Origin of the sequence: Streptomyces sp. NPDC085900 (assembly GCF_044540925.1) — a bacterium.
Taxonomy (GTDB): Bacteria; Actinomycetota; Actinomycetes; order Streptomycetales; family Streptomycetaceae; genus Streptomyces; species Streptomyces gilvifuscus.
Genome location: NZ_JBITSP010000006.1, coordinates 1 through 57,260 on the forward strand (window position 1 = coordinate 1; position 57,260 = coordinate 57,260).

The following is a 57,260-nucleotide window of genomic DNA, read 5'->3' on the forward strand; positions in this document are numbered from 1 at the left end:
TCCTGAGCCAGGATCAAACTCTCCGTGAATGTTTACTCGGCCAGTAAATTAATACAGCCGGTCGACACCACGAGAGCGGAACAGTCAGGCGGAATAAGCCCGACCGTTCACAGCGTCCTCGCTGTGTTTTCTTCAAAGGAACCTCGCCACCAGGAAATCCCGGTGTCGGGGTATCAACATATCTGGCGTTGACTTTTGGCACGCTGTTGAGTTCTCAAGGAACGGTCGCTTCCTTTGTACTCACCCTCTCGGGCTTTCCTCCGGGCTTCCCTTCGGTGTTCCAAACTCTATCAGTGTTTTTCCGTCTCCCTGACCACCCTCCTGCGGACATGCAGAAGGAGACCCCGGGATAGGATCTGACGAGTTATGGGTCCTGCCGATCAAGGACACGTGATCGCGTCGCTCGGTCTCAAGCAGGAGTACGACTGTACATGGGGCCCGGAAGCCGGTGCAAATCCATTGGACTGGTGGTCTAGACCTCTTGCCGGTATCTTCCATGCGGAACCGCCACTTCATCTGACATACGCTGCTGCACAGTGCGTCGTCAGGGACAGACAGTGACGACCCGTATATGAATCTCCACCCCTGGGAGGCTCCCATGACCACCGTGACGTCCCCGCTGGCAGGACGCACCATCGGACTGGCCGCTGTGCCGGATCCGGTCTTCTCCGGGGCCATGGTCGGCCCGGGGACGGCCATCGACCCCGTCCGTGAGCCCTCCGAGGCGGTCGCTCCCGTGGACGGAGTCATCGTCTCTCTGCACCCCCACGCGTTCGTCGTCGTCGACGAGCACGGGCACGGAGTACTCACCCACCTCGGTATCGACACCGTGCAGCTCAATGGCGAGGGCTTCGAGCTGCTCGTGAACAAGGGCGACACCGTCACCCGCGGTCAGGGCGTCGTGCGCTGGAACCCGGCCGCGGTCGAGGCCGCCGGGAAGTCCGCGGTGTGCCCGGTCGTGGCCCTGGAGGCCACGGCGGAGGCGCTCTCCGATCTCCGTGACAGCGGCGATGTGAAGGCCGGCGACAGTCTCTTCGTCTGGAAGTGACGTCAGCACCGTCCTATGACGGCAAGTACGACAACCACCGCGGCGGCGGGACCCGCCGCACTATCGGAGACGGGTGAGATGGAGACAACGCTGCGAGGCGTCGGCGTGAGCCACGGAGTGGCGATCGGCGAGGTTCGGCACATGGGAACGGCGGTGCTCGAGCCGCCTGCCAAGCAGATACCGGCCGAGGACGCGGAGCGCGAACAGGGGCGCGCCCGCAAGGCGGTGGAAGCCGTGGCGGCCGATCTGATGGCGCGGGGCAATCTGGCGGGCGGCGAAGCCCAAGCGGTGCTCGAGGCCCAGGCGATGATGGCCCAGGATCCCGAGCTGATGGCGGATGTGGAACGGCGCATCGCCGTCGGGAGCACGGCCGAGCGTGCCGTGTACGACGCGTTCGCCGCGTATCGGGCGCTGCTGGCCGGTGCCGGGGAGTACCTCGCCGGCCGGGTGGCCGACCTGGATGACGTGCGGAATCGTATCGTCGCCCGGTTGTTGGGGGTGCCGATGCCCGGTGTCCCCGACAGCGACGAGCCGTACGTCCTCATCGCACGTGACCTCGCGCCGGCCGACACGGCTCTGCTGGACCCGACCCTGGTTCTCGGCTTCGTCACCGAGGAGGGCGGGCCGACGAGCCACAGCGCGATTCTGGCGCGGGCCCTCGGTGTCCCGGCCGTGGTGGCGCTGCCGGGTGCCTGCGAGCTGGCCGAGGGCACGGTGATCGCCGTGGACGGCAGCACCGGCGAGATCTTCGTGAACCCGAGTTCGGAGAAGAAGGCGCAGCTTCAGGCCGCGGCCGCCGAGCGCAAGGCGGCGCTGGCCGCGGCGACCGGGCCGGGCGCGACCTCCGACGGGCACAAGGTGCCGCTGCTGGCCAACGTCGGTGGTCCGGCGGACGTGCCGGCCGCCGTGGAGGCCGGGGCCGAGGGTGTGGGTCTGTTCCGCACCGAGTTCCTTTTCCTGGACGACAGCAAGAACGCGCCGTCGGAGGAGAAGCAGGTCGAGGCGTACCGTCAGGTGCTCGAGGCGTTCCCCGAGGGGCGCGTCGTCGTGCGTGTGCTGGACGCGGGCGCGGACAAGCCGCTGGAATTCCTCACCCCGGCGGACGAGCCGAACCCGGCGCTGGGTGTGCGTGGTCTGCGGACGCTGCTGGACCACCCGGAGGTGCTTCGCACCCAACTGACGGCGCTGGCGAAGGCCGCCGAGGGCCTTCCGGTGTATCTCGAGGTCATGGCGCCGATGGTGGCGGACCGTGCCGACGCCAAGGCGTTCGCCGACGCGTGCCGCGAGGCGGGGCTGCGGGCGAAGTTCGGGGCGATGGTCGAGATTCCGTCGGCCGCGCTGCGGGCGCGTTCGATCCTGCAGGAGGTCGAGTTCCTGTCGTTGGGCACCAACGACCTCGCGCAGTACACGTTCGCCGCCGACCGTCAGGTGGGCGCGGTGTCCCGCCTTCAGGATCCGTGGCAGCCCGCGCTGCTCGACCTGGTCGCGCTGTCCGCCGAGGCCGCGAAGGCCGAGGGCAAGAGCTGCGGTGTCTGTGGTGAGGCCGCGTCCGACCCGCTGCTCGCTTGTGTGCTGACCGGTCTCGGTGTCACCTCGCTTTCCATGGGTGCGGCGTCGATTCCCTATGTCCGGGCGACGTTGGCCAAGTACACGCTGGCCCAGTGCGAGCGGGCGGCTGCCGCGGCTCGTGCCACGGAGAGCGCCGAGGAGGCGCGCAGCGCGGCTCAGGCGGTGCTGTCCGGCGAGTAGGGCCCGGCTTTGCGGTTCCTGAGGGGCGCTCCACCTGCGGGTGGGGCGCCCCTTTCGGTTGTTCAGTGGTGATGACCGCCTGTCTCCCGCTCCTCTCCGAGGTCGGGCGGTACGCAGTAGTCGACGTCGGACTCAGGTGAGATCAGATCGCCGGATTCGATGTCGGTGCAGTAGGCGTCGAAGACCTCGCCGGCGGTGAGGGGTGCCAGGCCTTCGCCGCGTAGGCGCCAGCCGTACACGCGGTCGGTGGTTCCGGGGGCGCTGGTGCGCATGACGAGTCCGCCGGGGCTACGGGTGGCGATGCCCAGTGCCAGGACGGTGGTGAATTCGAGGGCTTCGGCTTCGTCGAGTTGCAGGGCGCCGTTGTCGTCCGCGTCCGCGTGGAGGACCGCGAGGAGTGTTTCCGGGGTGGCCGAGACGCTGCAGACGAGGTGTCGGTTGCCCGCTCCCGCGGTGTCGAGGATGCGGACGAGGAGGTCGGAGGCGCGGGTGAAGGCGGCGCGGCCGATGTCCTCGCCGCAGGAGGCGCAGGCGCCGAGCCGGGCCAGCAGTGTGGACGCGTACTCCCAGGTGGCCTGTCGGACCGCTTCGTCGACGAGGGCCGGTACGAGGTCGGCCAGGGGCTGGCCCTGGTAGGGGACGGTGGGGCCGGTGGTGGCCAGTTCCGCGGTGAAGCGGGTGCGGCTCGACGGGATGTCGGGGTCGAGGCCGGTTTCCGCGCAGTATTCCTCGTACTCCTGAGGGTCGAAGAGGGCGACCGTCGTGTGGCTGCCCTGGGAGGCGCGGGTCTTCAGGAGTGCTTCCACCTGTTGCAGGTAGATCTGGTGGCTGTCGAAGGTGAAGCTGCGGTAGCGCCGCATGGCCCGGAAGTCGTGTTCGTCGGTGAGCAGGCCGATGGTTCCGGCGATTTCGCGGCGCAGGACGCGTCGCATGGTCTGGTGGTCGGTGTGCGCCATGTTTCCCCCTGAGCACAGTCGATCAATACTCACTCAAAGTAACCGGCGGCACTGACAATGCGGTCCGGGCGAGGCGGCCGCGGACCAGGCGGTGCTGGATTGCGCAGGTCAGGGCGATGCCGAGGCCGAAGGCGCTCCATCCGGCGGGGCCGGTGGCGATGGCCGCGGTGACGGCGAGTGGTCCGATGCTGCGTTGGGCGGACTGCGCCAGGCCGTGGACGCCGAGGTAGGCGCCCTGCCCGGTCTCGGGGGCGAGGGCGACGGACAGTTCCCAGGAGACCGTGGCGTGGAGGATCTCGGCCAGTGTGAAGGCGGTGGCGGCCGCGGTGAGGAGCAGCGTGGCCGCCACGGTTCCGCCGGTGGCGGACAGGGCCATGGCGACGCCGGCGAGTGCGAAGGCGGCGGCGAGCGGGAGCAGTAGGGCACGGGCGGCCACGGTGCTGGTTCCGAACCGGGCGAGGGGGACTTGGAGGGCCACGACCATCACGTTGTTGAGCACCAGCAGCAACGGCGCGAGGCCGTGCGGTGCGTGGGTGGCGTGGGCGATCCACAGGGGCAGGCCGACCTTGAAGACGGAGTCGTCGAGGAAGAGGACGGTCTCGGTGGCGACGTAGGCGAGGTAGGTGCGGTCGCGCCAGGGGCTGGGTGTCCTGGTGCTGGGGGCCGGGTCCTTCGAGGTGGTGACGGTGCGGGAGGCGGAGGGGGGTTCTGCGCAGCGCAGGGTGAGGAGGGCCGAGGCGAGGAAGGACAGCGCGTCGCCGGCGAGGAGCCATTGGTAGGCGGCGGTGCTGCCGAGGGCCAGGGCGGCTGCGGCCGCGAGGCCGCCGAGTGCCCAGCCGGCGTTGGCCACGGTCCGTTGGACGGCCTGGTAGCGGACGCGGTCCGGTCCGGCGATGCGGGTGGCGTAGAGCCTGGTGAGGACGCTGGCCGCGCGGTCTCCGAGGCCGCCCACGGCGGCGAAGGCGACCAGAAGGGGATAGTCGTTCGTCGTCAGCAGCGCCAAGGAGCTCAGGGCGCGCAGGAGTTGGACGGCGATCAGGACGCGGGTGAGCGGGAATCTGTCGGCGATGCGGCCGCCCAGCGGCGCTCCGGCGATTCCGATGGCTCCGGCCGTGGCGGCGAGCGTGCCGACCTGGGCCAGGGAGAGCCCTGAGACGTAGGTGAAGTACAGGACGGAGACGGAGGCCCACAGGCCGCTGCCGACGCGGTCCACGAGGGCGATGGCGAGCATTCTTCGCCCGTCTCGTCCTCCGGGTATCCGGTTCGACCATGCGGCTGCGCGGCGCATCGGATGCACTGCTCCCCCTTGCCTTCGATTATGTACTGATACATAATTTCCAACGTGGCAACACAATATGGGATCACTGGTGCGACGGCCAAGGGGATTGCGGCGTCCGTGGAACGGGCCGTGGCCGAGGGCGCCTTGGGGCCGGAGACGGCGCTGCCTCCCGTGCGGCGGCTCGCGGACGACCTCGGGGTCAGTCCCGGCACGGTCGCGACGGCCTACAAGGAGCTGCGGCAGCGCGGGATCGTGGTCACGCGCGGGAGGGGTGGGACCGTGGTGGCGCCGGCCCCTTCCGTGGCATCGCGGCGGCCTCCGAGAGTTCCGGAGGGGCTGCGGGATCTGTCCGGCGGACACCCCGATCCCGCGCAGCTCCCCGCTCTCGTACCGCCCTCACGGTTGTCTCCCGGGGTGCGGGCCCACCGCTCGGCGCCCAGGCTGACGCGGCTGGAGGAGGCCGTGCGCGAATGGGTCGGGCCGGACGGTGTGCCTGTGGACCATGTGACGTTCGCTCATGGGGCGCTCGATCTGATCGGGCGGCTGCTCTCCGTGGAGCTGCGGCCCGGCGACGCCGTGGCGATGGAGGACCCCGGGTATCACCATCTCCTGGACCTGGTCACGGCCCTGGGGCTGCGGAGCGTCCCGGTGGCCGTCGACGACGAGGGGCTGCGTCCCGATGCCCTGCACGAAGCGCTGCGGGCCGGTGCGCGTGCCGTGGTGTGCAGCCCTCGGGCGCAGAATCCGTACGGCGGCCGCTTCTCCGCGGCACGCCGGGACGCGCTGGTGGACGTGCTGCGGGACCGGCCGGATGTGCTGGTCGTCGAGAACGACCATGCCTCCGCCGTGGCGAACGCCCCGCTGCACACGCTCGCCGGAGGGGGCCTGCGGCGCTGGGTGCATGTGCGGACGGTCAGCAAGTTCCTCGGGACGGATCTGCGGTGGGCCGCCGCCGCGTGCGACGCGACCACGCTGGCCCGACACGACGGCCGGCTGCTGCTCACGTCGGGCTGGGTCAGCCATCTCCTTCAGGAGATCGTCCACGGGTTGCTGACGGACGACGGCACGCGCGCGTTGGTGGCACGCGCGCGTGAGACGTACGCGCTGCGCCGCGGGGCTCTTGTCGACGAGCTCGGGGAGCGTGGGATCGGGGCGCACGGGTCGAGCGGGATGAACGTGTGGGTGCCCGTGCGGGACGAGTCCGCCGTCGTGAACGGGCTGCGGTCGTACGGCTGGTGGGTGGCCGCGGGGGCCCGGTTCCGGCTGTCGTCGGCGCCGGGCGTGCGGATCTCCGTCGCCGAGCTCGAACCGGCCGACGCGGCACGGCTGGCCTCGGACTTCGCCGCCGTGCTCGGCGAGTCCGAGGCCACCTACGGGGGGTAGGCGCCGTCTCAGGAGCGCTTGCGGGCGAGGTCCTCGTAGAAGTGCAGCAGTTCGAGGTCGTCGATGGAGCCCGGGTTGACCGCCTTCTCCAGCGGGGCGCCCTGGAGGAGGCGTTTGACGGGGACCTCGATGCGCTTGCCGGTGAGCGTGTGCGGGACTCCGGGGACCTCGATGATCTCGTCGGGCACGTGGCGCGGTGAGAGCTGTTCGCGGATGGTCCGCTTGATGCGGTCCAGGAGCGCCTCGTCCAGGGTGGCTCCGGGGGCGAGGTGCACGAAGAGGGGCATCCAGTAACCGCCGTCGGGCTGTTCGATACCGATGACGAGGGATTCCTTGATCTCCGGCAGGCGCTCGACGGCTTCGTAGATGTCCGCCGAGCCCATGCGCACGCCCTGGCGGTTGAGGGTGGAGTCGGAGCGGCCGTGGATGACCACGGAGCCTCGCGAGGTGATGGTGATCCAGTCGCCGTGCCGCCACACGCCGGGGTAGGTGTCGAAGTAGCTGTCGTGGTAGCGGCTGCCGTCGGGGTCGTTCCAGAAGCGGATCGGCATCGACGGCATGGGGTTGGTGACGACGAGTTCGCCCACCTCGTCGGTCAGGGGTTCGCCGTTCGGGTCCCAGGACTGCAGGTCGGTGCCCAGGCCGGCCGCCTGGAGTTCACCGATGTACACGGGCAGGGTCGGTACGGCTCCCGCGAAGCAGGAGCACACGTCCGTGCCGCCGCTGACGGAGGCGATCCACAGGTCGTCGCGGACCTCGTCGTGCAGCCAGCGGAACCCGTCCGGCGGGAGCGGTGATCCCGTGGTGGCGACGCACCGCACCTTGGACAGGTCGAAATCGCGCCCGGGGTGGACGCCGGCCTTGGCGCAGGCCATGACATAGGCCGCCGAAGTGCCGTAGAGGGTGGCTCCCGTGCGTTCGGCGACGCGCCACTGGGCGCCCGTGTCCGGGTATCCGGGGCTGCCGTCGTATAGGACGATCGTGGTGCCGGTGAGCAGGCCGGAGACGAGGAAGTTCCACATCATCCAGCCGGTGGACGTGTACCAGAAGAAACGATCCTCGGGGCCGAGGTCGCAGTGCAGCCCGAGCTGCTTGAGGTGCTCGACGAGGATGCCGCCCTGGGACTGCACGATGGCCTTGGGCAGGCCGGTCGTGCCCGAGGAGTACAGCACCCACAGCGGGTGGTCGAAGGGCACCTGCTCGAACACCGGTTCAGTGTCCGTGCCGGTCAGCGCCGACCATTCGAGGGCGCCTTCGGGCGCCTCCGTGCCCAGCAGGGGGATGTGAACGACGGCACGCAGCGTGGGCAGCTCGCGGCGGAGTTCGGCGACGATCTCGCGGCGGTCGTGCTCCTTGCCGCCGTAGCGGTAGCCGTCGACGGTGAACAGGACGACGGGTTCGACCTGCTGGAAGCGGTCCAGGACGCTGCGGGCCCCGAAGTCGGGCGCGCAGGAGGTCCACACGCCGCCCACGGCGGCCGTGGCGAGGAGAGCGACGACGGCCTGCGGGATGTTCGGGAGGTAGCCGCTGACGCGGTCTCCGGGGCGAACGCCGAGGTCGCGCAGCTCGGAGGCCAGGGAGCCGACCTGGCGGCGCAGTTCGGACCAGCTGACGGGGCGCGGCTCGTGGGTCTCGTCGACGTACAGCAGGGCCGGTTCGTCCGCGCGGGTGGCGGCCGCGCGCAGGGCGTGCTCGGCGTAGTTCAGGGTCGCCCCGGGGAACCACTGGGCGCCCGGCATCGAACGGTCGCCGAGTACGCGCGCGTAGGGCGTCGAGAACCGCACGTCGAACCACTCGGTGACGGCTTTCCAGAAGGTGTCCAGCTCGTCGACGGACCACCGGTGCAGTGCCGGGTAGCCGCCCTCGGCCGGAGCCCCGTGCTCGCGGGCCGCCCAGGCCTGGAACTTCGTGACCTGTGCCTGGGCGATGCGTCCCGGATCTGGCTGCCAGAGCGGCTGGGGGTTCACGGTCGACATGGGGCGGCTCCCGGACTGTGCGCTTCGTATGCGTCTGTCGCGCACGGGCTGGGGTGTGCGCGTGACGCGATGACACGGACGATGCCATGTGATCGACTTCTACACCAGGGTGCGCCCCACATAGTCCGTGTCGTGAAGATGTGGTCCTAGCACGGGTGAACGGAAGTTGAACGACACCCCTGTTCGGCGCGGTCAATGGCAGGGTGAGCAGCATGGACGGTCGTGACCTGGTGCGTTCGGTGAGGGTGGTCGGTTCGGTGGGGGCGGCCCAGAGGTTGCGTACCGTGAAGGCGGCGTGGCGCAGGAGGCGTGCCGACGCGGGCGCGCTGCCGCCGCGGGGTCCGGAGCGCGCGCGGGTGCCCGGGCCCGTGCGGGAGGTGGAGCCCGGCCCGGGCGGCGGTGTCATCCGCTTCAACCGCTCGGAGCTGCGGATCCTGGTCGCCGTGAACGGCGCGGTGTTCTGGGGCTGGGACGGGGCCGCTCCGGAGCCGTCCTACGCGCTCCTCGGGCGCTGCCCGGAGGCGGACCCACGGGCGGTTCTGGAACCGGACAAGGACGGCGGCTGGCGGGTAGTGGCCGAGCGCGTGACGGTGGTCGTCTCACGGCACGGCGCGGTCGAGGTGCGGACGCCCGGAGGCGTCACACTGCGCCGTGATCTGCCGCCCCGCTGGTGGGAGCCGGTCGGCGGCGGGGTGGCGCGATGGATGCAGCGCTCGGAGGTGCCCGCCGACGCGCGTTTCTTCGGACTCGGGGGGCGGGCGTCGGGCCCGCGGCTGCGTGCCGGGACCTACCGCCTGTGGAACACGGACCCCGGCCGCGCCTTCGGCCCCGCCGACGATCCGCTGTACATCACGATGCCGGTGCAGCTGGTGGTGTCCGACGCGGCCACTCATCTGGTGTTCCACGACACCACGTGGGACGGCACGGTGACGCTGCGGGAGGGCGAGGAAGGGGCCGGTTCCGGGCACGACAGGGCGGGCACGAGCGAGCTTCGGGTGGCGGGCGGTCCGCTGCGCTGCTGGGTGATGGTGGGCACCCCCGCGCGCGTGCTGCTCGCCTGGGCGTCGCTGACGGGCGCGCCGGCGCTGCCGCCCACCTGGGCGCTGGGCCACCACCACGCGCGCTGGGGCTTCGGCAGCGAGCAGGAGGTGCGCCGGATCGTCTCGGGTTACCAGGAGCGGGGACTGCCGCTGGACGCGGTCCACCTCGACATCGACCACCTCGACGAGCACCAGGTGTTCACCGTCGACCAGGAGCGCTTCCCCAAGCTGCCGTTGCTGGCCGAGGAACTGCGCCGCGACGGGATCCGGCTGGTGTCGATCGTCGACCCTGCGGTGAAGGCCGCGGAGGGCAACGCGGTGTACGACGGCGGGACGACCCTGGACGCGTTCGTGCGGGACGCTTCGGGAGAGCTCGTGCGGGGCGTGGCGTGGCCCGGGGAGGTGGTCTTCCCCGACTTCACGCACGCGCGCGTGCGTGAGTGGTGGGGCGGGCTCTACGAGGAGCGGCTCGCCCAGGGGTTCGCGGGTTTCTGGCACGACATGAACGAACCCACGTCGTTCGCCGCGTTCGGGGAGTCGACGCTGCCGCGCTCGGCCAGGCACTGCCTGGAGGGCCGCGGCGGGGACCACCGCGAGGCGCACAACGTCTACGCCCTGTGCATGGCGAGAGCGGGTTACGAGGGCCTTCTCGAACTGGCCCCCAAGGAGCGGCCGTTCGTCTTCTCCCGCTCCGGCTGGGCCGGGATGCAGCGCTACGGCGGGACCTGGTCCGGCGATGTGGCGACGGGCTGGCCCGGTCTGCGGGCGTCCCTGTCGCTGGTCATGGGGCTCGGACTGTGCGGAGTGCCCTATTCGGGGCCGGACGTGGGCGGCTTCGACGGCAGTCCGTCGCCCGAGCTGTATCTGCGCTGGCTCCAACTCGCCTCGTATCTGCCCCTGTTCCGCACGCACGCGAGCCTGCGCGCCGGTCGCCGGGAGCCCTGGGAGTTCGGGCCCGAGGTGCTGGAGCACGCGCGCGTGGCGCTCGTCGAGCGCCGGCGGCTGCTGCCGTACTTCGTGACCCTGGCGCATCTGGCCCGGCGCACGGGAGCGCCCTATGTGCGGCCCCTTTGGTGGAACGCGCCCGAGGACCGCGCGCTGCGTGACTGCGAGGACGCGTTCCTGCTGGGCGACAGCCTGCTGGTGGCGCCGGTGCTCGACCCGGGGGCCGACCGGCGCGCGGTGCAGCTGCCGCGGGGGCGTTGGTACGACACCGTCACGGAGCAGATGTACGAGGGGCCGTCACAGGTGCTGGTGGACGCACCCCTGTCGCGGATACCGGTGTTCGCGCGCGCGGGTGCCGTCATCCCCGTACGCGGGGACGACGGCGGACTGGAGTTGGAGGTGTGGGCGCCGGCTCGCGGCCGCAGCGGGGGCGGGCTGGTGGTCCCGGACGGCGGCGACGGCCGGCACGAGCCGGAACTCGAGCGCTACGTCACCCGTTGGAAGAGCCGGGGAAGGCGGCTGGTGGTCGAGGCAGCGGGTGAGGGCGGCTCGTCCGAACCGCCCTACCCGGTGCGTGTACGGGGTCTCGGGGAGCGCTGAGCTCAGATGTAGCGACCCTCGAACCAGGCGCGAACCGCCAGGGTGTGCAGCGGGAAGGCGAGCTCCTGCGGCCTGCGCAGGAGGTGCCAGCCCTCCGTCTCGTCCGTGGCGGCGGACGGGGGCAGACCGTCGGCCGGGCGTTCCGGAAGGGCTCCGAACAGCAGCAGATGGCCGTCCGGCGAGCTCATGGCGTCGACGAGGCGTACGTCGCGGCTCGCCGCGTCGATGCCGGTCTCTTCCTTCAGCTCACGGACGACGGCGTGCCGCCAGTCCTCGCGGTCGTCGATGAAGCCGCCGGGCAAGGCGATGCCTCCGCTGGCGGGAGCGACGGTTCGGGTGATGACGACCAGGGCCGTGCCCTTGGTGTCGTACACGGGCTGGAGTGCGACGGCCACCGGCAGCGGGTTGCGGTAGGCCACGGCGTGGCAGGCCGGGCAGGTGCGCGGCCAGCCGGAGACGCCCTCTCCATAAGGCGCTCCGCAGCTCGAACAATGCGAGCCGGGGGCGGAGTTGGGGATGGATTGAGTTTCGGACACGCGGCGGACTGTATCCGATCAGTGGAGGGGCGTCTTCCGGAGGCTGCTCAATGGCGGCCGGCGAGGGACTTCCAGGAGACCGGGAAGTCGAAGTAGGTGTCCGGGTAGGGCTCGGGCTTGTACGTGTAGTGCCACCACTCCTCTGCGAGGTTCACGAATCCCAGGCCCTCCAGGGTGCTCTTGAGCAGCAGGCGGTTGGCGCGTTGTTCGCCCTGGACACGCGGGTCGAGGGTGTGCGCGAGGGTGTCGAAGCAGTCGAAGCCGGTGCCCATGTCGACGGAGTTGTCCGGGAAGCGTTCGTCCTTCGGCGCGTAGCAGGGCACGAGGGGCTCTCCCGGGTGGTAGGGCCGGGTCGGCCTCGCCGGGAGCCGCACGATGGTGAGGTCCATCGTCGAGCCACGGCTGTGGCCGGATTTCTCCGCGATGTAGCCGTCCTCGAAGAGCCGGGTCTTGTCGACGTTCGGATAGAACTCACCCTTCATCGCCTGGTCGTCGAGGTCCTCGGCCCAGCGGACGAAGTGGTTCACGGCGCGCTGGGGCCGGTAGCAGTCGTAGACCTTGAGGGTGTATCCCCTGCGCAGCAGTTTCAGCTGGGCCTTGTGGAGGGCTTCGGCGGCCGGCCGGGTGAGGATGCAGATCGGTTGGTCGTAGCCGTCGATGCGCTCGCCGACGAAGTTGTGCGGGGTGAAGTAGCGCATCTCCTGGAGGATCGTCGGGTCGACGGTTCTCAGGGCCACGAAGTCCTTCGGTGCCCTGGGTCCGGTCTCCGCCCGGGCGGTGGCCGAGCCGGCGGTCACGGCCAGCACTGCGGCGAGGGCGGTGACGAGACCGCGTACTGCGCGGGTGAGTCGTGTCATGTCTCCTGCACTGCCCAATTCCGCCCGCCCGTGACACACTTCTGACGCACCGTCAGATACGTGCCAGGGAGGGCCATGTCTCGCACTCGTACGCCCGTGGTCGACGGATGGTTCGCCGGGACGGGGGACGATTTCCGGCTCCTCGGCACCCGTTGCGCGGCCTGCGGCACGGTGTTCTTCCCCCGTGAGGAGGCGAACTGCCGCAACCCCGGATGTTCCGGCGGTGATCTCGACGAGGTGCCGCTGTCGCGACGGGGGCGTGTCTGGTCGTTCACGGACAGCCGGTACCGACCTCCGTCACCCTATGTGAGCAATCCGGAACTTCCGTGGGAGCCGTACGCGTTGATCGCTGTGGAGCTGGAGGCCGAGCGGATCGTGGTGCTGGGGCAGGCGGTTCCCGGGGTCACCGTCGCCGATCTGGCGGTGGGCATGGAGGTGGAGGTCGTCCCCGGCGTGCTGCACGAGGACGCGGAGACGACCTGGACGACGTGGCATTGGCGGCCTACGGGGGTGCGGGCATGACGGGCGAGGTGGCGGTGCTCGGCGCGGGCATGCACCCGTGGGGCAAGTGGGGGCGCGGTTTCGTCGAGTACGGCGTGGCGGCCGCGCGCGCGGCGCTCGCCGACGCCGGGCTGGAGTGGCGCGACATCGGCTCCATCGTCGGCGCGGACACGGTGCGTGGCGGCTATCCGGGTTATGTGTCCGGTGCGACCTTCGCGAAGGCGCTGGGCTGGCAGGGCGCCCGCGTGACGAGCGTGTACGCGGCGTGCGCGTCCGGCGCCCAGGCCGTCGACACGGCGCGGGCACAGATCATGTCCGGCCTCGCGGACGTCGTCCTGGTGGTGGGGGCCGACGCGGCGCCCAAGGGCTTCTTCCGGCCCGCGGGAGGCGAGCGGCCGGACGATCCGGACTGGCTGCGGTTCAGGGTCCTGGGGGCCACGAACCCGACGTACTTCGGGCTTTACGCGCGCCGGCGCATGGCCGTGCACGGGGACACGCCGCAGGACTTCGCGCAGGTCAAGGTGAAGAGCGCGGCCGTGGGCGCGCTGAACCCGAACGCGCGCTACCGCACCCGGGTGAGCGCCGAGGAGGTCGCCGCCTCGCCGGTGGTCGCCGATCCGTTGCGGCTGCTCGACATCTGCGCGACCTCGGACGGCGGAGCGGCGCTGGTGCTGTCCAGCATGGACTTCGCACGCCGGCACGGGGCGGCGCGGCCGGTACGGATCCGGGCCGTGTCGACGGTGACACCGCGCTTCCCGAACACCGTGCTCGACCTCCCGGACATCGCGACGGACTCCTGGGCGGCGGTGGAGCCCTCCGACGGGACGTTCCGGACGTCGATCGCCCGGGCGGCGTACGAGGAGGCGGGCATCGGACCCGAGGACCTCTCCCTCGCGGAGGTCTACGACCTGTCCACGGCGCTGGAGTTGCAGTGGTACGAGGACCTGGGGCTGTGCGGCGAGGGTGAGGGCGCCAAGCTCCTCCGGGAGGGGGCGACGAGCCTCGACGGGCGAATACCGGTCAACGCCAGCGGCGGACTGGCCTCCTTCGGCGAGGCGGTGCCGGCTCAGGCGATCGCCCAGGTGTGCGAACTGACCTGGCAGTTGAGAGAGCAGGCCGGTGACCGGCAGATCGCGGGGGCACGCGTGGGGATCACGGCCAACCAGGGGCTGTTCGGGCACGGGTCATCGGTGATCGCCGTGCGGTGAGCGAAGGGCGCGCCCTCTCCGGGCCGATCGGGGAGCAAGCCCTTTCCCGTACGCAGCGTGATCACCCGGAAATCCTGCGTGAACGTCTCGTGAACTGGGCCTATGCCCGCGCGCCCGCGGAGCCATCATGCTCCCGTGCGCTCCTGGACGGACACTCTCCGCTTCGCCTTCCAACCGGTGGTCAACCTGGCCACCGGAGGGGTCGCGGGGCTGGAGATACTCGCCCGCCCCGAGACCGGAGACATCCTGGCCGAGGCCCGCCGCAACCCCGAACTCGACGGCCGGCTCGCCGTGTTGGCGGTCCGGGCGGCCGCGCGCCGGGAGACGCTGCTGCCGCTGCACGTCAACGTCTTCGCGGGCACCCTCGCCGACCTCGGCGGGCTGACCCCGCTGCACGACGCCGTACGCGCGGCGGGTCGCCTGCCGTGGGAGGTGACCGTCGACATCGGACCGCCGTACACGCACGTGCCGCAACGGGCCCTGCTGGAGGCGGTCGGCGTGCTGCGGGCGCAGGGGTTCCGGATCAGTGCGGACGGCGTCGGCGACGGGGACGTACCGTTGCGACTGCTCACCGATCTCGCCCCCGACCTGGTCAAACTCGATGCCTCGCTGCTGACCCGGCCGGCCGCGACGCGGGCGATGCGGACACTGTGCGAGCAGTTGGGAGCGCTGTTGTCCGTCGAGGGCGTGGAGACGGAACTGCAGTGCGCCGCCGCGGTGTCGGCCGGTGCTCAGCTGGCCCAGGGGGCGTTGTTCGCGCCACCGGCGCGACTGCCTGCGGCGGATGTGTACGTTCCGCCCCGCTCCCCCGGCGACATGGCGCCGGGGTCCCGTCCTGGGCCGTCCGTGCGGGAGTTCGTGCGGCCCGCCGCGCTGCTGCCCGCGACCGCGTCCGCGGGGCAGGTGCGAGCGCTGCTGACCGGCTCGCCCGAGGTCTCCGGAGTCCTCCTCGTGGACCCGCAGGGGGTTCCGGTCCGGTCGGTGCACCGTTCGCGCTTCCTGCTGTCGATGTCGGGGCGCTACGGCCACGCGCTGTACGCCGACCGGCCCGCAGTCCGGCTCGGCGACCCGCCCCGCACGGTGGGCGCCGACGCCACCGCCTGGGAGGTCCTGGACGTGCTGGCGGTCGGCGGGCGCGAGCGCACCTCGGACGACGTGGCGGTCGTCGACGGGTACGGGCGGTGCGTGGGCGTCGTACGCCTGGCCGACCTGGTGCGGGCGCTGGCCGAGAGCCGGGTCGAGGAGGCGGCCGGGCTGAACCCGCTGACGCGGCTGCCCGGCTCGGACGCGATCACTGGCGAGGTGGACCGGTGCATCGCGGACGGCCGCACGTTCGCGCTGAGTTGGCTGGACGTGGACCACTTCAAGCAGGTCAACGACGGGGCCGGGTTCGCGGCGGGTGACGAGCTGATCCGGTCCGTGGGGCGGACGCTGCAGGGCGCTGCCTCCGGAACCACCCGGGTCGGGCACATCGGCGGGGACGACTTCCTGGTGCTCGCCGATCCGGAGCGGCTGGGTCCGCTGGCCGCGGCCGTGCTGGACGCGCCCTGGTCGGCCGGCGGGCGGCCCGTCACGCTGTCGCTGGCGACCGTCCTGTGCCCGCCCGGCAGCGTGCGCGACCACCGGGAGGCCGCCGCCTGTCTGGCGCCGCTGAAGAAGGCCGCGAAGGCGCTGCAGGGGGCCAGCTGGGTGCTGGGCCGGGCAGGGCTGGAGGGGCTGGAGGTCCTCCGCGGCGCTCAGGCTGCGCCCGCTCCGGCGGGCTGAGCGGCACGCCAGCGTGTCACCGTTGCCGTCCGTGCGCTTGACGCTCTCTGAGTGCCGGTGAACACTTCCGATGTAGGTCGACATCGCCGTACAAACACGCTGTAACCAGGCAAACACCGCAAAAACCGCCTGAAGGGCAGGTCACTCCCCCGCGGGTGATTCGGCTGCGACGGCACGCTCGCCGCCATGCGCAAAGACATCTTCGTCGGTGAGGTCAACGGCACGGCGATCCTGATCCTCTCCGGCGCCCTACTGCAGGAACGACGAAGGGGACGTCATGACGGACAAGTTCGTCGCCGCTATCGACCAGGGCACCACATCCAGCCGCTGCATCGTCTTCAACCAGGACGGCGCGATCGTCGCCGTCGACCAGCGGGAGCACCGCCAGATCTTTCCCAAGCCGGGCTGGGTGGAGCACGACGCCACCGAGATCTGGTCCAAGGTGCAGGCGGTGGTCGCCGGAGCGATCGCGAAGGCGGGGCTGCGCGCCGACCAGCTCAGCGCCATGGGCATCACCAACCAGCGCGAGACCACGCTCCTGTGGGACCGCGCGACCGGAAAGCCCGTGCACAACGCCATCGTCTGGCAGGACACGCGCACCGCGGCGCTGACCCGGCAGCTCGGCGGCTCGGACGGGCAGGACCGCTTCCGTGAGCAGACCGGACTGCCGCTGGCCACGTACTTCTCCGGGCCGAAGGCGGCCTGGCTGCTGGACAACGTGCCCGGCCTCAGGACGCGCGCCGAGAACGGCGAGATCGCCTTCGGCACCATGGACTCCTGGCTCATCTGGAACCTCACCGGCGGCACCGACGGCGGGCAGCACGTCACCGACGTGACGAACGCCGGCCGCACGATGCTGATGAACCTGGAGAACCTCCAGTGGGACCCGTCGATCCTCTCCGCGATGAACATCCCGGAGGCCATCCTGCCCGAGATCAAGTCCTCGGCGGAGGTGTACGGCACCGCGGTGGGCCAGCTCGCGGGCGTGCCGGTGGCATCGGCGCTCGGTGACCAGCAGGCCGCCGTGTTCGGGCAGGCCTGCTACGACGTGGGCACGGCGAAGAACACCTACGGGACGGGCTCCTTCCTGCTGCTCAACACCGGCAACCGGCCCGTGGTGTCGAAGAGCGGCCTGCTGACGACGATGGGCTACAAGATCGGCGGTGAGGCGCCGGTCTACTGCCTGGAGGGCTCCATCGCGATCACGGGCGCCCTCGTCCAGTGGTTCCGCGACCAGCTGGGCATCATCCGCACCGCCGACGAGATCGAGCCGCTCGCGGCAAGCGTCGAGGACAACGGCGGCGCCTACATCGTGCCCGCCTTCTCCGGCCTGTTCGCGCCGTACTGGCGCTCCGACGCGCGCGGGGTGATCACCGGTCTGACCCGGTACGTCACCAAGGCGCACCTGGCGCGCGCCGTCCTGGAGGCGACGAGCTGGCAGACCCGCGAGGTCGTGGACGCCATGTACCAGGACTCCGGGGTGCACATCACCACCCTCAAGGTGGACGGCGGCATGACCAAGAACAACCTGCTCATGCAGCACCAGTCGGACGTCCTGGACGTCCCCGTGGTCCGCCCCAAGGTCTCCGAGACGACCTGCCTGGGCGCCGCCTACGCCGCCGGTCTCGCCACCGGGGTCTGGAACGACCTCGACGAGCTCAAGGCCCACTGGCAGAAGGACGCCGAGTGGACGCCCTCCATGGAGGCGTCGGTGCGGGACCGCGAGTACCACAACTGGCACAAGGCCGTGGAGAAGAGCTTCGGCTGGGCGGAGGACGAGGAGGACTAGGCACACGCGCGTGTGCCGGTGACGGCGGCCCGTACCCCGGTCGGCGGGGGTACGGGCCGCTCCCGTGCGGTGCCGTCAGGTGCCGACGGTCTCGCGGCGCTCCGACGCCTGGGCCATCGCGTGCCGCACCACGCCGATCAGGACCTCCTTGACCGATTCCCGGTCGCGGGCGTCGGTCAGCAGCAGCGGCACGTCGGCGTCGAGGTCGAGGGCCCGCCGTACGTCCTCGATCGGGTAACGGGCGGCTCCCTCGAAGCAGTTGACGCCGACGACGAAGGGTATGGAACGCCGCTCGAAGTAGTCGACGGCGGCGAAGGAGTCCTCCAGGCGGCGCGTGTCGGCGAGCACGACGGCACCCAGGGAGCCCTCGGACAGCTCGTCCCACATGAACCAGAACCGCTCCTGCCCGGGCGTGCCGAACAGGTACAGCACCAGGTCCTCGCGCAGCGTGATGCGGCCGAAGTCCATGGCCACGGTGGTGGTGCGCTTGCCCTCCACGCCGGTCGTGTCGTCGACCGGGCGTCCCGCCTCGGTGAGCAGTTCCTCCGTGCGCAGCGGCCGGATCTCGCTGACCGCGCCGACGAGCGTGGTCTTGCCCACGCCGAAGCCGCCGGCCACCAGGATCTTGAGCGTGACGGGCTCGACCGGAGACTTCCCGCGCTCAGAACGCCCGAAGATCATCGATCTCTTCTCCTGCTTGATGGGGGTGGTGGGACGGTGGGCCGTAGCCCCCGCCGCCAGGGGTTTCGATGACGAGTACGTCGCCGGGACCGACGTCCGCGGAGTCGCTTCCGGCGAGCGCGGTGACGGTGCCGTCGGCCCGCTCCACCCGGTTGGCTCCCAGCGCGCCGGGCTCGCCGCCCGCCATGCCGTACGGCCGCACCCGGCGGTGCTGGGACAGGGTGGAGACGGTCATGGGCTCCTCGAAGCGGATGCGGCGCACCGCGCCGTCTCCGCCGCGCCAGCGTCCCGCGCCGCCGCTGCCGTGCCGGACGGCGAACTCCTCGAGCCGCACGGGCAGCCGCCACTCCAGGACCTCGGGGTCGGTGAGCCGCGAGTTGGTCATGTGGGTCTGGACGACGGGAGCGCCGGGGAACCCGTCGCCCGCGCCCGAACCGGAGGCGACGGTCTCGTAGTACTGGTGCCGCTCGTTGCCGAAGGTGACGTTGTTCATGGTGCCCGAGCCCTCGGCCTGGACGCCGAGCGCCGCGTACAGGGCGCCGGTGATGGCCTGGGAGGTCTCGACGTTGCCCGCGACGACGGCGGCGGGCGGTTCGGGCGCCAGCATCGAGGCGGGCGGCACGATGATGTCCAGGGGCCGCAGGCAGCCGTCGTTGAGCGGGATGTCGTCGGCCACGAGAGTCCGGAAGACGTACAGGACGGCCGCGTTGACCACCGCGAAGGGCGCGTTGAAGTTGCCCGCCAGCTGCGGGGAGGTGCCGGTGAAGTCGACGGCCGCCGAGCGCTTTTCGCGGTCCACGCGCACGCGTACGCGGATGACGGCGCCCGAGTCGGTCTCGTAGGCGTACTCCCCGTCGTCGAGAGCGTCGATCACCCGCCGGACGGCCTCCTCGGCGTTGTCCTGGACGTGCCTCATGTAGGCCTGGACGACATCGAGCCCGAAGTCCTCGATCATGCGGGCGACTTCGTCGACGCCCTTCCGGTTGGCCGCGATCTGGGCGCGCAGGTCGGCGAGGTTGGTCTTCGGGTTGCGGGAGGGGTAGGGCGCCTCGGTGAGCAGCCGGCGGGTCTCCTCCTCGCGGAAGCGGCCGGCCTCGGCGAGCAGCCAGTTGTCGAAGAGGACGCCTTCCTCCTCGATGGTGCGGCTGTCGGCGGGCATGGAGCCCGGCGCGATCCCGCCGATCTCGGCGTGATGGCCGCGGGAGGCGACGTAGAAGAGGATCCGGTCACCCTCCGTGTCGAACACCGGCGTGATCACGGTGACGTCCGGGAGGTGGGTTCCGCCGTGGTACGGGTCGTTGACGGCGTAGGTGTCGCCGGGCCGCATGGACGATCCCCGGCGGCGGATGACCTCCTTGACGCTGGTGCCCATGGAGCCCAGGTGGACGGGGATATGGGGGGCGTTGGCCACCAGGTTTCCGTCCGGGTCGAAGAGCGCGCAGGAGAAGTCCAGGCGCTCCTTGATGTTGACGGACTGGGCCGTCGACTCCAGCCGCGCGCCCATCTGTTCGGCGATCGACATGAAGAGGTTGTTGAAGACCTCGAGCAGAACCGGATCGGCTTTCGTGTCGACATCGGAACTCTGCGTGATCACCGCGCGTTCCATGACCAGATGCCCGTCGTCGCGTGCCACGGCCTGCCAGCCGTCGTCGACGACGGTCGTCGCACTGGCCTCGGTGATGATCGCGGGGCCGATGACCGTCTCGCCGGGAGGGAGGTCCTCGCGGCGGTGGAGGGGTACGTCGCGCCAGGTGCCGCCGGTGTGCAGCCGGACGGCGTCGGGAGCGGCCGGGTGGCCTTCGTACGGGGCGAGGACGGAGAGATCGGGGGGTTCGGTGACGCCGGTGGCTTCCACGGAGAGGGCTTCGACCACGATCGGGCGGTCGAGCGTGAAGGAGTACGTGGCGCGATGACGTTCCTCGAAGACGTGACGCATCGTGTCGGGCTCGGTCAGCTCGACGGTGAGAGTGGTGTCCGTGCCGTCGTAGCGGAGCTGGGCGCGGCGGACGACCCGGATGCGGTCCTGAGGGACGTCCTCGGCGAGGAGTTCGGCGCGGGCCGCCCCCTCGAGGTCGTCGGCCGTCTTGAGGACGGCGGGCATGGCCGGGGGTTCCAGGGGGGCCTCGACGGACTGTTCACGCATGGCGGTGGTGTCGGCGAGGCCGATGCCGAGGGCGGACAGGACACCGGCCATGGGCGGGACGAGGACGGTGCGGATGCCGAGCGAGTCGGCGACCATGCACGCGTGCTGGCCGCCCGCGCCGCCGAAGGTGGTCAGGGCGTAGCGGGTGACGTCGTGGCCCTTCTGGACCGAGATCCGCTTGACGGCGTTGGCGATGTTGGAGACGGCGATCCGAAGGTAGCCCTCGGCGACCTGCTCGGGCGTGCGGTCGTCGCCGGTCCGCTCGCGGATCTCGCGCGCGAGGGCGGCGAAGCGGTCGCGGACGAGTTGCGCGTCGAGGGGCTGGTCGCCGTCGGGGCCGAACACCTTCGGGAAGTGGGCGGGCTGGATGCGTCCGAGCATGACGTTGGCGTCGGTGACGGCGAGCGGGCCGCCGCCGCGGTAGCAGGCGGGCCCGGGGTCCGCTCCCGCCGAGTCCGGCCCTACGCGGTAGCGGGAGCCGTCGAAGTGCAGGACCGAGCCGCCGCCGGCCGCCACGGTGTGGATGTCCAGCATCGGGGCGCGCAGCCGGACGCCGGCGATCTGTGTGGTGAAGACCCGCTCGTACTCACCGGCGAAGTGCGAGACGTCGGTGGAGGTGCCGCCCATGTCGAACCCGATGACCCGGTCGAACCCGGCCAGCTGCGACATGCGGGCCATGCCGACGATCCCGCCCGCGGGGCCGGAGAGGATGGCGTCCTTGCCGCGGAACTGCCCGGCTTCGGCGAGACCGCCGTTGGACTGCATGAACATCAGCCGCACACCGTGCAGCTCGTCGGCGACGTGCCGGACGTAGCGGCGCAGCACCGGCGAGAGGTAGGCGTCGACGACCGCGGTGTCCCCGCGGGGGACGAGCTTCATCAGCGGGCTGACCTCGCTGGACAGCGAGATCTGCGGGAAGCCGATACGGGCGGCCAGCTCCCCGACGGCCTGCTCGTGGGCGGGGTGCAGGTGGCTGTGCATGCAGACGACGGCGACGGCGCGGATCCCGTCGTCGTACGCCTCCTGGAGGGGCCCGGTCAGCGCGTCCAGGTCGGGGGCGCGCAGCACGGTGCCGTCGGCGGCGATGCGCTCGTCGACCTCGACGACCCGCTCGTGGAGCAGTTCGGGGAGTTCGATGCGGCGCGCGAAGATGTGCGGCCGGTTCTGGTAGGCGATGCGCAGGGCGTCGCGGAAGCCGCGGGTGACCACGAGCAGTGTGCGCTCGCCCTTGCGCTCCAGCAGGGCGTTGGTGGCGACCGTCGTGCCCATGCGGACGGCCTCGACGGGCTCCGTGGCGCCGTCCAGCAGTTCCCGGACGCCCGCGACGGCCGCGTCGGAGTACCGCGCCGGGTTCTCCGACAGCAGCTTGTGCGTGAGCAGGCGGCCGTCCGGGCGTCGCGCGACGATGTCGGTGAACGTGCCGCCCCGGTCCACCCAGAACTGCCAGCCAGTCACGTCAGTACCCCGCTTCCGCGCCGCTCACAGCGCCCGGAGGCCGTTGATCACGTCGCGCAGAATACTCTCGTCCACCAGCTCGGCAGGCGGGATCGGCCGGTTGACGTGGACGAATTCCGCGTCCACGAGGTCTCCGACGAGGACCCGGACCACGCCGATGGGCAGGTCGAGCCCGGCGGCGAGTTCGGCGACCGACTGGGGGGTGTCCCGGCACAGGTCGACGATGTCCACGTGTTCGGGGGACAGCGTCGTGTCGGCGTCCGGGTCGTCCGCGTGCGGTTCGGCCACCACCACCGCGATCAGGTCGAGGCGGTGCTGCCCCGGGCTGGTCGTGCGACCGCGTGTCATCGCGTAGGGGCGGACGACCGGTCCGGCCTCGTCGTCGAACCAGTGGCTTGTTCCCTGACCGTCAGCGCTCATGACATCTCACTACCCGCCTGCGGGCAGATCGGTGCGTGGAGCGGTGCCGAGATGCGCGCCGACGCGCTTGACCAGGAGGGTCATCTCGTACGCCACCTGGCCGATGTCGGCGTCGGCGTCGGAGAGGACGGCCAGGCAGCTGCCGTCGCCGGCGGCCGTCACGAACAGGAAGGCCTCGTCGAGTTCCACGATGGTCTGCCGGACGTTGCCCGCCTCGAAGTGGCGGCCCACGCCCTTGGCGAGGCTGTGGAACCCGGAGGCGACGGCGGCGAGGTGCTCGCTGTCCTCCCGGGTCAGGTCCCTGGACACGCCGGTCGGTAGGCCGTCGCCGGAGAGCACGAGAGCCTTGCGGATGCTCGCGACGCGGTCCACCAGCTCGTCCAGGAGCCAGTTCAGCTCTCCGGACTGATCGGTCGCGCTGTGGCCGGTCGCCTTCGGTGCGGTCATCGACCGTCCCCCTTAGTCGTTCCTTGTGGTGCTGTGCCGCGGTGGGCGTCGTCGCCCGCGGCGTTCTCCTCGCGACCGCGCTGCCAGCCGCGCTGGAGCGAGGCCATACGGTTGCGTACCTCGTCGGCGTCCCGCTCGACGGGTTCCGCGCGCTCATCGGTGCGCCGCACGGCGCTCTGGCGCAGCTGTGGGGCCAGGTTGGCCTGGCGCACCCGCCGGGGCAGTGCGCCCGCGCCGGGTCCGGCCTCCGGCGTGCCGGCGCCGGGACGCCCGCCGATGGCATCGGCTCTGCCGGGCGAGGCCGCGGCGGGGCGGGTGCGGGCTGGGAGTGCGGGGCTCAGCGGGTACTCGCCGGGGGCCCCGGCCGCGGCGCCCTCACCGGGACTGCGGGTTTCGTCCGGGCCCGGACGCAGCGGCGACGTGCCTCGCCGCCGGTTGGGCAGGGGCGGTGCGGCTTCGGGGTCCGAGGCGTCCGGCCCGCCGCCCGTCAGGAGTTCCTCGCGGCGCCGGGAGGGCAGCGGCACGGCGGTCTTCGGGTCGGGGCGGCCGGACCGGGCCGACGGGGCCTCGTGCGTGTCCTCGCGCCGGGACCGTGGCTCGGAGACCGGGCGTCCGTGGGAGCTGACCAGCTTGGGTGTGCTGCGCCGGGGCAGTGGGACGGCCGAGCCCGCCCGGTCGTCCTGGTCGCCGTGGGCGGGCCCGCGGCCGTCGGCGTCGGGGCGCCGGAGGTCGTCGTGCCGGCCGCCCGGTTCGTCGTCGGCGAGGGCCCTGGACCGCAGGGGGTGGAAGATGCCGCCGCGTTCGTCGTCCTCGTCGTCGAGCCCGCCCGGGAAGTCGTCGAGGTCGACGGGGGCCTCCAGCTCGACCGGCCCGTTGAGGAGCGCGGCGGGGAGCTGTACGGGCACCCGGGAGAGCTCGTTGCGGCGGCTCTCCTCGAGTTCGGCCTCCTTCGAGGGCTGGGGCCGGTCGAGGCGGAAGCCGATGCCGTTGGTGTCGGGGACGTCGTCGGTCAGCAGCGCGTCCGGGATGAAGACGACGGCGGTGGTGCCGCCGTACGGGGACGTCTGCAGGGAGACGCGCACGTTCTGCCGCTGGGCGAGCCGGCTGACCACGAACAGACCGAGCCGGTCGGTGTCGGACAGCTCGAACTCGGGTGTCTCGGCGAGCCGCAGGTTGGCGTCCAGCAGTGCGTCGGCGGCCATGCCCAGACCGCGGTCGTGGATCTCCAGGGTGAAGCCGTTGGCGACCCGCTCGCCCACGACCTGGACGGCCGTGTGCGGGGGCGAGAACACGGTGGCGTTCTCCAGGAGTTCGGCCACGAGGTGGGTGAGGTCGGCGACGGCCGGGCCGGTGACGGCGACCCGGGGCAGCCTGCGGACCTCGATGCGCTCGTAGTCCTCGACCTCGGCGACGGCGGCCCGCACGACGTCCATGAGCTGGACGGGTTTGCGCCACTGCCGGGACGGGGCGGCGCCGGAGAGGATCACCAGGCCCTCGGCGTGCCGGCGCATACGGGTGGTCAGGTGGTCGAGCCGGAAGAGATCGGCCAGTTCGTCGGTGTCCTCGGTGCGGCGCTCCATGCTGTCGAGGAGGGTGAGCTGCTTGTGGAGCAGGACCTGGCTGCGGCGGGCGAGATTGACGAACACCTCGGAGACGCCGGCGCGCAGTTCGGCCTGTTTGACGGCGGCCTCGACGGCGGCGCGCTGCAGGGTGTTGAGGGCCTGGCCGACCTCGCCGATCTCGTTCTTGTCGTACTCCAGGCGCGGTGCCTCGGTCTCCACGTCGACCTGCTCGCCCGCGGACAGGCGCCGCATGACGCTGGGCAGCCGCACGCCCGACGCCTCATGGGCCTCCAGGCGCAGCTTTCGCAGGTCGCGGATGAGGGTGCGGCCGATGCGCACGGACAGGAAGAGCGAGAAGAGCAGGGCCAGCAGGCCGAGGACACCGGCGACGGCGGCCTTGGCGATGACCCCCATCGCGACGGGGCGTACGCGGTCCTGGTAGCGGTCGTCCGCCTGGTCGTTGAGGGTGCCGAGCTCGTCGAGGACGTTCCCGGCGGCGGAGTCCCAGTTCTTGGCGGTGACCTCGGGGGAGGTGCCGGCTCCCGCGGAGACCGCGGACTGTTCGGCCACGCGCAGCGGGGCGGTCTCGGCGTTCTTCCAGAACCGCTGGTAGCGATCGCTCTCCGAGGAGGGCAGCAGCTGCAGGTTGTAGTCGTAGATCAGGCTGCGCTGGGCGATGAGGTCGGTGACCTTGCGCAGCTCGGTGCGGGAGGGCTTGCCGACGACCAGGGCGGAGCCCAGGAGCGCGTCCTCGCGCGAGAGCAGTTCGCGGGCGCGGGCGAGGTTGACCAGTGCGCGGTACTGCTTGTCCATCTCCACGTTGTCGACGACGTGGAGGTTGGTGAGCAGGACGTAGCAGGGGTCGATCAGGCGGTTGTAGAGGTCGAGGGCCTGGGCGCGGTCGACCGTTCCGTCCTCGACGCTGTGCCGGAGGTCGTCGAGGCCCTTGAACGCGTCCAGCACGGTGCTCAGGCGGTTGGTCGTCTCCTCGCCCATGGCGTCGCGGACGTCGGGGTTCGTGGAGTTCTTCCGGATCCGTGCGACGGCCTTGTCGGTGGCGGCCCGGGTGCGCCGCAGGTCGCTGATCCCCTTGGAGGCCCGGGGGTCGGCGAGATAGACGAGGGACTGACGGCGTTCCTGCTGTACGACGCGGACGGTGTCCTCGATCGGATAGGCGACCTTCTCCACCACGTCCGACACGTTGAACAGCTGTTCCGCCTCACGTCCCGTGAGTACGGTGGCGAAGCCCCAGATCGCGGTGAGGGACACCAGCGGCACGAGAAGCAGCGCCACGATCTTCCGGCGGATCGACTTCCCGCGAAAGCGCATGGCCTCCCCCAGCTCGACCCCCGTCGAACGGGGGTACACATGTACGTCAACAAACGGCGCGAGCCTACTACCGAAGCACAGGTAACTCGAAGACCGGTCCGGAGGATGAACTTCCGCACGGGCGGCGAGACATGGGGAGTTGTCCGTTCATTGCGGCAGATTGCCTCCCGGTTTGCCCTGGAGATGACGGAAGTTCATCGCGCGCCTCTGGCCGACGTGTTGGCCGAAATTTTTCGCTGCTCGGGAATCTTCGACGGGTGCCGTTCGTCCTTCTCTACAGGAAATGGGCGCGGAATCGGCCACAGGAGCCGCATCCCGCAACCCGGCGGCGTAAAACAGCGCAAGCCGGGCAGCCAACTGGGGAGTCGTGCTGTGAGGCACGGAGGCGAGCGGTCTGCTGGCGGTGGGGAGTGACACGGTGATGGGCACGGCGGAGCTGAGCAAGGCGCCCGGGGACGGTGGGGTGACACGCACGGCGGTGCGGCGGGGCACCGAAGCACCGGATCGCGACATTCCGGCAGGCGGACGTGTGGCCGCGGAAGAGGGTGGCGCGGCCCGGGCCCAGTCGTACCGCCCGTTGTGGGTCGAGGAGACGGCGCGCAGGCGCCGGCTGCCCGACCCGGTGCGCACGGCGGCCGTGCGAGCGGTGCTGATCATCGCCGTGACGCTGCTGCAGGCGATGGTGGCCTTCCTGTGCACCATGGCCGGCTCATGGCTGGCCTTCCCGATGGTCATCAGCAGCGTCGTCAGCACGGTGGTCGCCACCTGGGGGGCCGTGGACGTGTGGGTGACCCGCCAGGTGTGGAACCAGCGCAACGGCGTGGTGTCGACCCCGAGCAGCACCGCCCGGGCCCTGCGGCGCGAGCGGCGCCGACAGCGGCGCCAGGAGAAGGCCGCCGTGCGGACGCAGGAGCGGATACGGCGTCAGGGTGGCGCGGGGCAGCTGTCGCACCCCTGACGGCCCGCTGCTCAACCGTTCGTCGGCGCCGGCCGCTTGAACATCCGGGTGGCGGTGATCTCGCTGCGCACCGCCTCGTCCTCGCCGTTCGGGCTCTGCTGCGGCAGCCCGGGCCTGAGGTGCTCCTCCACGCTGATGTACTTCAGCCCGGCCCGTAGGTCGGCGTCGTTGCGGAGCCTGATCACGAGGGGGAACTCCGCCAGCGCGGTCGTGTCGAACAGACCGGTGGTGTAGAGGAGTTGGACGCCCAGCGCGTCGGACACGGCCCGCTGCAGCTCCAGCAGATACGTGGCGTTCGCGCGCCCGATGGGGTTGTCGAGGAACAGTGTGCCGGCGTGGCGGTGCCTGTCCCGGCCACGGTCGTTGGAGCGCAGGGCTGCCATGGTGCAGTACAGGGCGATGGCCGCGGTGAGCAGCTGGCCGCCCGAGAACACGTCGCCCATCTGCCCTACGGGCACCCGCTCGGCGCGCAGTACGGCGTCCGGCTTGAGGATCTCGACGGCGACGCCCTTGGGCTGCAGGGCCGCGGCCACGCCGCGCAGCAGCAGGGACATGCCGTCGCGCCGCAGGTCGGAGTTCTTCTTCACGGCGGCCCGGGTCGCCTCGTCGATGACCTCGCCCAGGCGCTCGGTGAGCGTGGCCTGGTCGGGTTCCTCGAAGCGGATGCGCAGGAACTCCTGCCCGGACCATTCGCCGAGTCCCTCGGGCAGCCGGGACAGCCGCTGGGCGGACCGCAGGGTCGCCAGCGCCGACTCGACGAGGCCGCGCAGACGGTCCACGATCGAGTCGCGGTTGCGCTCCAATTGAGCCAACTCGTCGGTGAGGACGCGGAGTCGGGGCGCGAAGGCGTCGGCCCACTTCTGCGCGTGCTCGGGCAGCGCGGAGGCGGGCAGTTCTCGGATCTGCTGACGCGCGGGGGTGCGGACCTGCTCGTAGCGCGTGGAGTTGGCGTGCCGGACGAGGACGTCGCTCGCCTCCCGTACGGCGGACTCGGCGGCCGACAGATCGGCGGCGCACCCGCGCAGCGAGCGGCGGGCCTCGGCCGCGGAGTGCCGGGCCTCTTCCAGGCTGCCCGGGTAGGGCTCCGGTTCCTCCTGCTCCTCCTCGAAGGCGTGCTCACGCAGCAGGTCCCGCAGCATCGCGGCGATCTCGTCGAAGCCTCCGGCCGAGTCCTCGGCGGCGCGGTGGGCGTCGAGCAGTTCGGCGTGTGCCTGCCGGGACCGGCTCAACGCCTCGGTGCGGGAGGCCAGTTCGGTGGTCGCCGTGCGCAGCAGTGCCTGGGCGTGCTCGGCGTCGCGCGGCTGGAGCTCCTCGGGCAGCTCGGTGTGCGCCTCTCCGTCCTCGGGTGCGTGCCGTTCCGTCTCACCGCGGAGCCGGCCGAGCTGCTCGCTCGCGCTGGACATCCGGGTCTCCAGCAGCTGGACCAGTTCCTCGGCCCGGGCGGCGGCGGCCTGGCGGGAGGGGCCGTCGGAGCCGTCGGGCGACTGCAGCAGCTGCTCGGCGCGGGTGCGGACCTTGTTGCTGAGCCGGTCCAGTTCGGCGCGGGCGGCGCTCTCGTCGCTCTCCGCGCGGGCCTGCTCGGCGCGCAGGTCGGCGCCGACGCCGACCTTCTCGTAGACCTGGGAGGCGGCCCGGTAGGCCTCGCGGAGGGCGGGCAGCGACGCCTTCGGGGCCGCCGCGTCGTCCTCCGGCACGTCGTCGGGGGCGCCCGCGATCTCGGAGCGCTCGGCGCGCAGCGCGCGGGCGGTGCGCCGGGCGTCGTCGGCGGCCCGCTGGGCGGCGCGCCGGTCCTCGTCGGCGGCCCGGGCCCGGTCCAGGCAGACCTGGGCGCGGGCCTCCGACTCGGCGCCCTCGTCGGCCAGTTCGCGGAGCTTGGCCTGCCAGCCGGCCCGCTCGCGCAGCCGGAAGGCGAGTCCCGCGAGGGCGTCGGCGGCGCGGCGGGCCTTCTGCGCGGCCTCCTGCCGCTCGTCCCGCACCTGCGCGGCCTCGGCGGCGGCCTCGTCGGCCTCGGCCCGCACCGTGCGCGCCTCGCTCAGTTCGGCCTCCGCCTCCTCGGCGAACGCGCGGGCGTCGTGCGCCGCCTGAGCCAGTTCCACGAGTCGGCCGGCCGGACAGCCCGTGCGCCAGGAGGCGAGCCGGGCAGCCAGCTCACGGTCCTTGCCCAACCGGGCGGCGAGCGACCGGATCTCCTCGTCGCGCTCGGTCGCCCGCGCGCGCAGCGCCTGCCGCTCCTCGTCGGCGGCACGTTCGTCGTGCATGGCCGGGTTCGGCGGGACGAGGAACACGCCGCCGGAACCGCCGTGTTCGGCGTCGTGCGCCGGGGTCGGCGCGAGCAGGGCGGCCGCCGTGCCGACGGCGACGGCCGAACGCGGAAGCAGCGCCGCGTCGGCGAGGGCGTCCCGGGCACGTGCGTGCGTGTCGGGGTCGGTGATGATCACGCCGTCGACCAGCTCGGGCCGGGCGGCCAGCACGCGCGCGTGGTCGGCGGGGTCGACGGCCTGGGCGAGGTAGCGCCAGCCGGGCAGTGCGGGGATGCCGTGCTCGCCCAGGAACTCGACCGTGGCCAGCACGTCGGGGCCGGGCGGAAGCAGCCCGCCGTCGCCGAGCGCGCCGAGGATCCGGGAGTCGTCGGCCGCGGCCGTGCGCAGCTCGAAGAGGTGGCGTTCGGCGGTGGAGACCGAGTCCTCCAGCAGCTCGCGCAGTTCGTCGGCGAAGCGGTCGAGGTCCTCGGGCGTGAGCGCTCCCTCTTCGCTCTCCGTCTCCTGACGGGGCCGCGGGACCGCCGGCCGGTCGTGCTCGCCGGATCCGCCGGACAGGCTCAGCAGCTCCGCCAGCCGTTCCTCGGCCGCCAGAGCCTCGGCCAGGCGCCGCTCGGCCTCGTAGGAGCGCTGGGTCGCGGTCGCCGCGTCCGCCGCGCGGGCCGCGGTCAACTCCGCGCGGGACTCGGCCGAGGCCGCCTCGCGCGCGTGCTCGGCCGCCTTGCGGGAGGCCTCACGGGCCGTGTCCCAGGCCGCCACGGCCGTCTTCTCGGCGTCGCTGGCCGCGAGGGCGGCGCGCGCGGGGTCGGCGTCGGGCGCGCTGTCGTCGAGCCAGCCGGCCCGCACCGCCTCGGCGGTCTCCTGTTCGACCTCGGTGAGGCGCTGCCGCAGATGTCCGATCTCGCTGCGGGCCCGCTGCGCCTCGGTCGCGGCGGCGGTCGAGTCCCGGTGGGCGGCCTCACCGACCTCCTGCAGGGCGGCGGAGCGCTCCTCCTCCTCGTTGGCGAGGGTCTCGGCGCTGTCGGCGGCCGACTGCAGGGCCCGTACGAGATCCACGGCGGCCCTGGCGCGGGCGGCGAGCGCGGGGGCCGCGTCCCGTTCGGCCTCCTGGATGGCGGCGGCCACGCGCGCGACGCGGTCGGCGGCGGCGCGGTGGCGCAGTACGGCCTCGGCGGCCTGCCAAGCGGAGTGCAGGGTGCGGGCGTCGGCCAGCTCGCGCTTCTGCGCCGCGGCGGACTTCTCGGCGGCGGCGAGCGCCAGGGAGGCGTTGCGGTAGGCGAGTTCGGCGGCGATCAGCGCGCTGCGCTCGCGGGCCCCCTCGGCATGCGTGACCGCGTAGGCGGCGGCGGTGACGCGCTGGGCGAGGTCGGCGGCCCGCACCCGCTCCTGCGTGCCTCGGGCCGACAGCCGGCGGGCCAGGGTCCGGGTACGGCGCTCGGCCGCGGTGTGGACGTCACGCGCACGCGCGCGTGCCTCCGCGGCCTCGATGATCCGTCCGAGGAGGTCCACGGACCCCGCGGTGAAGTCCCGTTCGGCGATCAGCTCGGCGCGACGGCCCAGCTTGTTGCCGAAGCCGCTGACGAGGTCGGCGAGTCCGTCGGTGTCCCGGGTGTCGGTGACGGCGCGCAGCAGCAGGTCGGTGAAGTCGGAGTCCTTCTTGACCGCGAAGAGGCCTGCCGCCTCGCCCTCGTCGGCGTTCATCTCCCGCTGGTAGCGGAAGAGTTCGGGGTCCAGGCCGAGGTCGCCGAGGTGCTCGATCCACCGGTCGTGGATCTCCTCCCAGTGCACCTCCAGGTGGGGGTAGGCCTTGCCGGCCTCGGTGAGGGCGTCCCGGAAGCCCTTCATGGTGCGGCGGCGGCCCTGGGCGCCCGACTGGCCCTCGACCGCGGGGCGTACGGCGGTGGACTCGGCCACCGGCAGGTTGTCCAGGGACAGTCCGGGTCCGGGCCGGAAGGAGTACCAGGCCTCGGCGAACTTCCGCGGGTCGTTGGAGACCTGCCGGCCACGCCACTCGCTGACCTTGCCGACCACGACGCACTCGCCCGTCAGCGTGTGCTGCCACTCCAGGGCGACGTGCCCGCAGTCGTCGGCGAGCAGGAACTTGCGCAGGACGCCGGAGCTGGCGCCGCCGAGGGTGTTGCGGTGGCCGGGCAGCATCACCGAGAAGATCAGCTTCAGCAGGACCGACTTGCCGCCGCCGTTCTCCAGGAAGAGCACGCCGGCGGGCGCGGGGCGGCGCGGCGGCCCGACGGGCTCCTCCTCGAAGAACTCCGCCTGGGTGGGCGCGGGGTCGGGCACGGGCTCGCCCACACCGCGCAGGTCAAGCACGGTGTCGGCGTAGCGCGCACCGGCGGGCCCGATGGAGTAGAGGCGGACCCGGGACAGCTCGTACATGGCGGACTCTCGTAAGTCTTCGGCAGGTCGGGGGGTTCAGGACGGGGACGACGAGTGGAACGGCAGTCCGGCGTCGGCCGCCAGGTGCAGGTCGTCGGTGTCCTCGGGGGGCAGCAGGCTGGGCGTGCCGTCGGTCACCGGGACGACGCCCAGCTCCAGCAGTTCGGCCATCGCGGCGCTGCCCGCCATGTCCCGCACCTGGAGCTGGTAGCGGGCGGTGGTCCGGTAGGTGCCGCCGTTGTCGTCACCGGTGCGCTGGAGGAACCCGGAGTCGGTGAGGAAGGCGACCGCCTTGCCGACGATGCCGGTCGTCGAACCGGCGAGTCTGCGCGCGTCCTTGGTGGCGCCGGCCGCGCTGCGTCTCATCCAGATCCGCCACGCGGCCTCCAGCCCGGGGGCGTCGGTGGCCGGGTCGGTGTTCTCGCCCTGCTCCTCGGCGCGTTCCTCCAGCCGTCGGCAGGCCTGCCGGACGAACGCGTCGACGCCGTTGACGGTCACGCGCCCGATGTAGCCGTCGTCGGCCAGGTCCTCGGGGCGCGGGAAGGCCATGGCGGCGACGGCGAGGTGGGCCAGTCCGTGCAGGAAGCGGTCGCCGCCGTCGGCGGACGTGCGACGCGCGTAGTCGCCCATGCGGACGGCGAACACGGAGTCCTCGGCCGCGGTCACGGCCATCCCCGCGCGCGGGGACACCTCCAGCACGATCAGTCCGAGCCCGGCGGCCACGGCGTCCGCGAGGCGCGCGAAGGGCGGGTCCTCCCGGTAGCGCCGGAGCAGTTCCGCGTACTCCTGGTCCCGCGCGGGCTGCAGTTTGGGTTGCAGCCCGAAGGCGACGAGCCGCGCCGCGTCGGCGGCGTCGGCGGGTGTGACGGGGGCGGGCGCCGAGGGCGCCGGGACCTCCGTGTCACTCCGATCGACGTGCTCGGTCACTGCTCGGGCTCCTTGTCGCGTCGTTGCTCGGTCATGCCGCTTCCGTCCGGTCCGCGGCCATCCCCGCCGCGTCCAGCAGGGCGGTCCCGACGATCAGGTCGGCGCCGCCGAACTCGGGATCGTCCAGCTCCGTGCCGTCGTCCACGGCGAACAGCAGTTTCTCCTCGCCCTGCCGGTAGGCCGTGCCGACGGGCGGGCTGGCCGCGTGCACCGCGAGCAGGGCCACGAGGTACGGCAGATCCGGATCCCGTCGGCGGGCCTCCGCGAGCAGTCCGGAGAGCCGGCGCGGCGCGTCGGCCGGCAGGTCGAGCAGTTCCGTCGCCGCGGCCAGCTGCTCCTCGCTGAACCGGCTGTCGTCCGGTGTCGCGATGAGATCGGGCTCCGGCATCTCGGCGCCGAGGTGCTCCCGCTCCACCGGCGGCGTCAACAGTATGTCGACCAGGTCGCCCACCCGGACCGACACCGGCGTGCGCAGGCCCGTCCCGCGCGCGAAGAAGGCGTCCGTGACACGGACCGCGTGCTCCAGCGGCAGGGGCAGCACGGGAGCGACCAGATGTCCGTACAGGTCGATCCCCGACGAGGTCATGGGGGTGGCGAACGCCTGCCGGTCCTGCTCCGCGCGGAACAGCGGCCCGGCCTCCAGCAGCCGGGACTGCAGCTGTGTGTGCCGGCGGATGCAGTCCTTGACGATGTCGACGAGTTCGGCGGCGCGCCGCTTGTGCTCGGCGTCCTCCGTCTCGTCGCGCGCCTTCCGGATGTTGGTGAGGATGGCGTTCTCGTGGCGGTACCGGTCGGCCACGTGGTCCAGCGCCTCGGCGATCATGTCGGGCACGGAGTTGAGCCAGTCCACGGCCCGTACGTTGCGCCGGGTCGCGTCCAGGGCGCGGCGCAGGGTCTCCGAGTACTGGACGGTGCGGTAGCGGGCCTGCTCGGCGGCGAGCTGCGCGTCGGCGAGGCGGCCCCGGTTGATGAGCACCTCCAGCTTGACCTCGGCGGCGATCTGGGCGCTGGTCACGTCCGTGTCGAGGGCGCCGACCAGGACGTTGACCGCTTCGTCGGTCGTACGGAGGTACACCGTGCCGCCGGGGCCGGGCACCTCCTCGATCAGCTTGAAGTCGTAGTCGCGCCGGACGTAGCTGCCGTCGGTCGTGAACGTGCCGTAGACGGCCCGGAAGCCGCGGTCGACGCTTCCGACGTTGATCAGGTTCTCCAGCACCCAGCGGGCCACGCGCTCGTGCTCGGCGACGGGCCGCTGCGGGGCCTGGGCGGCGATGCGGGGGATGAGGCGGGCGACTATCTGGTCGTGGTCGGCGCCCGTGTCGAAGTCCATGTTCAGGGTGACCAGGTCGATGGCCGCGAGGGCCACCTCCGCCATGCCGTAGACCGAGTACTCACCGGCGAGGTTGGCCTTGCGGGCGTCGAGGTCGTGCAGCGGCGCGGTGCAGGCGAGCGCGCGCAGCCGCCGCGCCAGTCCCTCGTCGGCGGCCGGGCCCGGTGCGGGGCGCGGCCCCGCGCTGAGCTGGGGCGGAACACGGTCCGTCGGTGCAGGCGAAGTCACGGTGCACAGACTAGGTCCTCGGTCTGACAACGGCCCAAACGACTCAGACGGGCCCTGGCGTCACACTTCGCCCGCCAGTGCGAGGAAGCCCCCGTCGCGCCCGGTACCGGCCCCCTACGCCTCCTCACCGACCCGCCTGCGGTACACCTCGACGACCCGCTCCAGGGAGTCCTCGAGATAGACCGCGAGCAGCTTCTCGGCCTCGGCCCGGTCCCCGGCCTCCAGCGCCTGGAGGATCTGGCGGTTGCGGGCGAGATAGGGCTCGTGGAGCCGCTTGGGGTCGTCGACGACGTGGAAGGCGAGGCGCAGTTCGGCGAAGACGCTGCGCATCAGCTCGTCGGTGCGGGCGCTGCCCGCGAGGGCCACCAGTTCCCGGTGGAAGTGGATGTTGGCGGTACCCAGTGCTTTCCAGTCACCCTCGCGCGCCGCATGCAGCCCCTCCTCGACGGCCGCCGACAGCGCTTCGAGCCTGTACGGCGGCTCTCCGAGCCCGCGGACGACGGCGCACTCGACGAGGCCGCGGGTGCGGTAGATGTCCTCGACGTCCTCGACCGCCAGGACCCGCACGAACACACCGCGGTTGAGCTCGTGGACGAGCAGGCGTTCGTGCGTGAGCAGCCTGAACGCCTCGCGCAGGGTGTTGCGGGAGACCCCGAGCGCGCCGCCGATGCTGTCCTCCGACAGCCGCGTGCCGGGCGGGAAGAAGCCTTCGGCGATGCGGCTTCTGAGAATGTCCGAAACCCGTTCGGCGGTGCTGGTGCGCCCCAGGAGGGCGCGGTCCTCGGCGAGTGACGTCAGCTGCTCTGCCATGCCGGAATTCAATCGCAGATCACAAGAACGAACCAACATGGGTATTGAGGGATCGTTGAACAATCCTCTACGGTTCTCTTCGCGGCACCGTCCCGACCCTCCGCGGCGCCGACCGCTCCCGCACGGCACGGCTCTCTCCGCACAACTCGGCTCTTCCGCACGGCACGGCTCACCCGCACAACTCGGCTCTCCCGCACGGCACGGCTCACTCCCGAAGCACCCTCCGTCCTCCCTCTGCGAGGTGCCCATGAGCACGACCCCTCCACCGCAGGCCCTGACGACCGGCGCGCGCGCCGGAGAACTCCCTGACCAAGACGGCGCGTTCGGCTGGCTGCGCGCCCTCGGCCCGCGCGGCCGACGCGCCTTCGCCGGCGCTTTCGGCGGCTATGCCCTGGATTCGTACGACTACTTCACCCTGCCGCTGAGCATGGTCGCCCTGTCCGCGTACTTCGGCCTGAACAGCGGCCAGACCGGCCTCTTCACCACCGTCACGCTCGTGGTCTCCGCGGTCGGCGGCGCCCTGGCCGGCGTGGTGGCGGACCGGGTGGGCCGGGTCAAGGCGCTGATGATCACGGTCATCACGTACGCGGTCTTCACCGTGGCCTGCGGCTTCGCGCCCAACTACGAGACACTGCTGGTCTTCCGGGCGCTGCAGGGCCTCGGCTTCGGCGGCGAGTGGGCGGTCGGCGCGATCCTCGTCGCCGAGTACGCGAGCGCCAGGCACCGAGGGCGCACCCTGGGCGCGATACAGAGCTCCTGGGCCGTGGGCTGGGCGCTGGCCGTGATCATGTACACGGTCGTGTTCTCGTACGCGGGGGACGACCTGGCCTGGCGCATCATGTTCTGGACGGGCGCCCTGCCCGCGCTGCTGGTGATCTGGATGCGGCGCCGGGTGCACGACGCTCCGGAGGCGGTCGCCGTACGGGAGAAGGCCACCGAGAAGGGCTCGTTCACCGCGATCTTCAAGCCGGGCCTGCTGCGCACCACCGTCTTCGCCGGTCTGCTGTCCACCGGCGTCCAGGGCGGCTACTACACGCTGGCCACCTGGGTGCCGACGTACCTGAAGACCGACCGCGACCTGTCGGTGGTCGGCACCGGCGGCTATCTGACCTTCCTGATCTCCGGCGCCTTCCTCGGCTATCTGACCGGCGGCTACCTCACCGACCGGCTCGGCCGCCGGCGCAACATCTGGCTGTTCGCCCTGCTGTCCGCGGTCTGCATCCTGGCGTACGCCAACATCCCGCAGGGCGCCAACACCCTGCTCCTGGTGCTCGGTTTCCCGCTCGGATTCTGCATGTCGGCCATCTTCAGCGGCTTCGGTTCCTACCTGAGCGAGCTGTACCCGACGGCCGTGCGGGGCACCGGCCAGGGATTCACGTACAACACCGGGCGCGCCGTCGGCGCGGTCTTCCCCACGGCGGTCGGCTTCCTGGCCGACAGCTGGGGTGTGGGCGGCACCCTGGTGTTCGGCGCGATCGGCTACGGCATCGCGGCGCTGGCGCTGCTCGGCCTGCCGGAGACGCGCGGGAAGGAGCTGGCGTGAACCGCACCGACGACACGGTCGCCGACCGCCCCCTGACCCTGGTCGACGAGCACACGCACGCGTGGAGCCCGAGAACCGCCCGCGCCCGCTTCCGGGAAGGCCTCTCCGGCCCGACCGCCGGGGTCGCGGCGGGCCACACCCAGGTCAACCTGATCTCGGTGCCCGCCGACTGGGCGTACGACATGCTTCTGTTCTGCCAGCGCAACCCCAAGCCGTGCCCGGTCCTCGACGTGACGGACGCCGGTTCCTGGACCACCGTGCTCGCCGACGGCGCGGACCTGCGCACCGATCTGCCGCGCTACCGGGTCTGGCGGGACGGCGGGTTGGTGGACGAGCCGACGGACGTGCGCGCGCACTGGCGCGAGGATCTGGTGTCGTTCCTGATCGGCTGCAGTTTCACCTTCGAGTGGGCGCTGGCCGAGGCGGGCGTGCCGATCCGGCACGTCGAGCAGGGCCGCAACGTCCCGATGTACGTGACCGACCGTCAGTGCCGCCCGGCGGGGCGGTTGCACGGCCCCATGGTGGTGTCCATGCGGCCGGTGCCGCCGCAGCACCTGGCGGCGGCGATCCGGGAGAGCAGTCTGCTCCCGGCGGTGCACGGCAGTCCCGTGCACTGCGGCGACCCCTCGGGGCTCGGCATCGGCGACCTCGGCCGGCCCGACTTCGGCGACGCGGTGGACGCGGCACCGGACGACATCCCGGTGTTCTGGGCCTGCGGTGTGACCCCGCAGGCCGCGGTGATGGCCTCCCGCCCGCCGTTCGCCATCACGCACGCACCGGGACAGATGTTCCTGACGGACGCCCGCGACGAGCAGTACCGCGTGGCCTGAGACGAGACACGAAGGACCATGACCTCGATCGATCTGAACGCCGACCTCGGCGAGGGCTTCGGCCGCTGGCAGCTCACCGACGACGAGCGGCTGCTGTCCGTCGTCACCAGCGCCAACGTGGCCTGCGGCTTCCACGCCGGCGACGCGGCCACCATGCGGCGCGTGTGCGAGCTCGCGGCCGAGCGCGGCGTCCGGATCGGCGCCCAGGTCTCCTACCGGGACCTGGCCGGCTTCGGGCGGCGGGCGATGGACGTGCCGCCCGCCGAACTGGCGGCCGAAGTGGCCTACCAGATCGGCGCCCTGGAGGTCTTCGCACGCGCGGCGGGCACGCGCGTGTCGTACGTCAAACCGCACGGCGCGCTCTACAACCGCGTGGTGCGCGACGAGGAACAGGCCGGCGCGGTCGTCGACGGCGTCCGGCTCGCCGACGCCACGCTGCCCGTGCTGGGTCTGCCCGGCTCGCGGCTGCTGGAGTACGCCGAGAAGGCCGGTCTCCCGGCCGTCACCGAGGCGTTCGCCGACCGCGCGTACACCGAGGAGGGCACGCTGGTGCCGCGCACCCACGAAGGCGCCGTGGTGACCGACCCGGAGACGGTCGTTGAGCGCTCGGTCGGCCTGGCCCGCGACGGCGTGGTCGACGCGCGCTCCGGGGCGCGCGTGGAGGTACGCGCGCGTTCCCTGTGCCTGCACGGCGACACTCCGGGCGCGGTCGAACTGGCCCGGCTGGTGCGGGAGCGCCTGCAGGCCTCCGGCGTCCGGGTGGAGGCCTTCGCATGAGGGTGCTGCCCGTCGGCGAACGCGCCGTCCTGGTCGAGGTGGCCTCCGGGGAGGAGGCGCAGGCGCTGCACGCCGAGTTGCTGCGCCGCCGCGCCGAAGGGGCGCTGTCGGCCCGCGAGATCGTCCCCGCCGCCCGCACGGTCCTCCTGGACGGCGTGGACGACCCGGTCCGCCTCACCGCCGAACTGACGGCCGCCGAGGTTCCCCCCGCTCCCCCACGCGCGCGTGAGGCGGTCGAGATCCCGGTGCGCTACGACGGTCCCGACCTGGCGGACGTGGCCGCGCACTGGGGCGTCGACACCCGCGAGGTGGCCCGCATCCACGCCGACACCGAGTTCAGCGTCGCCTTCTGCGGGTTCGCCCCCGGATTCGGCTACCTGACCGGCCTGCCGCGGCACTACGACGTCCCGCGCCGGGCCACCCCGCGCACGGCCGTCCCAGCGGGCGCCGTGGCGCTCGCGGGCCCCTACACGGGCGTGTACCCGCGCTCCTCCCCCGGCGGCTGGCAGCTGATCGGCAGTACGGACGCGGTCCTGTGGGACCACGCGCGCGTGCCGGCCGCGCTGCTGTCTCCCGGCACGCGCGTGCGGTTCGTCCCGGTGGGGCGCTCATGACGGACCGTGCGCTCGTCGTCGTACGCGCCGGCGCCCTGACCACCGTCCAGGACGGGGGCCGCCCGGGCCACGCCCACCTCGGTGTGCCGCGCTCCGGGGCGCTCGACGGCCCCGCGGCGGGGCTCGTCAACCGTCTCGTCGGCAATCCGCCCGGCGCCGCCGTCCTGGAGACCACGGTCAACGGCTGCTCCGTACGGCCGCGTTCGGCGGTCACGGTGGCGGTCGGGGGCGCGCCCTGCCCGGTGACGGTGGAGGGCCGCCCGGTGGCCTGGGGCGCGCCCGTACGCGTCCCCGCCGGTGCCCTCCTGGACGTCGGCACCGTCGTCTCGGGTGTACGCAGCTACGTCGCCGTCTCCGGGGGCGTCGCCGTCGACCCGGTGCTGGGGAGCCGTTCCACGGACCTGCTGTCGGGTCTGGGCCCGCCGCCGCTCACGGACGGCACGGTGCTGCCCCTGGGCACGCCGGGGGCCCTGCACGCGCGCGTGGACGCCGCCCCGCAGCCGGCGCCACCGGCCGAACTCGTCCTGAGGGTGACGCTCGGTCCGCGCGACGACTGGTTCACGCAGGCGGCACTGCGCGCCTTCACGTCCCGCACCTACCGGGTGTCCCCGGCGAGCAACCGCATCGGCCTGCGCACGGAGGGGCCCGCCCTGGAGCGAGCCCGTCCCGGCGAACTCCCCAGCGAGGGCATGGTTCTGGGCGCCGTCCAAGTGCCGCCCGACGGCAGACCGGTGGTCTTCCTGTCCGACCACCCGACCACCGGGGGCTACCCCGTGATCGCGGTCGTCCGGGCCCAGGACCTCCCGGCCGCCGCCCAGGCGACACCGGGCACCCCGGTCCGCTTCGTGGGGAAACCCGCGCGCTAAGCCCCCGAAAGGGGCGCGGGGAACCGCGCGACCAGCCGCACCGAACCCGCAGGGACCCGTGCGGTTCACACGACGTCCGCCTGCTCCACGACCGACACCCCGGCCAGCGCCGCCGAAACGGCGGCCGCTGCCCGCAGATCCAGCCGCGCGCTCGTCCCCCGCACCCCGTGCCGCACCTCATCGGCGGCCAGCCGAAGCAGCTGCGGCAGCAGATCGGTGCATCGCCGCGCCACCCAGGCGGTCCCCGCCGTGGCCAGCCACCACAGGCTCGCCGACCTGGTGGGGGCGGGATGCTCCGGCTCGGGCGCTGGCGCGGCCCCCGTCGCGAGGCCCGCCTCCGCGAGCAGCGCGTGGAAGCGCACCGCCAGCTGCCGGTGTCCCCGCTCGCCGGGGTGCAGCCGGTCAGCGCTCCACATGGCGCGGTCCGTGATCCAGTCGGCCTCGGCCGCGTGCAGATGCACCGCCCCGTAGCGCTCGGACAGCACGTGGACCACCTGGTTGACCGCCCGCTGCCGTCTGGCCAGCGGACGGGCCAGGGAGCCCGGCAGCCCGAGCATCGAGCCGGGATCGGGCAGACAGGCGGTGAGCAGGGTCGCGCCCCGCGCGGCGAAGGCGGCGTACACCTGGTCCAGTCGTTCGGCGACGGCGTGGATGTCGAACGTGCGGCGCAAAGTGTCGTTGACCCCGATCACCACGGACACCAGGTCCGGTTCCAGGACGAGACCGGCCGGCGTCTGGACCTCCAGCACCTCCCGGGTCTGCGCCCCGCTGACCGCCAGGTTGGTGAACTCGACGTCCGCGTCGGCGAGTCCGCCGGCGAGCAGCGCGGCCCAGCCGCGCCACCCGTCCCCGGCCGGGTCGCCCACGCCCTCGGTCAGGGAGTCCCCGAGGGCGACGAAACGCGTGGCTCTCATGCCACGCCCCCGGGGACGAAGCGACGCGTCGGTACCGTCGCGTCGTGTGCGGCGAGGAACGCGTCCACGGCCGCGTTCCACCCGAAGCACTCCGCACGCGCGCGTGCCGCGTCGCGCCGTTCCCCTTCCGGGAGTTGGAGCAGTGTGTCCACGGCGTCCGCGAACGCCTCCCCGTTGTCCGCCGCGACGGCCCCCGCGGAGCCGATGACCTCCGGCAGCGCCGACGACGCGCTCACCACGACGGGCGTCGCGCAGGCCATCGCCTCCAGCGCGGCCAGACCGAACGTCTCGGCGGGCCCGGGAGCCAGGCACACGTCGGCCGAGGCCTGCAGCGCGCCGAGCCTCGCCCGGTCCGAGACGTGCCCGAGGAAGGTCACCGGCAACCGGCGCTCGCGCGCCCGCAGTTCGAGCCGCGCCCGCAGCGGCCCGTCGCCGGCGACGACCAGCACCGCCGGACGGCCTCGGCGGAGCAGCGCCTCCAGGGCGTCCAGGGCCGTGCCGGGCCGTTTCTCCACGGACAGCCGTGTGCAGGTCACGAGCAGTGTCTCGGTCGCGCGCGCGTACTGTGCCCGCAGCCCCACGTCGCGCAGCGCGGGACGCCGTTCCACCAGGTCGACCCCCAGCGGTGCCCGTACGACGTTGCGGGCGCCGATCCGCACGAACTCCCGCTCGGCGAACTCGGTCGTGCACACCACGCGCGCGTAGGTGTGCGCCGTACGGATGTTGAGGGCGTCCGCGGCGCGCCGGGCGGCGCCCTCGGACAGGCCCCAGGTGCGCAGCACGCCGTCGGCGGTCTCGTGGGAGACCATCACGGCGGGCACCCGGTGCCGCCGGGCCCACTTGCCGGTCCACCTGAGGGTCGTCCGGTCGGAGACCTCCAGCCGGTCCGGCGCCAGTTCCTCCAGCAGGGCGGCGACCCGCCGCTTGTCGGTCAGCACGCGATAGCCGCCCGTACCGGGGAGCAGCGGCCCGGGCAGGGTGATGACGCGGCCCTGTTCGGTGTCGCGGTCGTCGGCGCGTGCGCCGGGGACGATGAGCACGGGCTCGTGTCCAGCCGCCCGGTAGCCCTTGCCGAGTTCGCGCAGGGCGGTGCGCAGTCCGCCGGAGGCGGGCGCGACGAAGTTGGCCAGCCGGACGATCCGCAGCGAGGTCATGCCGCCACCGCCGTCTTCTTCCGGGCGGCGAGCACGTCCGCGTAGTGCCCGATCAGCTGGTCGCCGACGGCCGCCCAGGTGCGTCCCTCGACCGTGGCGCGGGCGGTGGCCCCGAACACGAAGCGCCGCTCGGGATCGGCGATCAGGGACTTCACCGCGTCGCGGACGGCGTCCGCGTCGTGCGGCGGCACCAGCAGTCCGGTGCGTTCGTGGGCGACCAGGTCGAGCGGTCCGCCGGCGGCGGGGGCGACGACCGGGACGCCGCTGGCCATGGCCTCCTGCACGGTCTGGCAGAAGGTCTCGAACGGGCCGGTGTGCGCGAAGACGTCCAGGGAGGCGTAGATCCGGGCGAGTTCGTCGCCGGTACGGCGGCCGAGGAAGACCGCGCCCGGCAGCGCCTCGGTCAGGCTCGGCGCGCTCGGGCCGTCACCGACGACCACGACCCGCACGCCTTCGAGTCCGCACACTCCGGACAGGAGCTCGACGTGCTTCTCGGGGGCGAGCCGGCCGACGTAGCCGACGATCAGCTCGCCGTTCGGGGCGAGTTCGCGGCGCAGGTCCGGATCGCGCAGGCCGGGACGGAACCGGACGGTGTCGACACCGCGCGGCCACAGCTTGACCCGGGGGACCTCGTGGGCTTCGAGGTCGCGCAGGGAGGCGCTGGAGGGGGCGAGGGTGAGGTCGGCGGCGGCGTGGACGGACCGGATGCGCCGCCAGGCCGCGGCCTCGCCGGCGCCCATGTAGGTGCGGGCGTACCCGGCCAGGTCGGTTTGGTAGACGGCCACGGCGGGGATGCCGAGCCGGGCGGCGGCGGCCATGCCGCGGACGCCGAGGACGAAGGGGCTGGCCAGGTGCACGATGTCGGCCCGGTGCTCGACGACGGCGGCGGCGAGGCGCCGGCTGGGCAGGGCGACACGGACCTGGGGGTAGCCCGGGAGCGGGAGGGAGGGGACACGGACGACGGGGCACGGCGCCTGGGCGTCGGGCCCGGTCCCGGCCCGGCCGAGCAGAGCGGTGCCGGCCGGGGCGACGACGAGCGGATGGTGACCGCGATCTACGAGGTGCCGGGCGGTCTGGAGCGCGCAGTGGGCCACGCCGTTCACATCGGGGGGAAAGGATTCGGTCACGATGACGACACGCATACCGGTGTTCTCGCCGTGCCGGACGTGGCCGCGTCAACGTGGATCTTTGCGAACGATGAACGTCCCGTGAGCGTTCCTTCGCACACCCGAGCAGGTCAGACCACGTCCATGACCGCCTGACCCGCAGGCCATCCCTCGTTCACCCGACGCCCTTGCCACCACCCGACGTCACGGTCCGGGGCGGGCCTCCCCAGAACCGGGACTGCCCGGTTTTCGCCGCCCGGGGCGGCCTCACATAGCCACCGCGCGGGGCGATCTCACACGGCCCACCCGGGCGCGCCTCACACTACCGCCGCTCGGATACGGCCTCACGCGGCCCCGGCTCGGGGCGACCTCACACAGCCCACCCTCGGGTACGGCCCCACACGGCCCCCGCTCGGGACGATCTCACGCGGCCACCCGGGCCCGCCTCACACGACCGCCACCCGGATACGGCCTCGCACGGCCCCGGCTCGGGGCGATCTCACGCGGCCACTCGGGCCAACCTCACACGACAGCCCTCGGATACGGCCTCACACGACCCACTCGGGCACGGCCTCACACGGCCCCCGCTCGGGGCAATCCCACGCGGCCACTCGGGCCGGCCTCACACGAGAACCACTCGGCCCGGCCTCACACAACCGCCCCTCGGGCCGGCCTCACACGGCCCCCGCTCAGCCCGGCCTCCCTCACACGACAGGCCCCTCCGGCGCGATCCGGCTGCGTACCGCCGTCTGGACCTCGGCCTCCTCGGCCGGATCGGCGGCGAGGCGGCGGAGTTGTTCGACGACCCGGGCGTCGCCGGTCTCGGCGTGCCGGGCGGCGATCTCGCGGGTGGACTCCTCGCAGTCCCAGAGGCATTCGACGGCGAAGCCGGCGGGGAAGGAGGGATCGGTCGCGGCGAGAGCCCGGGCGGCCCGGCCACGCAGGTGGGAGGAGGCGGTCTCGCGATAGATGTGGCGCAGGACGGGGGCGGCGCAGGCGATGCCGAGCCGGCCGGTGCCGTCCACGAGCGTCCACAGGGTGGGGGCGTCGGGGCCCTCACCGCGTACCGCTTCCCGCAGTGCGCCGAGGACCAGGTCCTTGTCCTCGACTCCGCCGCGGCAGGCGAGCATGCGACCGGCGGCGGCGCCCAGTGGGTCGGGGCGGTGGGCCCAGCCGCGGGCCCGGTCGACGGCGGCGATGCTCCGCATCCGTTCGAAGGCGCCCACGGCGGCCTCCACGACGGCCGGTGAGCCCGTTGCCACAGCGCCCTCGATCAGGTCGAGGGCGTCGGGATCGTTGCCGTCGGCGAGGTAGCGCAGGGCGGTGCAGCGCGCCCCGTCGAAGCCGTCCTCGGCGGCCCGGACGATCTCCGGCCGGTCCTCGGGGCCCGCGACGGCGACCAGACAGCGGGCGGCGGGCACGTGCAGGGCCGCGCCCCGCTCGAAGCCCTGTTGGGCCCACTCGAAGACGGCCTGCACGCTCCACCCCGGACGGGGCCCGGTCGGTCGCATCTGCCGTTGCCAGCGGTCGAAGCAGCCGGCCTCGTGGGCGGCACGCACGCGCGTGGCGATCGATTCGCGGGAATCCTCGGCCCACAGCCGCCAGGGCCGGGGCTCGAAGGCGTCCCGCACGGCGGCGGCCAGCTCGGCCTCGCCCTCGGCGTCGGTGGCGAAGCGGGCGAGAACGGGCGCGGCCAGGGATCGCAGACCGGCGTCGTCGTCCCGCAGGGCCAGCTCGTCCAGGGCCCAGGCCCAGTTGGAGCCGGAGGCGGCGTACCTGCGCAGCAGTTGGAGCGCGTCCCGCCGGCCGTAGGAGGCGAGATGGCCGAGGACCGCGAGGGCCAGGCCCGTGCGTGACTCCTCGGTGTCGAAGGTGTCCTCGACGTCGAAGAGGTGGGCTTCGATCTCGTCCAGCTCGCCGTGCAGGTCGAGGTAGAGACGGGCGTAGTAGAGGGAGCGGTTCTCCACCTGCCAGTCGTGGCGTGGGTCGCGCAGTACACAGTGGTTGAGAGCCGCGAGCGCTTCGGCGCGCGGCGCGGTGAGCGCGTGCAGTGTTCCGTCGCCGCGGCCCCGCTGAAGCAGGCCGAGCAGCGTACCGCTGGGCGCTATGACCGGTTCGAACATGGGAAACAGCCTCACATCAAGCGTCGACGCAACCGGGGGTCCTGCTTCACCTGGCCGCGTGACAACACGTCGGGGCGCCCGCCGTTTCCTGCTTGCTGTAGACCATTTTCCTCTGCCTCTCGTCGGTGGCCCATGCGGACCGCATCACGGCCCGCGCGGTGCGGCATCACCTGCCCAGCCATCGCGTCCGTGAATCACGACGTCATGATGACTCGGCAGTTCGACCTGCCGCGACCGAAATTTCGGCGGCCCTGTACCGCCTCCCCCGTTTTCTGTGTTTTCGCTGGTCAGAACAGACGGATCAGTGTGCGCCGAACAATTCGAGCAGTTCTGTCCGGCCGAACATCCGAGCGGTGTCCACGGCCGACGGCGTGCCCGCGGAGGGGTCGGCGCCGCCCTCCAGGAGGGCCTTGATGACGTCCGTCTCACCCTTGAAGACGGCCCCGGCGAGCGGGGTCTGCCCCCGGTCGTTGATCTCGTCGGCGGCGGCGCCCCTGGCGAGCAGTTCGCGCACCGCGTCCGCGTGCCCGTGATAGGCGGCGAGCATGAGGAGCGAGTCGCCCCGGTCGTTGGTGAGGTTGGCCGGAACGCCCGCGTCGACGTACGCCACAAGCGCCTCGGCCGGACCCTGACGGGCCAGGTCGAAGATCTTGGTCGCCAGCTCCACGACCTCGGGGTCGGGGGCTTCAGTCATCGGCCGGACCGCCTCTCATACAACCGTTCAGGTGAATCGCAAGGGTACTGGCTCGCGCCGCACATGACCCGATGTGCCGGAGGTAAAGATCACCACAGACCCGGTCGGACGCAAATGCCCTGCTCAACAGGGGCAGCAAGGCTCAGCCATCCGAGGGAAATCCACCGAAATTCACCCAGTTGCACCTTTTATCGTATGGATACATCCTGTGATCCTGGAAGTACTCATGGTGACTGTCCCCGCGAACCAGGAGAACTCAAATGATCTTGTCCATCTCAGGCGTGGTCCTGCTCGGCATCATCGTCTTCCTCTTCTTCCGCAAGGACGGCCTGAAGGCCTCGCACGCGCTGGTCTCGGCCCTCTTCGGCTTCTATCTGGCCAGTACGGCGATCGCCCCGAGCATCAAGGCGGGCGGCGAGAGCCTGGCCAGCCTCCTCGGCGGCATCAAGTTCTGACGCCGTTCCTCCGTCCCGTACGCACCCTGAGGAGACAGCAGTGGCCCGGCGCCCCCTCCCCCGCATCCTGAGCACAGGCAGCGCGCAGATCGCCCGGAGCCGGGAGCTGGCCCGGACGGCGGCCGACAGCGCCACCGACGTTCTCCATCCGCTGATCACGATCACGCGCGGTCTGCGCCGGCTGGCGGCCGCCGGCCGGCGCAGATGGGCCGAGACACCCAAGGACAGGCGCGGTCCGCTGCTGTTCCTGGCGGCGTCGGTGGTCCTGGTCGTGGCGCTCGTGCCGTACGGGCCGCTGCTCGCCGCCGTCGTCGTGATGTCGGCGGCGGCCTGGCAGGGCCGTGACCGCAAGCCGCCGGAGCCCGACGGCCCCGACGAGTCGCAGACCCAGCGCCTCAAGTCCCTGTACGAGGCCCTGGTGCCGTACTTCTCGACCCCGGAGGACCCGGACCCCCTCTACGCCCACGGCGGCGAGTGGGAGAAGGTGTTCCCGGCGTACGAGTTCGACCAGACGGGCCGCACCACCGAGCTGGTGATCCGCTACCCCGCCTACTTCCCGGACGGCGAGGCCGAGGCCCGCGCCCGGATCGAGCAGCTGCTGCACGCCAAGTCGGGCCGCGGCCGCGAGTACCACTTCGCCTGGGACGAGGAGGGCAACCAGCTGACCGTCACGGTCCTGTCCCCGCTGCCCACCGACATCGCCGCCCAGCGTTTCGTGACGGCACCGGGCGAGACGGTCCTCGGCTTCACCGACCCCACCCAGGTCCAGCGCACGCTCCCGCTCGGCTACGGCGAGGAGCAGCGCGACGTCCCGCCGGTCGTCTGGCGCACCGGCATCCGATCCACCGAGCCGCACCTGCTGGTCATGGGCCAGCCGGGCAGCGGCACCTCGACCCTGCTGCGCTCGATCGCCCTGCAGGCCCTGCAGTACGGCGACGTCGTGATCGTCGAAGGCGGCGGCACCGGCGAGTACGCGTGCCTGACCGGCCGGGACGGCGTCCTCGCCGTCGAGTGCGGGCTCTCCGGGGCGACGGCCAGCCTGGAGTGGGCGGCCACCGAGACGGAACGCCGGCTCATCGCCGCCAACCGCGCCCGGCAGGCCGGCCACCCGCCGCCCGAGGACACCAAGCGCCCGCTGTGGCTCCTGCTGGACCGCCCCACCGCCTTCTCCCACCTCGCCGCGGCGGACGGCCGCAAGGACCCGCAGGCCCTGCTCCAGGTCCCCCTCCGGCACGGCCGCGCGGCCAACGTCACGGTGGTGGTGGCCGACCAGTTCGACAGCGCGGACGCGCTGAGCGACGCGGTACGGCAGCACACGCGCGCGCGTGTCGTGCTCGGACCCGCCACCGCCGAGCAGCTGCGGTCGGTACTGGGAGAGCCGCCGAACACGACACCGGTGGCGCAGGTGCCGCCCGGCCGGGGGTACGCGCGCCTGGGCGCCGGACCCGTGCACCGCCTGCAGGTGCCGTCGACACCGGACCCCTACGACGACGCGACGAGCGACGCGGACCGGCAGGCGGTGCTCGCGCTGCTGCCCCCGCGGACGACGCCGGCCGACGGGGAGACCGTCGAGACCGGCCAGGTCGAGGCGGAGCCGATCCAGGCCGAGCCGTTGCCCGTGGAGGCCGTGGAGGCCGCGGTCGCCGAGAGCTCGTGAGCCGTCAGGAGCATCGGGTGGCGCGGGGAGGCCGCGCACCTCACGTAACGAACGTGCGCGCGTCTCACGCCACGAACGTACGCGGCGTCTCCCCGCCGCCCGATGCCCCCGACTCCACCAGCTTCGCCGCCGCCGCGAGCCGCACGGCCGCCTCGTCGGCCACCGCGCCTCCCACGGTGAACGGCAGCCGCACATACCCCTCGAAGGCGCCGTCGACCCCGAACCGAGGCCCCGAGGGCACCCGTACCCCCACCCGCTCCCCCGCCTCCGCGAGCCGAGAGCCGGACAGGCCGCCCGTGCGCACCCACAGGGTCAGTCCACCCCGGGGCACCTCGAACTCCCACTCCGGCAGCTCCCGCCGTACCGCGGTGACCAGCGCGTCCCGGTTCTCCCGGGCCTGCTCGCGCCGCACCTCCACGGCCTGCTCCCAGCCCCCCGTGTTGAAGAGCCAGTTCACGGCGAGCTGTTCGAGCACCGGCGTGCCCAGGTCGGCGTAGGCCCGCGCGGCGACGAGGCTGCGGATCACGTCCGGCGCCGCCCGCACCCAGCCGATGCGCATCCCCGCCCAGAAGGCCTTGCTGGCCGATCCGACGGTGATGACGGTGGACCCGGCGGGGTCGAAGGCGCAGACGGGCCGCGGCATGGTCCCCTCGTCGAGGCCCTCGTCCAGCCACAGCTCGCTCATCGTCTCGTCCGCGATCAGCACCGTCCCGGCCGACCGGGCCGCCTCCACGAGCTGCCGCCGCTGGTCCTCGCCCGCGAGCGCGCCGGTCGGGTTGTGGAAGTCGGCGACGATGTAGGCGATCCGCGGGGCCGCGTCCCGCAGGACCTGACGCCAGCGGTCCAGGTCCCAGCCGGTCAGCCCCTCGGCCATGGCGACCGGCACCAGGCGGGCGCCCGCCTCCCGCATCAGCTGCAGGATGTTGGCGTACGACGGCGACTCGACGGCGATGCGCTCGCCGCGCCCGGCGAAGAGGTGGCAGATCGCGTCGATCGCGCCCATGGCACCGGTGGTCACCATGACCTGCTCGGGCATGGTCGGGATCCCGCGCGCGGTGTAGCGGTCGGCGATCATCGAGCGCAGCGCGGGAAGCCCGGCCGGGTAGTCGCCGTGGGTGTGGGCGTACGGCGGCAGTTCCTCCAGGGCTCCCTGGACGGCCCGGGTGAGCCACGGCTCGGGGGCGGGCAGTGCCGCGCAGCCGAGGTCGATCATCGATCCCAGGGCCTCGGGCGGAAGGGGTTCGAGACCGCGCGCGGGGAGCGGGTTTCCTGCCGGTACGGCCGTCCAGCTGCCGGCGCCGCGCCGGGACTCCAGGAAGCCCTCGGTGCGCAATGCCTCGTAGGCGGCGGCGACCGTGGTGCGGCTGACGGACAGGGCGAGGGCCAGCTCGCGCTCGGCGGGCAGCCGGGCGGCAACCGGGACGCGGCCCTCCAGGACCAGCAGGCGGATGCCGTCGGCGAGCGCCCGGTAGGCGGGTGGGCGGCGGGTGCCCGGACCGGCCGGCCGGTCCTGTTGGGACTTGAGGAGCCGAGCGAGCTGCGCGGCACCCATCGCCGAGGTCCACTGCCCCATGGAAATCAGTCCACCTTCCCCGGATTGGCCATGGATGAGGTTTCCACTCACCCTCCAGGGTGGCATGCACCAGGCCACCACGACCACAGGGGGTATCTCTTGGCCACCAGGGACCGTTTCGGGCGACGGTTGATCCAGCTCTACGCCGGGCTCACGCTGTACGGCACGAGCTCCGCGCTCCTCGTCCGATCGGGCCTGGGACTCGAACCCTGGGGTGTGCTGCACCAAGGGCTCGCCCGGCTGACCGGCCTCACCATCGGCGTCGTGTCGATCATCGTGGGCGCGGCGGTGCTGCTGCTGTGGATACCGCTCCGCCAGCGCCCGGGGCTCGGCACCGTCTCCAACGTGTTCCTGATCGGCATCGCGATGGACGGCACGCTCGCCCTCTTCCCCGACGTCCATTCCCTCGCCGTACGCCTCCCCCTTCTCGTGGCCGGCATCGTGCTCAACGGCGTGGCCACCGGGCTCTACATCTCCGCCCGCTTCGGTCCGGGTCCGCGCGACGGCCTGATGACGGGACTGCACCGCCGTACGGGCCGCTCGATCAGGCTGATGCGGACGGCGATCGAAGTGGCGGTCGTGGCAACGGGGTTCGTCCTCGGCGGCACGGTCGGCATCGGCACGCTGCTGTACGCCCTGTCGATCGGCCCGCTCGCCCAGCTGTTCCTCAGGGTGTTCGACGTCCCGTCGGCATCCGACGGCAGCACGGTCGTTGCCGGCGGGCAACCGCAGGGAGCCATACTGCGACGGTGACCCCAGCGATACGCCACCCCTACCTCGACCATCCCGGTCCGATCGCCTTCGCTCACCGGGGCGGTGCCGCGGACGGCCTGGAGAACACCCTGCTGCAGTTCCGGCGGGCGGTGGCGGCGGGCTACCGGTACATCGAGACCGACGTCCACACCACGGCCGACGGCCGGCTGGTCGCCTTCCACGACGCGACGCTGGACCGGGTGTCGGACGGCGGGGGCCGGATCGCCGACCTGCCGTGGGCGGAGGTGAGCCGGGCGCGCGTGGGGGGCAAGGAGCCCATTCCGCTGTTCGAGGAGCTGCTGGAGACCTTCCCCGAGGTGCGCTGGAACGTCGATCTCAAGGCGGAGTCCTCGCTGATGCCCTTCCTGGAACTCGTCGAACACACGAACGCCTGGGACCGGATCTGCGTGGGCTCGTTCTCCGAGGCGCGCGTGGTCCGCGCCCAGCGCCTGGCCGGCCCGCGCCTGGCGACGTCGTACGGCACCCGAGGCGTGCTCAACCTGCGGCTGCGCTCCTGGGGCGTGCCGGCGGCCCTGCGCCGCTCGGCGGTCGCCGCCCAGGTGCCCGAGGCGCAGTCCGGCATCCAGGTCGTCGACCACCGCTTCGTGCGCACCGCCCACGCGCGCGGACTGCAGGTGCACGTGTGGACCGTCAACGAGGCCGAGCGCATGCACCGTCTCCTGGATCTGGGAGTCGATGGCATCATGACCGATCACATCGACACGTTGCGCAAGGTCATGGAGGACCGCGGCGTCTGGGTCCCCCACCCCTGACACCCGCACCCGCCGCCCTCGCGCGGGACATCCACCGGAAAAGCGAGGCGCGGGTGAGCACCACCGACACCGTGCGGACGGGCACCACCGACCTGCGGCGCGAGCAGCGCGGCTGGTACTTCTACGACTGGGCCTGCTCCGTCTACTCGACGAGCGTGCTCACGGTGTTCCTGGGCCCCTACCTGACCTCCGTCGCGAAGTCGGCGGCGGACGCGGACGGGTTCGTGCACCCGCTGGGCATCCCGGTGCGGGCCGGGTCGTTCTTCGCGTACTGCGTCTCCGCGTCGGTGATCGTGTCGATCGTGGTGATGCCCCTGGTGGGTGCCGCGGCCGACCGCACGGGCCGCAAGAAGCCCCTGCTCGCCGCCTGCGCCTACCTCGGCGCGACGGCCACGACGGGGCTGTTCTTCCTTTCGGGCGACCGGTATCTGCTGGGCGGGCTGCTGCTGATCGTCGCCAACGCCTCGGTGGCCGTCTCGATGGTCGTCTACAACTCCTACCTGCCGCAGATCGCCCCGCCCGAGGACCGCGACCGGGTCTCCTCGCGCGGCTGGGCCTTCGGCTACGCGGCCGGCTCGTCGATGCTGATCGTGAACCTGGTGCTGTTCACCGCCCATGACTCCTTCGGCGTCTCCGAGTCGATGGCGGTCCGCATCTGTCTGGCGTCCGCGGGCCTGTGGTGGGGCGCCTTCACCCTCGTACCGCTGAAGCGACTGCACGACCGTCGTACGGCGTCGGCCGCGCCGGCGGTACACGGATGGCGGCAGCTGGCCTCGACCGTTCGGGACATGCGGGGCAAACCCCTCACCCTGGCCTTCCTGCTCGCCTACCTCATCTACAACGACGGCATCCAGACGGTGATCTCGCAGGCCTCGGTGTACGGCTCCGAGGAGCTGGGCCTGAGCCAGTCCACGCTGATCACGGCCGTGCTGATGGTCCAGGTGCTGGCGGTGGCGGGCGCGCTGGGCATGGGGCGGCTGGCGCGGACGTACGGGGCCAAGCGCACGATCCTGGGTTCGCTGGTGGCGTGGACGGTGACGCTGGCGGCCGGGTACTTCCTGCCGGCCGGGGCGCCGGTGTGGTTCTTCGTGCTCGCCGCCGGCATCGGGCTCGTGCTCGGCGGCAGCCAGGCCCTGTCCCGCTCCCTCTTCTCCCATCTCGTGCCGCCCGGCAAGGAGGCCGAGTACTTCTCCGCGTACGAGATGAGCGACCGGGGTATGAGCTGGCTCGGTCCGCTTCTGTTCGGCATCACCTACCAGCTCACCGGAAGCTACCGGGACGCGATCATCTCGCTGGTGGCGTTCTTCGTCATCGGATTCGCGCTGCTCGCACGGGTTCCGGTGCGGCGGGCGATCCACGACGCGGGGAACCCGGTTCCCGAGATGATTTAGCACTCAAGGCGAAAGGGCTGTAGTGTACGCGTTTGGCCTGCCAGGCGTACCGTTACTGCGCGTCAAAGATACCGAAACGCTGGGTGACATCTGCTAGCAGATGTGACAAACCGGGCGCCGGTGGGTACAACAAGGGGCGGCTACGACGGCGACGCATTGCCCGGAACGGGAATCTTTACCGCCGACCGGACGTTGACCGGATGACGACGACAGCGACACCTGTCCTGTGGGCGACAAGCCCGGGAGGCACGATTCATGAGTGAGCGAGCTCTTCGCGGCACGCGCCTCGTGGTGACCAGCTACGAGACGGACCGCGGCATCGACCTGGCCCCGCGCCAGGCCGTGGAGTACGCATGCGAGAAGGGGCACCGGTTCGAGATGCCCTTCTCGGTCGAGGCGGAGATCCCGCCGGAGTGGGAGTGCAAGGTCTGCGGAGCCCAGGCACTCCTCGTTGACGGCGACGGCCCGGAAGAGAAGAAGGCCAAGCCCGCGCGTACCCATTGGGACATGCTGATGGAGCGACGCACCCGAGAGGAACTCGAAGAGGTCCTCGAGGAGCGTCTGGCAGTTCTGCGTTCGGGCGCGATGAACATCGCGATCCATCCGCGGGACAGCCGCAAGTCGGCCTAGTCCCTGCCGGGGTCGGGCAGACACCAACACACGAAACAGACGGCGGGCGCCTACGTGAGTTCACGTAGGCGCCCGCCGTCGTGTGCCGGGGTCCTCGGCAGGGCCGCCGTCACCGCGTCAGCGGCGGGCGCGGCTCCTGCGGGGCGTCACCGGACCGCTCGTCGCGGATGACCTCGCCCTGGACGATCTTGCCGTCGGGGCGGTGGATACGGGCCTGCTGGAAGGCGTCGCCGAAGCCGCCCGGGACGGCCTCGCGCAGCTTGCGGTCGACGGTGCGCTCGGTGAAGCGGCTCACCGCCTTCTGGACCGGCGGGATCAGCAGGAGCAGGCCCAGCGCGTCGGAGATCAGGCCCGGGATCATCAGCAGCAGGCCGCCGAGCATCATCAGCCCGTTGCCCCCGCCGCTCTGCGGGGTGCCGCCCCGCTGCAGCGCCTCGTTGAGGTTCTGGAAAGCGCGACGGCCGGCCTTCTTGATCACCGCCGCGCCGAGCACGAACCCGGCGACGAGCAGCAGGAAGACCACGAACCCGCTGGTCGCGCCCGCGACCACGGACAGCAGCCAGATCTCCAGCACCAGCCAGGCCGCCACACCCAGCGGCAAGAACGTCCGCAGCCGGGAGCGCCGGGGCCGGGCGGGGTACGTGGGAGTGGAAGCGCCAGTCGTCATACGTCCAGTGTGCCTGTCGGCGGCTCAGGACGGGATAAACGGGTGATCGCCGGGAGCCCCGCGGCACCGCGCGGCCGGGTCAGGCCTTCTTGCCGCGGCCCAGGACCTTGTCGACCCGCTCCGTGGCGCCCCACGCGGTGACCCGGAACAGGGCCTCGACGAGGATGTCGCGGCTCATCTTGGAGTCGCCGAGTTCGCGCTCGACGAAGGTGATGGGCACCTCGACGACGTGGTAGCCGGCCTTGACCGCGCGGCGGGCGAGGTCCACCTGGAAGCAGTAACCCTGGGAGGCGACCTCGTCGAGGCCGAGGCCCTCGAGGGTCTCGCGGCGGAAGGCGCGGTAGCCGCCGGTGATGTCCCGGAGCGGCAGGTCGAGGGCGAGACGGGAGTACAGGCTGCCGCCGCGGGAGATGAACTCACGGCTCTTGGGCCAGTTCACCACCCGGCCGCCGGGCACCCAGCGGGAGCCGAGCACCAGGTCGGCGCTCTTCAGGGCGGTCAGCAGCCGGGGCAGCTCCTCGGGCTGGTGGGAGCCGTCGGCGTCCATCTCCACCAGGACGCCGTAGCCGTTCTCCAGGCCCCAGCGGAAGCCCGCGAGGTAGGCGGCGCCGAGGCCCTCCTTGCCCTTGCGGTGCATGACCTGGACGTGGTCGTCCTCGGCGGCCAGTTCGTCGGCGAGCTTGCCGGTGCCGTCGGGGCTGTTGTCGTCGGCCACGAGGACGTGCGCCTCGGGGACGGCCGCGCGGACCCGGCCGACGATCTTCTTGATGTTCTCCGCCTCGTTGTAGGTCGGAATGATCACCAAGGCCGTGCCGAGCGGGCCGAACTTTTTCCCCCGGTCAGATGCCGCGAGGGTCTCGTCGCCGTCGTTCACTGCTGCCCCTTCATGTCCGTACGCAGACGTCCACCATAGTGGCCGCGGCCTGCGATGACGTGACAAGGACGTTCGTATGGTGGTGTCGATTCCGCAAGAGCGGGGTAAGAGCAACCCTTTTACCAGTTTGGCTGCGGATGGGGGCCCGGCGCCCTTCGGGCCGACCTGGGGCCCGCTGGCTGCGGGTCGACCGAAAGCCGTTGTCTACTGAGCATCCGGGCCCCACCCGGGTCGCACCTCCCCGACCGGCCGGAACGTTCCCTCGCAGCGGTGCGGGCGCTGAGCCTGGCTCCCAGTGGCGGTGCCCCGGTGCGGCACACCGTCCCTGACCCAGCGGCGCCGCGGGCGAGTGCGCGGAGTTCCCCGGTCGGGCGTCCGGTGGTGGACTCGCCGAACCTACCGGCCCCCCGCCTCCGCCTGTCAACAGCCGTTCGACCTGCGGCTCTTCAGGCAAATGCCTGGTCAGCGGGGCGGAGGCGCAGGTCGCACCACCGGCGTGCGGACCACGATCGGCGGTGCGCCACCCCGGGAGATCACTCGCCCGGCCGTACGAACACCGTGCGGCCGCCCACCACCGTGCGCAGGCAGACGGGCAGGTCACGGCCCGGGCTGAGGTCGGGCAGGCCGGGGGTGCCGGAGCGGGGGTCGGTGGACCAGCGGGCGACGCGGTCGTCGGGCGCCTGGACCACGAGTTCGTCGGTACGCCAGACGGCGTAGTCGGCGGGCGCTCCCGGCACCAGGACACCGGCGTCGTCGCGGCCGGTCGCCCGCCAGCCGCCGCGGGTGTGGGCGGTGAAGGCGGCCCGCACGGAGACGCGGTGCTCCGGAGTGCGGTGGAAGGCGGCGGCACGGACCGTGCCCCACGGGTCGAGGGGCGTGACGGGGCTGTCGGAGCCGAAGGCGAGCGGGACGCCGGCGCGCAGCAGGGCGGCGAAGGGGTTGAGGGTCCGGGCGCGCTCCACGCCGAGGCGCTGGGCGTACATGCCCTCCTCGCCGCCCCACAGCGCGTCGAAGGCGGGCTGCACGGAGGCGGTCAGGCCCAGTTCGGCGAAGGCCGCGACGGTCTGCGGCGTGAGCATCTCGGCGTGCTCGACGCGGTGCCGGGCGGCGCGGACGCGCGCGAGGCCGACCTTCTCCGAGGCGGCGCGGACGCCCTCGACGACGGTGGTCACGGCGGCGTCCCCGATGGCGTGGAAGCCCGCCTGGAGGCCGGCCTCGGTGCAGGCGACGACGTGGGCGGCGACGGCGTCCGCGTCCAGGTAGGCGGAGCCGGCGTGGTCGGCGTCGGCGTACGGCAGGTGCAGGCAGGCGGTGTGCGAGCCCAGGGCGCCGTCGACGAACAGGTCCCCCGCGGCGCCCACCGCGCCGAGCTCACGGGCCTTCTCGACGTCCTGCTCGGCCCAGTAGCCGATCACCCGGGGCCCGGTCTCCTCGGCCGCGAGCCGCAGCAGGCCGGTGAAGTCGCCCTCGGAGGAGATCTGCGGTCCCGCGCATTCGTGCACCGACCCGATGCCGAGGGACGCGGCCTGCGCGAGGGCGGCGCGCTGGGCCTCGGTCCGCTGGGCCGGGGTCACGGCCGCGAACGCGGCGGCGCGCACGGCGTGGTGGGCGTCGGCGGTGAGCGGACCGTCCACCACGCCCAGGCCGGCCATGTCGAGCAGGGCCGAGGTCACGACCGCCGAGTGGACGTCGATGCGGCTCAGGTACAGGGGACGGCCGCCCGTGGCCGCGTCCAGTTCGGCTCGGGTCGGTGGCCGGCCGCCGGGCCAGCGGGCGGCGTCCCAGCCGTGCCCGAGCAGGACGCGATCGCCGGGCCGAGCTGCGGCGAAGTCCCGTACGAGGGCGAGGGCGGCGTCCAGGGAGGGGGCGTCCGACAGGTCGAGGCCGGTGAGCGAGAGGCCGGTGGAGGTGGTGTGCACATGGGCGTCGGTGAACGCCGGGGTCACGAGCGCGCCGTCCAGGTCGACGACCTCGTCGACGCCGTCCGCGAAGGCGTCGGCGGCGCCCTCGGAGCCGACCCAGGCGACCTGTCCGGCCTCCACGACCATCGCGGTCGCGAAGGGGTCGGCGGGGCTGTGCACCTCGCCTCGGCGGAGCAGGACGGTCTTCGGCCGGTCGGTGCGTTCACTCATGACCGACAGTTTCTCGTGCCGCGGTTCCGGCGTCGTACGCGGGTCGGCTCAGATGCGCGGGGGCCGTGCCTCGTAGGGCGTCGACAGCACCACCGTGGTCCGGGTGGAGACCCCGGCCAGGGACCGCAGCCGGGCCAGCAACTCCTCAAGCTCGTGGGGTGTGGCCACGCGCACCTTGAGGATGTAGTTCTCGTCGCCCGCGACGCTGTGGCAGGCCTCGATCTCGGGCACTCCCGCCAGTCGCTCGGCGATGTCGTCCGGTGCGCTGGGGTCGAAGGGCTTGACCGAGATGAACGCGGTCATGGGCAGCCCGACCGCCTCGGGGTCGACCACCGCGGCGTAGCCGCGGATGACGCCCCGCTGTTCCAGCCGTCGCACCCGCTGGTGCACGGCCGACGTGGACAGGCCCGTGGCCTTGCCCAGGTCCGTGTAGCTCATCCGCCCGTCCTTGACGAGCAGCTGAACGATCTGTCGGTCGAGCTCCTCCATGGCGCAAGAACCTACAGTGCGCCTGATCTCCTCGGATACCTCAGCACCCCAGGTCATGCCCGGTTCGTGATGTGGACGTCCGCCGTGGGCATCTGCGAGCGGCATGTGACGAACGCCACACCCCCCGACGCGTCTCCGTGATGCTGTCGTGATTACCGCCGAGACCGGGCGGGAAGTGCTTGCTGTGGTCGAGGCCGCAGCGCCTTCACGGCCCCAGCCCAAGGGGGAGTTATCCATGCAGAGTGTCAAGCGCCCTGGTCGCACCGCGCCCAAGCGGCTCCAGCCGGTGGTCGAGCCCGAGCCGGAGGGCGTCGAACCCGACGAGTTCGACGACGAGCTCGACGCGTACGACACCTTCGAGATGTACCGGGTGATCTGCCCGGACTGCGCCCAGCCCATCGCCCTGCTGGCCGAGGAGGAGGTGCTGCCGGAGCACGCGCTGTGCGCCTCGCCGTGGAATCCGTTCGGCCTCACCGTCTGCACCGGCACCGGCCGCCAGGCCTCCGAGGCGCGCTCGGCCGACGAGTCGGCCGAGCCCCAGGAGCAGGACACCGCGCTGCTGTTGACGCTCCCTCAGGGGCTCGACTGGCGGACGCAGCCCTTCTCGCACGTCGGCGGCCCGGGCTCGCGCCCGATGCGCGTGCCGGTGATGCGCCGTCAGGCCGCCTGAGC

The 57,260-nt window shown here is 72.3% G+C and carries 45 protein-coding genes; 21 read left to right on the forward strand and 24 right to left on the reverse strand.

The features are described from left to right. The first annotated feature begins 598 nt into the window (after positions 1-598). Entirely contained in the window at positions 599-1,048 is a 450-nt protein-coding gene (locus ACIGDI_RS21545; protein WP_399898924.1) for a PTS glucose transporter subunit IIA, read from the forward strand. Positions 1,049-1,126: 78 nt separating this feature from the next. Next, on the forward strand, positions 1,127-2,797 hold the full coding sequence (gene ptsP, locus ACIGDI_RS21550; protein WP_399900001.1) for a phosphoenolpyruvate--protein phosphotransferase: 1,671 nt from the start codon (positions 1,127-1,129) through the stop codon (positions 2,795-2,797). A 62-nt stretch (positions 2,798-2,859) separates the two neighbouring features. Here ptsP and ACIGDI_RS21555 read toward each other — a convergent pair whose 3' ends face one another. Continuing rightward, positions 2,860-3,753 (reverse strand): hypothetical protein, encoded by an 894-nt coding sequence (locus ACIGDI_RS21555; RefSeq protein WP_399898927.1) that lies wholly within the window; start codon positions 3,751-3,753, stop codon positions 2,860-2,862. Between the two features lie 22 nt (positions 3,754-3,775). Next, positions 3,776-4,984 (reverse strand): MFS transporter, encoded by a 1,209-nt coding sequence (locus ACIGDI_RS21560; protein ID WP_399898930.1) that lies wholly within the window; start codon positions 4,982-4,984, stop codon positions 3,776-3,778. 111 nt (positions 4,985-5,095) lie between these two features. On the opposite strand from ACIGDI_RS21560, the gene ACIGDI_RS21565 reads away from it, so the two are divergent. After that, entirely contained in the window at positions 5,096-6,415 is a 1,320-nt protein-coding gene (locus ACIGDI_RS21565; RefSeq protein WP_399898933.1) for an aminotransferase class I/II-fold pyridoxal phosphate-dependent enzyme, read from the forward strand. Between the two features lie 8 nt (positions 6,416-6,423). Here ACIGDI_RS21565 and ACIGDI_RS21570 read toward each other — a convergent pair whose 3' ends face one another. Next, entirely contained in the window at positions 6,424-8,391 is a 1,968-nt protein-coding gene (locus ACIGDI_RS21570; protein ID WP_399898936.1) for an acetoacetate--CoA ligase, read from the reverse strand. Positions 8,392-8,603: 212 nt separating this feature from the next. Between ACIGDI_RS21570 and ACIGDI_RS21575 the strand changes: the two genes are divergently transcribed. After that, positions 8,604-10,976: a glycoside hydrolase family 31 protein gene (locus ACIGDI_RS21575; protein WP_399898939.1), complete on the forward strand. Its 2,373-nt coding sequence runs from the start codon at positions 8,604-8,606 to the stop codon at positions 10,974-10,976. 2 nt (positions 10,977-10,978) lie between these two features. Here ACIGDI_RS21575 and ACIGDI_RS21580 read toward each other — a convergent pair whose 3' ends face one another. Continuing rightward, positions 10,979-11,512: an NUDIX domain-containing protein gene (locus ACIGDI_RS21580; protein ID WP_399898942.1), complete on the reverse strand. Its 534-nt coding sequence runs from the start codon at positions 11,510-11,512 to the stop codon at positions 10,979-10,981. A 47-nt stretch (positions 11,513-11,559) separates the two neighbouring features. Further along, entirely contained in the window at positions 11,560-12,369 is an 810-nt protein-coding gene (locus ACIGDI_RS21585; protein WP_399898945.1) for a M15 family metallopeptidase, read from the reverse strand. Positions 12,370-12,465: 96 nt separating this feature from the next. Between ACIGDI_RS21585 and ACIGDI_RS21590 the strand changes: the two genes are divergently transcribed. The 4 genes from ACIGDI_RS21590 to glpK all read left to right on the forward strand — a co-directional run bounded on the left by ACIGDI_RS21590 (position 12,466) and on the right by glpK (position 17,631). Next, positions 12,466-12,891: a Zn-ribbon domain-containing OB-fold protein gene (locus tag ACIGDI_RS21590; protein ID WP_399900004.1), complete on the forward strand. Its 426-nt coding sequence runs from the start codon at positions 12,466-12,468 to the stop codon at positions 12,889-12,891. Further along, entirely contained in the window at positions 12,888-14,078 is a 1,191-nt protein-coding gene (locus tag ACIGDI_RS21595; protein ID WP_399898948.1) for a lipid-transfer protein, read from the forward strand. The genes ACIGDI_RS21590 and ACIGDI_RS21595 overlap by 4 nt, the downstream gene beginning before the upstream one ends. 135 nt (positions 14,079-14,213) lie before the next feature. Further along, positions 14,214-15,842 carry a GGDEF domain-containing protein gene (locus tag ACIGDI_RS21600; RefSeq protein WP_399898951.1) on the forward strand — a complete coding sequence of 543 codons (1,629 nt, stop codon included), beginning with the start codon at positions 14,214-14,216 and terminating at the stop codon, positions 15,840-15,842. Between the two features lie 277 nt (positions 15,843-16,119). Next, positions 16,120-17,631 (forward strand): glycerol kinase GlpK, encoded by a 1,512-nt coding sequence (gene glpK, locus ACIGDI_RS21605; protein ID WP_399898954.1) that lies wholly within the window; start codon positions 16,120-16,122, stop codon positions 17,629-17,631. Between the two features lie 75 nt (positions 17,632-17,706). On the opposite strand, the gene ACIGDI_RS21610 is transcribed toward glpK, so the two are convergent. The 5 genes from ACIGDI_RS21610 to ACIGDI_RS21630 are packed head-to-tail and all read right to left on the reverse strand — an operon-like array spanning position 17,707 to position 25,668. Further along, positions 17,707-18,312, reverse strand: coding sequence for an ATP/GTP-binding protein (locus tag ACIGDI_RS21610; protein ID WP_200698303.1), 606 nt, complete (start codon positions 18,310-18,312; stop codon positions 17,707-17,709). Beyond that, positions 18,293-21,910 (reverse strand): hydantoinase B/oxoprolinase family protein, encoded by a 3,618-nt coding sequence (locus tag ACIGDI_RS21615; RefSeq protein ID WP_399898957.1) that lies wholly within the window; start codon positions 21,908-21,910, stop codon positions 18,293-18,295. The genes ACIGDI_RS21610 and ACIGDI_RS21615 overlap by 20 nt, the downstream gene beginning before the upstream one ends. Positions 21,911-21,934: 24 nt before the next feature. Further along, a complete protein-coding gene (locus ACIGDI_RS21620; RefSeq protein ID WP_142150283.1) occupies positions 21,935-22,330 on the reverse strand; it encodes a DUF742 domain-containing protein in 396 nt (131 codons plus the stop codon). A 9-nt stretch (positions 22,331-22,339) separates the two neighbouring features. Further along, entirely contained in the window at positions 22,340-22,777 is a 438-nt protein-coding gene (locus ACIGDI_RS21625) for a roadblock/LC7 domain-containing protein (RefSeq protein ID WP_200698300.1), read from the reverse strand. Then, positions 22,774-25,668, reverse strand: a complete 2,895-nt coding sequence (locus tag ACIGDI_RS21630) for a nitrate- and nitrite sensing domain-containing protein (protein WP_399898962.1) — start codon at positions 25,666-25,668, stop codon at positions 22,774-22,776. Before ACIGDI_RS21630 ends, ACIGDI_RS21625 begins: the two co-directional genes overlap by 4 nt. A 421-nt stretch (positions 25,669-26,089) precedes the next feature. On the opposite strand from ACIGDI_RS21630, the gene ACIGDI_RS21635 reads away from it, so the two are divergent. Continuing rightward, entirely contained in the window at positions 26,090-26,626 is a 537-nt protein-coding gene (locus tag ACIGDI_RS21635) for a hypothetical protein (RefSeq protein WP_399898965.1), read from the forward strand. A gap of 11 nt (positions 26,627-26,637) precedes the next feature. On the opposite strand, the gene ACIGDI_RS21640 is transcribed toward ACIGDI_RS21635, so the two are convergent. The 4 genes from ACIGDI_RS21640 to ACIGDI_RS21655 all read right to left on the reverse strand — a co-directional run bounded on the left by ACIGDI_RS21640 (position 26,638) and on the right by ACIGDI_RS21655 (position 34,573). Continuing rightward, the gene (locus tag ACIGDI_RS21640) at positions 26,638-31,278 is read right to left on the reverse strand and encodes a hypothetical protein (RefSeq protein ID WP_399898968.1); all 4,641 of its coding nucleotides are present in this window, start codon (positions 31,276-31,278) and stop codon (positions 26,638-26,640) included. 36 nt (positions 31,279-31,314) lie between these two features. Further along, complete coding sequence (locus tag ACIGDI_RS21645) at positions 31,315-32,205, reverse strand: hypothetical protein (protein WP_399898971.1); 891 nt, start codon at positions 32,203-32,205, stop codon at positions 31,315-31,317. Between the two features lie 31 nt (positions 32,206-32,236). Beyond that, entirely contained in the window at positions 32,237-33,763 is a 1,527-nt protein-coding gene (locus ACIGDI_RS21650; RefSeq protein WP_200698296.1) for a hypothetical protein, read from the reverse strand. A 114-nt stretch (positions 33,764-33,877) separates the two neighbouring features. Continuing rightward, on the reverse strand, positions 33,878-34,573 hold the full coding sequence (locus ACIGDI_RS21655) for a GntR family transcriptional regulator (RefSeq protein ID WP_399898977.1): 696 nt from the start codon (positions 34,571-34,573) through the stop codon (positions 33,878-33,880). Positions 34,574-34,820: 247 nt separating this feature from the next. Here ACIGDI_RS21655 and ACIGDI_RS21660 point away from each other — a divergent pair, with 247 nt between their 5' ends. From ACIGDI_RS21660 to ACIGDI_RS21680, 5 genes are read left to right on the forward strand one after another with little or no spacing between them, the layout of a single operon-like run. Next, on the forward strand, positions 34,821-36,116 hold the full coding sequence (locus tag ACIGDI_RS21660; protein WP_399898980.1) for an MFS transporter: 1,296 nt from the start codon (positions 34,821-34,823) through the stop codon (positions 36,114-36,116). Next, positions 36,113-36,946 carry a putative hydro-lyase gene (locus ACIGDI_RS21665; RefSeq protein ID WP_399898983.1) on the forward strand — a complete coding sequence of 278 codons (834 nt, stop codon included), beginning with the start codon at positions 36,113-36,115 and terminating at the stop codon, positions 36,944-36,946. Before ACIGDI_RS21660 ends, ACIGDI_RS21665 begins: the two co-directional genes overlap by 4 nt. Positions 36,947-36,964: 18 nt before the next feature. Then, the gene (locus tag ACIGDI_RS21670; RefSeq protein ID WP_399898986.1) at positions 36,965-37,723 is read left to right on the forward strand and encodes a LamB/YcsF family protein; all 759 of its coding nucleotides are present in this window, start codon (positions 36,965-36,967) and stop codon (positions 37,721-37,723) included. Then, entirely contained in the window at positions 37,720-38,337 is a 618-nt protein-coding gene (locus tag ACIGDI_RS21675) for an allophanate hydrolase subunit 1 (RefSeq protein ID WP_390627888.1), read from the forward strand. Before ACIGDI_RS21670 ends, ACIGDI_RS21675 begins: the two co-directional genes overlap by 4 nt. Then, entirely contained in the window at positions 38,334-39,203 is an 870-nt protein-coding gene (locus ACIGDI_RS21680) for a biotin-dependent carboxyltransferase family protein (protein ID WP_399898990.1), read from the forward strand. Before ACIGDI_RS21675 ends, ACIGDI_RS21680 begins: the two co-directional genes overlap by 4 nt. A 65-nt stretch (positions 39,204-39,268) precedes the next feature. Here the strand turns inward: ACIGDI_RS21680 and ACIGDI_RS21685 are convergent, their stop codons facing one another. From ACIGDI_RS21685 to ACIGDI_RS21705, 5 genes are all read right to left on the reverse strand, one after another. After that, entirely contained in the window at positions 39,269-40,117 is an 849-nt protein-coding gene (locus ACIGDI_RS21685) for an SGNH/GDSL hydrolase family protein (protein WP_399898993.1), read from the reverse strand. Beyond that, entirely contained in the window at positions 40,114-41,271 is a 1,158-nt protein-coding gene (locus tag ACIGDI_RS21690; RefSeq protein WP_399898996.1) for a glycosyltransferase, read from the reverse strand. The genes ACIGDI_RS21685 and ACIGDI_RS21690 overlap by 4 nt, the downstream gene beginning before the upstream one ends. Then, positions 41,268-42,413 carry a glycosyltransferase family 4 protein gene (locus ACIGDI_RS21695; RefSeq protein ID WP_399898999.1) on the reverse strand — a complete coding sequence of 382 codons (1,146 nt, stop codon included), beginning with the start codon at positions 42,411-42,413 and terminating at the stop codon, positions 41,268-41,270. Before ACIGDI_RS21695 ends, ACIGDI_RS21690 begins: the two co-directional genes overlap by 4 nt. 668 nt (positions 42,414-43,081) lie before the next feature. Continuing rightward, on the reverse strand, positions 43,082-44,500 hold the full coding sequence (locus ACIGDI_RS21700; protein ID WP_399899002.1) for a HEAT repeat domain-containing protein: 1,419 nt from the start codon (positions 44,498-44,500) through the stop codon (positions 43,082-43,084). Positions 44,501-44,801: 301 nt separating this feature from the next. Beyond that, a complete protein-coding gene (locus ACIGDI_RS21705; protein WP_058926571.1) occupies positions 44,802-45,194 on the reverse strand; it encodes an ankyrin repeat domain-containing protein in 393 nt (130 codons plus the stop codon). A 260-nt stretch (positions 45,195-45,454) separates the two neighbouring features. On the opposite strand from ACIGDI_RS21705, the gene ACIGDI_RS21710 reads away from it, so the two are divergent. After that, the gene (locus ACIGDI_RS21710; protein ID WP_016434155.1) at positions 45,455-45,649 is read left to right on the forward strand and encodes a hypothetical protein; all 195 of its coding nucleotides are present in this window, start codon (positions 45,455-45,457) and stop codon (positions 45,647-45,649) included. A gap of 40 nt (positions 45,650-45,689) precedes the next feature. After that, positions 45,690-47,306, forward strand: a complete 1,617-nt coding sequence (locus ACIGDI_RS21715; protein ID WP_399899006.1) for a hypothetical protein — start codon at positions 45,690-45,692, stop codon at positions 47,304-47,306. Positions 47,307-47,370: 64 nt separating this feature from the next. On the opposite strand, the gene ACIGDI_RS21720 is transcribed toward ACIGDI_RS21715, so the two are convergent. Beyond that, a complete protein-coding gene (locus tag ACIGDI_RS21720; RefSeq protein ID WP_399899008.1) occupies positions 47,371-48,879 on the reverse strand; it encodes a PLP-dependent aminotransferase family protein in 1,509 nt (502 codons plus the stop codon). 30 nt (positions 48,880-48,909) lie between these two features. On the opposite strand from ACIGDI_RS21720, the gene ACIGDI_RS21725 reads away from it, so the two are divergent. The 4 genes from ACIGDI_RS21725 (at position 48,910) to ACIGDI_RS21740 (ending at position 52,426) form a co-directional block, all read left to right on the forward strand. Continuing rightward, positions 48,910-49,632 carry a YitT family protein gene (locus tag ACIGDI_RS21725; protein ID WP_399899011.1) on the forward strand — a complete coding sequence of 241 codons (723 nt, stop codon included), beginning with the start codon at positions 48,910-48,912 and terminating at the stop codon, positions 49,630-49,632. Further along, positions 49,629-50,405: a glycerophosphodiester phosphodiesterase gene (locus ACIGDI_RS21730; RefSeq protein ID WP_399899014.1), complete on the forward strand. Its 777-nt coding sequence runs from the start codon at positions 49,629-49,631 to the stop codon at positions 50,403-50,405. Before ACIGDI_RS21725 ends, ACIGDI_RS21730 begins: the two co-directional genes overlap by 4 nt. Before the next feature lie 53 nt (positions 50,406-50,458). Continuing rightward, entirely contained in the window at positions 50,459-51,796 is a 1,338-nt protein-coding gene (locus tag ACIGDI_RS21735; RefSeq protein ID WP_399899017.1) for an MFS transporter, read from the forward strand. Between the two features lie 255 nt (positions 51,797-52,051). Next, positions 52,052-52,426 (forward strand): RNA polymerase-binding protein RbpA, encoded by a 375-nt coding sequence (locus ACIGDI_RS21740; protein WP_010046329.1) that lies wholly within the window; start codon positions 52,052-52,054, stop codon positions 52,424-52,426. Between the two features lie 109 nt (positions 52,427-52,535). Here ACIGDI_RS21740 and fxsA read toward each other — a convergent pair whose 3' ends face one another. The 4 genes from fxsA to ACIGDI_RS21760 all read right to left on the reverse strand — a co-directional run bounded on the left by fxsA (position 52,536) and on the right by ACIGDI_RS21760 (position 56,588). Then, entirely contained in the window at positions 52,536-53,093 is a 558-nt protein-coding gene (gene fxsA, locus ACIGDI_RS21745; protein ID WP_399899020.1) for an FxsA family membrane protein, read from the reverse strand. 79 nt (positions 53,094-53,172) lie between these two features. After that, positions 53,173-53,967, reverse strand: coding sequence for a polyprenol monophosphomannose synthase (locus ACIGDI_RS21750; RefSeq protein WP_142150332.1), 795 nt, complete (start codon positions 53,965-53,967; stop codon positions 53,173-53,175). Positions 53,968-54,500: 533 nt separating this feature from the next. Beyond that, on the reverse strand, positions 54,501-56,099 hold the full coding sequence (locus ACIGDI_RS21755) for an amidohydrolase (RefSeq protein WP_399899023.1): 1,599 nt from the start codon (positions 56,097-56,099) through the stop codon (positions 54,501-54,503). Positions 56,100-56,147: 48 nt separating this feature from the next. Next, positions 56,148-56,588: an Lrp/AsnC family transcriptional regulator gene (locus ACIGDI_RS21760; RefSeq protein ID WP_030677853.1), complete on the reverse strand. Its 441-nt coding sequence runs from the start codon at positions 56,586-56,588 to the stop codon at positions 56,148-56,150. 235 nt (positions 56,589-56,823) lie between these two features. Here ACIGDI_RS21760 and ACIGDI_RS21765 point away from each other — a divergent pair, with 235 nt between their 5' ends. Next, entirely contained in the window at positions 56,824-57,258 is a 435-nt protein-coding gene (locus ACIGDI_RS21765; RefSeq protein WP_399899026.1) for a hypothetical protein, read from the forward strand. Positions 57,259-57,260: the final 2 nt, after the last annotated feature.

Coding starts and splice junctions, on each gene's coding strand:
- ACIGDI_RS21700 (WP_399899002.1), bottom strand. CDS start 44,500: ATGTTCGAACCGGTCATAGCGCCCAGCGGTACGCTGCTCGGCCTGCTT.
- ACIGDI_RS21655 (WP_399898977.1), bottom strand. CDS start 34,573: ATGGCAGAGCAGCTGACGTCACTCGCCGAGGACCGCGCCCTCCTGGGG.
- ACIGDI_RS21660 (WP_399898980.1), top strand. CDS start 34,821: ATGAGCACGACCCCTCCACCGCAGGCCCTGACGACCGGCGCGCGCGCC.
- ACIGDI_RS21585 (WP_399898945.1), bottom strand. CDS start 12,369: ATGACACGACTCACCCGCGCAGTACGCGGTCTCGTCACCGCCCTCGCC.
- ACIGDI_RS21555 (WP_399898927.1), bottom strand. CDS start 3,753: ATGGCGCACACCGACCACCAGACCATGCGACGCGTCCTGCGCCGCGAA.
- ACIGDI_RS21670 (WP_399898986.1), top strand. CDS start 36,965: ATGACCTCGATCGATCTGAACGCCGACCTCGGCGAGGGCTTCGGCCGC.
- ACIGDI_RS21760 (WP_030677853.1), bottom strand. CDS start 56,588: ATGGAGGAGCTCGACCGACAGATCGTTCAGCTGCTCGTCAAGGACGGG.
- ACIGDI_RS21610 (WP_200698303.1), bottom strand. CDS start 18,312: ATGATCTTCGGGCGTTCTGAGCGCGGGAAGTCTCCGGTCGAGCCCGTC.
- ACIGDI_RS21635 (WP_399898965.1), top strand. CDS start 26,090: ATGGGCACGGCGGAGCTGAGCAAGGCGCCCGGGGACGGTGGGGTGACA.
- ACIGDI_RS21595 (WP_399898948.1), top strand. CDS start 12,888: ATGACGGGCGAGGTGGCGGTGCTCGGCGCGGGCATGCACCCGTGGGGC.
- ACIGDI_RS21765 (WP_399899026.1), top strand. CDS start 56,824: ATGCAGAGTGTCAAGCGCCCTGGTCGCACCGCGCCCAAGCGGCTCCAG.
- glpK (WP_399898954.1), top strand. CDS start 16,120: ATGACGGACAAGTTCGTCGCCGCTATCGACCAGGGCACCACATCCAGC.
- ACIGDI_RS21575 (WP_399898939.1), top strand. CDS start 8,604: ATGGACGGTCGTGACCTGGTGCGTTCGGTGAGGGTGGTCGGTTCGGTG.
- ACIGDI_RS21570 (WP_399898936.1), bottom strand. CDS start 8,391: ATGTCGACCGTGAACCCCCAGCCGCTCTGGCAGCCAGATCCGGGACGC.
- ACIGDI_RS21695 (WP_399898999.1), bottom strand. CDS start 42,413: ATGCGTGTCGTCATCGTGACCGAATCCTTTCCCCCCGATGTGAACGGC.
- ACIGDI_RS21675 (WP_390627888.1), top strand. CDS start 37,720: ATGAGGGTGCTGCCCGTCGGCGAACGCGCCGTCCTGGTCGAGGTGGCC.
- ACIGDI_RS21545 (WP_399898924.1), top strand. CDS start 599: ATGACCACCGTGACGTCCCCGCTGGCAGGACGCACCATCGGACTGGCC.
- ACIGDI_RS21680 (WP_399898990.1), top strand. CDS start 38,334: ATGACGGACCGTGCGCTCGTCGTCGTACGCGCCGGCGCCCTGACCACC.
- ACIGDI_RS21755 (WP_399899023.1), bottom strand. CDS start 56,099: ATGAGTGAACGCACCGACCGGCCGAAGACCGTCCTGCTCCGCCGAGGC.
- ACIGDI_RS21685 (WP_399898993.1), bottom strand. CDS start 40,117: ATGAGAGCCACGCGTTTCGTCGCCCTCGGGGACTCCCTGACCGAGGGC.
- ACIGDI_RS21690 (WP_399898996.1), bottom strand. CDS start 41,271: ATGACCTCGCTGCGGATCGTCCGGCTGGCCAACTTCGTCGCGCCCGCC.
- ACIGDI_RS21705 (WP_058926571.1), bottom strand. CDS start 45,194: ATGACTGAAGCCCCCGACCCCGAGGTCGTGGAGCTGGCGACCAAGATC.
- fxsA (WP_399899020.1), bottom strand. CDS start 53,093: ATGACGACTGGCGCTTCCACTCCCACGTACCCCGCCCGGCCCCGGCGC.
- ACIGDI_RS21720 (WP_399899008.1), bottom strand. CDS start 48,879: ATGGGGCAGTGGACCTCGGCGATGGGTGCCGCGCAGCTCGCTCGGCTC.
- ptsP (WP_399900001.1), top strand. CDS start 1,127: ATGGAGACAACGCTGCGAGGCGTCGGCGTGAGCCACGGAGTGGCGATC.
- ACIGDI_RS21725 (WP_399899011.1), top strand. CDS start 48,910: ATGGATGAGGTTTCCACTCACCCTCCAGGGTGGCATGCACCAGGCCAC.
- ACIGDI_RS21560 (WP_399898930.1), bottom strand. CDS start 4,984: ATGCTCGCCATCGCCCTCGTGGACCGCGTCGGCAGCGGCCTGTGGGCC.
- ACIGDI_RS21640 (WP_399898968.1), bottom strand. CDS start 31,278: ATGTACGAGCTGTCCCGGGTCCGCCTCTACTCCATCGGGCCCGCCGGT.
- ACIGDI_RS21710 (WP_016434155.1), top strand. CDS start 45,455: ATGATCTTGTCCATCTCAGGCGTGGTCCTGCTCGGCATCATCGTCTTC.
- ACIGDI_RS21625 (WP_200698300.1), bottom strand. CDS start 22,777: ATGACCGCACCGAAGGCGACCGGCCACAGCGCGACCGATCAGTCCGGA.
- ACIGDI_RS21620 (WP_142150283.1), bottom strand. CDS start 22,330: ATGAGCGCTGACGGTCAGGGAACAAGCCACTGGTTCGACGACGAGGCC.
- ACIGDI_RS21630 (WP_399898962.1), bottom strand. CDS start 25,668: ATGCGCTTTCGCGGGAAGTCGATCCGCCGGAAGATCGTGGCGCTGCTT.
- ACIGDI_RS21740 (WP_010046329.1), top strand. CDS start 52,052: ATGAGTGAGCGAGCTCTTCGCGGCACGCGCCTCGTGGTGACCAGCTAC.